Raw genomic sequence first — 56,396 nt, 5'->3', positions numbered from 1 at the left:
CCTCCAGCCTGGCGGCGGGGCACAAGACGCTGATCCCCCAACTGATCGCCGCTTTGAAGGAAGCGGGTCGCGCCGATATCAAGGTGATCGCCGGCGGCGTGATCCCGGCGCAGGATTACGAGTTCCTGCGCGAAGCGGGCGTGCAGGCGATCTTTGGTCCGGGCACGAACCTGGTCAAGGCGGCGGAGGAAGTGCTCCGCCTGCTGGGGCACAACATGCCGCCGATGGACGAAGAGGCCGCGTGACTCTGGGCTTCTCCGTCGATGCGCTGGTGCCGCGTGCGCGGGGCGGGGGAGCGCTGCGCATGGGGCTGGTGCGGGTGCCCGAGGCGGAGTGGCTGACGCCGGGGGCGGACCTGGCGGCACGGGCGGCGGTGTTTGCGGATGTGCCGGGATGTGTGCAGGTGCTGCCCGAGGCGGAAGCGGCGGTTCAGGAAGTCGCAGAGATGCTGGATGGCTGGTCGTCTGCGTTCCCCTCCCGCTTGCGGGAGGGGCCAGGGGAGGGGCTGGAACCTTCCAGCGCTTCTTACACGTCAGTCCCTCCCCCGACCCCTCCCGCAAGCGGGAGGGGAGCAAAGGCTGCAGAGGTTCTCCGCACCGCCGCCGCAAGCGTGTGGGAGGACCTGTGCATCCTCACGGCCGACACATCCGGGCAATACCGCCTAACTGCCGCTGCGCTTGCCTTTCCCACCGACTGGCACCTCGCGGAAAAGCTCGGGCTTGCGCTCACGCCCGTTCACGCGCCGATCCACGGCTATGCCGAGCAGCTCGCCGCGGGAGTCGACCATTTCTTCGCCACGCTCCAGCACGGCCCAATCTTCGGCCGCACCAACTGGTTCGTCGTGGCGAGCGATGCGTGGCGCTATCTGCCGCAGGACGCGCCCGAAACCCGTTTCGCACATGTGACGGCGGAGAATGCCGGCGCGGCGCTGTTCGTCCGGTGCGAGCGCCAGACGCTGCGCCGGCTGCCGCTTAGCGGAGCCGTGCTGTTCACCATCGGCATCCATGTAGAGCCGCTCGATCGCCTGAGCACCGGCGCCGTCGCGCGCGTTGCCCAGTCCGTCGCGGGGATTGGCGGCGGCGAGCACGAACGCCGCGCCGCGCCCTTTTACGCCGACGCGCTCACTCGCTATGCCGAGCGGCGTAACCGAACTCCGGAGTTGATTGCTTGACCCTCGAATCCACCCCCGTGCGTACCGACTGGACCCGCGAAGAGATCGCTGCGCTGTTTGATCTGCCGTTCCTCGACGTTGTCTATGAGGCCGCATCGGTTCATCGCGCCCACCACCCGCGCAACCAGGTCCAGCTTTCCACGCTGCTGTCGATCAAGACCGGCGGCTGTGTCGAGGATTGCGGCTACTGCAACCAGTCCGCGCATGCCGAGACCGGGCTGAAGGCGACCAAGATGATGGACGTCCGCGCCGTGCTCCAGGCAGCGGCGCAGGCCAAGGACAATGGCTCGTCGCGCTTCTGCATGGGCGCCGCGTGGCGCAGTCCCAAGGACAAGGACATGCCCGCCATCGTCGAGATGGTACAGGGCGTGCGCCAGATGGGGCTGGAAACCTGCATGACGCTGGGCATGTTGTCGGAGAAGCAGGCGGCGATGCTCGCCGAGGCGGGTCTCGATTACTACAACCACAATATCGACACGAGCCCTGAGAATTACGCCAACGTCATCACGACGCGCAGCTTCGAGGACCGGATCGAGACGCTGGAGAATGTGCGCGGCGCGGGGATCAACGTCTGTTCGGGCGGCATCATCGGCATGGGCGAGAAGCGCGAGGACCGTGTCGGCTTCCTCCACGCGCTGGCGACGATGGAGCATCCCGAAAGCGTGCCGATCAATGCGCTGGTTCCGGTAAAGGGCACCGTGCTGGGCGACATGCTGGCCGATACGCCGCTGGCGAAGATCGACCAGATCGAATTCGTCCGCACCGTGGCGGTTGCGCGCATCCTGATGCCGCTGTCGATGGTCCGCCTGTCGGCCGGCCGCGAGAGCATGAGCGACGAGACGCAGGCACTGTGCTTTCTGGCCGGGGCGAACTCGATCTTCACCGGCGACAAGTTGCTGACCACGGGCAATGCCGGTGATGACAAGGACGCGGCGCTGTTCGCGCGGTTGGGGGTGGAGCCGATGGCGGTTGCGCAGCACGCCGAATTGGTGGCGGCCGAATAGTGAAAGAGGACTGGGCCTCATTCCTTCGTCTTCCCGGCCTTGCGCCGGGATCCCGCTGCCTTGCCCGCGTGAGAAGCGGGGCCCCGGCGCAAGGCCGGGGTGACGAAAAGTAAGAACCGAGAGGGGCCTGATGTTCAAGAAAATCCTCGTCGCCAACCGTGGCGAAATCGCGTGCCGGGTGATGCGCACGGCCAAGAAGATGGGCATTGCCACGGTCGCGGTATATTCGGACGCCGATGCCCGCGCGCCGCATGTGCTGATGGCGGACGAGGCGGTGCGGCTGGGGCCGGCGCCGGCGAGCGAGAGCTATCTCAAGGCCGAGCTGATCCTGCTCGCCGCCAAGGAAACCGGTGCCGATGCGATCCATCCGGGCTATGGCTTCCTCTCCGAACGCGAGAGCTTTGCCAAGGCGTGCGCTGAGGCCGGAATCGCGTTCGTCGGCCCGCCGCCGGTCGCGATCGCGGCGATGGGCGACAAGATCGAGTCGAAGAAGCTGGCCAAGCAGGCAGGCGTGAACGTCGTCCCCGGTTTCGTCGGTGAGATCGAGGACACCGAGCACGCCGTCCGCATCGCCAGCGAGATCGGCTATCCGGTGATGATGAAGGCTTCGGCCGGCGGCGGCGGCAAGGGGATGCGGCTGGCCTATAGCGAGCAGGACGTCCGCGAAGGCTTTGAGGCGACCAAGCGCGAGGGGCTAGCGAGCTTCGGCGACGACCGCGTGTTCATCGAGAAGTTCATCGAGAGCCCGCGCCACATCGAGATCCAGGTGCTGGGCGATCAGCACGGCAACATCGTCTACCTCAACGAGCGCGAATGCTCGATCCAGCGGCGTCATCAGAAGGTGGTCGAGGAAGCGCCGTCGCCCTTCGTCACGCCGGCGATGCGCAAGGCGATGGGCGAGCAGGCGGTCGCGCTGGCGCGGGCGGTCGGCTATTACAGCGCAGGCACGGTTGAGCTGATCGTCTCGGGCGCCGACAAAACCGGGCAGGGCTTCTACTTCCTCGAAATGAACACCCGCCTCCAGGTGGAGCATCCGGTGACCGAGGCGATTACCGGGCTCGATCTGGTCGAGCAGATGATCCGCGTCGCGGCCGGCGAGACGCTGGCGTTCGGGCAGGAGGATGTGAAGATCGACGGCTGGGCGATCGAGAACCGCGTCTATGCCGAGGACCCGTATCGCGGCTTCCTGCCGAGCACCGGGCGGCTGGTGCGCTATCGCCCGCCGGCGGCGGAGAAGGCGGGGCAGGGCTATGTCCGCGTCGACGACGGCGTGACCGAGGGCTCCGAGATCAGCATGTTCTACGATCCGATGATCGCCAAGCTGGTCACCTGGGCCCCGACCCGCGACGAAGCGGCGGACCTGCAGGTGCAGGCGCTCGACCAGTTCCGGATCGACGGCATCGGCCACAATATCGATTTCCTGTCGGCGATCATGCAGCATCCGCGCTTCCGCTCGGGCGCGATCACCACCGGGTTCATCGCGGAGGAATATCCAGAGGGCTTCCACGGTGCGCCGGCGTCGGATGCGCTGCGCCGCAAGCTGGCGGTCGTGGCGGCGGTGATCGATGTCGAGCGGGCGGAGCGCGCGGCCGGGATTTCCGGCCAGCTGGGCGATGCGGTTGCAGTGAGCGGGCGGCGCGTGGTCCTGATCGACGGCGCGCGGTTCGACGTCGACGTCGGCGAGACCGTGACGGTCGATGGCGAGGCGATCGAGATCGACGGCGAATGGGGCGCGGACAATCTGATCCTGACGGCGCAGATCGACGGCGCGCCGCTCAGCGTCGGCGTCGCGCGCAAGGGGACGGCGTGGAAGCTGACCGCACATGGCGCCGCGCATCTGGTGGAAGTGCTGCCGCCGCACGTCGCGCAGTATCGCCACCACATGATCGAGAAGATCCCCCCCGACATGAGCCGGTTCCTGCTCGCGCCGATGCCCGGGCTGCTCACCCGGCTGCACGTGGCACCGGGCGATGCGGTGCAGGCGGGCCAGCCGCTGGCAGTGGTCGAGGCGATGAAAATGGAGAACATCCTGCGCGCCGAGCGGGCAGGGGTGGTCAAGGCCGCGCACTTTGCGGCGGGCGACAGCCTGGCGGTGGATGCGGCGATCCTGGAGTTCGAGTGATTTCAGATACTTGAGGTGACTACGTAGCATCCCCAATGGGAGCATTGCGGACCGAATCGTTGCGCTGGATCAACATTGCGGCCGGGCGCGGGGCGTAGCCGGAAGTCCTCAACGAGGAGGAACTTTCGAATGCGTACCGCTCTCAAACTCGCGATGCTGGCCGCCGGCGTGGCTGCCGCGACTCCCGCACTGGCACAGGAAGCGACCACGCTTCCCACCGGCGCGGTGGAAGATAGCGGCCGCCAGGCGGGCGACTGGCTGTTCCGCGCACGCGCGATCATGGTCTCGCCGACCGAAAGCTCGGGCGAAGTCACCGGCATCGCGAAGAGCGAAGTCGGGCTTAGCAACAGCGTGATGCCCGAAGTCGATTTCACCTATTTCGTGACCAAGAACATCGGCGCCGAGCTGATCCTGGCGACCACCAAGCACAATGTCACCGGCCGCGGCAGCATCGATGCGCTGGGCAAGATCGCCGACACCTGGGTCCTGCCGCCGACGCTGACGCTCCAGTATCACTTCCTGCCCGAAGGCAAGGTGCACCCCTATGTCGGCGCTGGCGTGAACTACACGATCTTCTATTCGGCGGATTCGACCAAGTCGCTCAACACCGCGCTGGGCAACACCAAGGTCAAGCTGGACGACAGCTTCGGCTATGCGCTCCAGGCCGGTATCGACGTGGACATCACGCCGAAGTTCTTCGTCAACGCCGACATCAAATATATCGACATGGACACCACGGCGCGGCTGACCACGGGCACCACCAAGCGTTCGGTCAATGTCGAGGTCAATCCGATCGTCGCGGCGATCGGCGTCGGCTTCAAGTTCTGAAGCGACAGGCGTTCCGGTAATACCCCCCACCGGATCGTCTGCTTCCGAAAAGGCCTTGCCGGCACTGTCCGGCAAGGCCCTTTTTTTCGTCCGGCGCACCGGGAAGCTACGGATAGGACCGCGCGGGGGACCGCGCGATCCTGCGCCCATGACCAAGCGCATCACGATCATCGACGGGCACCCCGATCCCGATCCCGCCCGCTATGTCCACGCACTGGCGGAGGCCTATGCCGCCGGCGCGGCGGAGGTGGGGCACCAGGTGCGGCGCATCGCGATCTCTGCGATCGACATCCCGTTCCTGCGATCGCAGCAGGACTGGCGCGAGGGGGTGCCGGGCCCCGACATCGCCGCCGCGCAGGACGCGATCGGCTGGGCCGAGCACATCGTGCTTCTCTATCCGCTATGGCTGGGGGACGTGCCCGCGCTGCTAAAGGCTTTCCTGGAACAGGTGGCGCGCCCCGGCTTCGCGCTGGAATATGGCGCGACCGGGCCAAGGCCGCTGCTGAAGGGCCGCACGGCGCATGTCGTGGTGACGATGGGGATGCCGGGCTTCGTCTATCGGCTGGTATACGGGGCGCACAGCCTGAAGAGCCTGCGCCGCAACATCCTGAACACTGCCGGCATCCGCCCGGTCAACGAAAGCGTCATCGGCATGGTCGAAGGCGATGCCGGTGCGCGCGCAGAGTGGCTGGTGCGGATGCGCGATTTCGGGGCGATGGGATGCTGAAACGGGCTACTTTACGAGCAGAAACACCAGGCCGATCAGAAGCGCCAGGACGATAAACGGCGACAGGAATACTGCCGTGGCGGCGACCACACCGTAACGCCTATGGACGGCGAGCGTTACCTCGTCCCAGAACCATTCAAAGACGGTCTCGATCGCCCAGCCCATTGCATCAGTGTATTACTGATCTGCGACATTGCAACGGCATTTTTCGCGCTGTTATCGCCCGTGCTTGTGCCGATTGCGCTCGCCCGGGGCGCCGTGGCATGCGATTGCGCACGGGTCCTTGCCCGGCATATCGCCCGGCTGCCGGCCGGGGAGGCCGCCGCCGCACAACCGGCCATAGAGCGGCGCCGGCTCGGCCATCACCGATGGCGCGGCCATCGACAGCGGGGCGATGAGCAGGAGCAGGCGCAGGTTCATTCGGCGTCCTCGTCGATCAGGATGCGCAGCGCGGCGCCGTCCATATCCTCATATTGCCCGGAATTGAGCGACCAGACGAACGCCGCCAGTCCGCTCAGCCCCAGGAACAACGCGACCGGGATCAGGAATGCCAGCCCGCTCATTTCGCACACCCCCGCAGGCGCAGCGCATTCGCCACGACGATCAGCGAAGAGCTCGACATCGCGATGGCGGCTATCAGCGGGGTGACATAGCCCGCGATCGCCAGCGGCACCGCCAGCGCGTTATAACCGATGGCGAGCGCGAAATTCTGGCGCACCACCGCCAGCGTGCGGCGTGCGGCGCGGACGGCGAGGGGCACGGGCAACAGGCTGTCGCCCATGAACACGAAATCGGCGGCGGTCTGTCCGACATCGCTCGCCGAAGCGGGCGCGATCGAGACATGGCCGGCGGCCAGGGCGGGGCCGTCGTTCAGGCCGTCGCCGATCATCAGCACGCGCTTGCCCTCGTCGCGCAACCGCTCGATTTCGGCGAGCTTGTCGCCGGGGGTCAGGCTGGGGAGCGCGGGGACGCGCAGCTCATCGGCAATCGCGCCTACCGCTTCCGGGCGATCCCCGGACAGGATCGCAACGGGCAGCCCCAGCGCGGTCAGCTCGGCAACCGCCTTTGCCGCATCGGGGCGCAGCGCGTCAGAGAAACAGAGCAGCAGCGGCTCCTCGCCCTCGATGCACAGCGCCGTGGCGACGCCGCCATGCGGGGCGTGAACGCCCAGCCAGCTCGGGCGGCCCAGCCGCGCCAGGCCGCCGTCGAAGCGCCCTTCGATCCCCATGCCGGCGATTTCGCGCAGGTCGGTGAGGTCGGCGGCGCGCACTTCGCGGCATTCCAGCGCCTGTGCCAGCGCGCGGGCGACCGGGTGCCGGCTGGCGCGGGCGAGGCCCAGCGCGATCTCCGCATCCTTGCCCGCCAGCGCGATCTCGCCGAACGGCACCGGGCGGCCCAGCGTGAGCGTGCCGGTCTTGTCGAAGCGTGCCGTGTCCGCCTCGGCCAGCCGCTCTAGCGCGGAGCCGTCCTTGACCAAGATCCCGCGCCGCATCAGCGCGCCTGCCGCGACCACCTGTGCCGCCGGGACCGCGAGGCCAAGCGCGCAGGGGCAGGTGATGATGAGCACGGCCACCGCGATCATCAGCGCCTCGTGCCAGCCAGCCCCGGCGATCATCCACCCGGCAAAGCTCGACAGCGCCAGCGTGTGCACGGCGGGTGCATAGAGGCGCGCGGCGCGATCGGCGATGCGGACATAGCGCGAGCGGCTCTGCGACGCGGCTTCCATCATCCGCGCGATTTCGGCGATGGTCGTTCGATCCCCCGCCGCCGTGACGCGGATGGTGAGCGGGGCGTCGAGGTTGAGCGTGCCCGCGATCGCCTTTCCGCCCGGCGCCAGCGGCTCGGGTCGGCTCTCGCCCGTAATGAGCGACAGGTCGACGCTGCTGTTGCCCTGCTCGACCACGCCATCGGCGGCGAGCCGCTCGCCGGCGGCGACGATCAGGCGCATGCCCGGCTCGATCTCGTCAGCCTTGCGCCATGCCGTCGTGCCGTCGGGCAGCAGCACGGTGCCCCCCGGCGCGGTCTGGCGCAGTAGTGCCTCTACGCCTTGGCGCGCGCGGTCGCGCATCACGCTGTCGAGGAAGCGTCCGACCAGCAGGAAGAACACCAGCATCACCGCACCGTCAAAATAGGCATGCGGCCCGTTGGTGATCGTCTCGAACAGGCTGAGCGCCGTGGCGAGGGTGACGCCGATCGAGATCGGCACGTCCATGTTGGTCCGGCCCCGGCGCAGCGCGGCCCAGGCGGACTTGAAGAAGGGGCGCCCCGAATAGGCGATGGTCGGCAGCGCGATCAGCGCCGACAGCCAGTGGAACATCTCGCGCGTGGCGCCGGTGGCCCCTGACCAGACCGAGACGGACAGCAGCATGATGTTCATCGACGCGAAGCCCGCGACGGCGACCGCGCGCAGCAAAGCCTTGCTCTCTTCGCCCTGGTTCGCGAGCGGGCCGACCGCGATCGGCTCGGCATCGAAGCCGATCTTGCCGAGCATCGCGCGCAGTGCCTCGGGGGTGACCGACGGATCGTGGTCGACCGAGACGCGGCGCGTCGTGAAATTGACGCGCGCGGCGCGGATGCCGGGCAGCGGCCCCAGCTCGCGTTCGATCCGGGCGATGCAGCTGGCGCAGCGGATGCCGGGGACGCTCAGCTCGCTATGCTCGACGGCGGCGCTCATGCCGTCACGTCCTTGACGAAGTCGGCGCGCTCCTTGCCGTGGGCGATCGACAGATGCAGCCGCCAGCGCCCGGCGGGGAGGGGGCTTTGCGCGACATAATGGCCGGGTGCAGTTTCGGTGAAGCGCAGGTCGACATTGGGCAGCCGGCCCAGCGGATGGCGGGCCGTGGCGGTGACGGTGGCGCCGGTGAGGGCGCCCGCGTCGATCACGGCGTGGCGATCGGCTGTGCTCGCCCGTGCCTTCCACCCCAGCCGTTCCTGCGCGCGGGCTTCCTTGAGCCAGCCGTTGAACTCCTGGCTGGCGACATAGCTGTTTTCGACCACCACGCCGCCGAACGTGCGCGTGGCCAGCGTCGCCATCGTCACGTTCACCGCGATGATGACCCCGAAAAAGGCGATCATGGTGGCGAGCATGTGCCAGCCGGTGAAGCGGAAACGCGTGGTCATTGGCCTGCCTCCGGGCGATCGAAACGGGCGGGGTCGTCATCGCCGCCGCCCTGGGCGTCGAGCGCAGTGACTCTGAAACGGAACTCGGCCGGCTGCGGTCCGGTGCGCGGGGCGCGGACGTAGAGCCGCCGGCGCTCGACCTGGTCCGGTGCGACCGTCAGCGTGATCGCGGGCGCGGCGGTGCTCTCCTCGGCCAGCGAATCCCACACCACGGCCCCCGGCAGCCCTTCGATGCTGACTCGCACGGGGCGCGGGCGCGTCTCCATGTTGCGGACCTTGACGGTATAGGCGTTGCGCACGGTGCCGTCGGACAGCTGGACATAGAGCGGGTTGCGCTCCTGGCCCACCGACAGGTCCAGCCGGGTGCGCGCGTTGAGCGAGATCACCATCGCCACGCCGATCGCGGCCCAGGCGCCGAAATAGAGGAAGGTGCGCGACCGCAGGATCGTGCGGCGGACGGGGACGGGGGGCGCGCCCTTGCGCTCCTCTTCGCAATCCTCGAACGTGGCATAGTCGATCAGCCCGCGTGGGCGGCCGATCTTGGCCATCATGTCGTCGCACGCATCGATGCACAGCGCGCAGGTGATGCAGGCGAGTTGCGCCCCTTCGCGAATGTCGATGCCGGTCGGGCACACCTGGACGCAGGCGTTGCAATCGATGCAGTCGCCGACCTTCGCATCGGCGCTGTCGGCGGCGCGCTTCAGGCCATGGCTGCGGGGCTCGCCGCGCCAGTCCTTGTACGTCACGATCAGCGAGCGCTCGTCGAGCATGGCCGACTGGATGCGCGGCCATGGGCACATATAGATGCACACCTGCTCGCGCATCCAACCGCCGAAAATGTACGTCGTGGCGGTGAGGAACGCGACAGTGGAATAGGCGACCGGCGCCGCGTTGCCGGTGACGAAATCGCGCAGCAGCGTGGGCGCGTCGGCGAAGTAGAAGATCCATGCGCCGCCGGTCAGCACCGCGACCAGCAGCCAGGCGCTGTGCTTGGTCACGCGCTTGGTGACCTTGGACACGCTCAGCGGCGCCTTGCGCAGGCGAAGCTGGGCGTTGCGGTCACCGTCGACGAACCGCTCGATATGCATGAACAGGTCGGTCCAAACCGTCTGCGGACAGGCATAGCCGCACCAGGCGCGGCCGACCGTCGCGGTCAGCAGGAACAGACCGATGCCGGCCATCACCAGCAGCCCGGCGACGTAATAGAACTCGTGCGGCCAGATTTCGATCGAGAAGAAATAGAAGCGACGGTTAGCCAGATCGACCAGCACCGCCTGGTTGGGCGCATAGGCGCCACGGTCCCAGCGGATCCAGGGCGTGACGTAATAGACGGTCAGCGTCGCGACCATCACCGCCCATTTCAGGCGACGATAGAATCCATCGACTGCGCGGGGAAAAATGTCGGCGCGGCGGGCATATAGCCCGCCGGCCTTTCCGGTGCGGTTGGCATGGTTCGACATGACCTGTCCGCTACTCCAAAGCTTACTCGCCGCCGCCTAGTGAATGCACGTAGGCGGCCAGCATTTTTACGGTCACGGGGTCGAGGCGGCTGCCCCAGGCGGGCATCACGCCGCCGCGGGCATTGGTGATGGTGGCGGTCAGCGTCGCGCGATCGCCGCCGTACAGCCAAATCGGGTCGGTCAGGTTGGGCGCGCCCACCGTGCGATTGCCCTTGGCATCGGCGCCGTGGCAGGCCGCGCAGTTGTTGGCGAACAACGCGGCACCGCGCTGGGCCGAGACGCTGCCCTGCTCCTGCTTCGAGACATAGCGGACATAGGACACCACATCCTGGATCTGCGGCGCGGTCAGGATCTGGTCGCGGCCGAAGGCGGGCATCTGCGATACGCGGGTCAGGTCGTCGCCGGGCTGGCGGATGCCGTGTTCCAGCGTGGTGTGGATCGACTTCAGGTCGCCGCCCCACAGCCAGTCGTCGTCGTTGAGGTTGGGATAGCCCTTGCTCCCCGCCGCACCCGAACCGTGGCACTGGACGCAGTTCACCTTGAACGCCGCCTTGCCGCCTTCCACTGCCGCGCGCATCAGCGGCGACTTGGGATCGAGGGTTTCGATCGGCGTTTCGGACAGCGTCTTGCGCATCGCGGCGCGGCTGGCATCGACGGCGGCGAGGTCCTTCTTCAGCTCACCCCGGCTGGTCCACCCCAAAGTGCCCGCGCTCGCGCTGTGGCGAAACGGGATCGCCGGATAGACGACGGCATAGCCGATTGCGAAGATGATGCAGGCATAGAAGCTCCACAGCCACCAGCGCGGCAGCGGCGTGTTCAGTTCCTGGATGCCGTCCCATTCATGGGCGTTGAGCTCGGTGCCGGTGGCGGCGTCGATCTTTTTCTCATGGTCGCTCATTGCGCGGGTTCCTCGTCACGCAAGATGATGGTGCTGGCCTCTTCCATGTGCTTGCGTGCCGAAGGGCGCACTGCCCGCCAGACGGCGAGGAGGAAGAAGCCGAACATAAAGGCCAGGCCCCAGCTGTCGGCGAAGTGACGGAGCATGTCGTAGCGGCTCATTTCAGCTGCTCCTTGGCTTCGGCCTTGTTCACGTCGACCAGCGTGCCGAGCATCTGGAGATAGGCGACCAGCGCATCCATCTCGGTCACCTTCGACGGATCGCCGTCGAAGTCGCGCACCTGCGCCTTGGGATAGCGCTTCTGCAGGTCGGCGCCGTCGGCATTGGCGGTTGCCTGGAGCGTCAGGTCGGCGGTCGCCTTCTTGATGTCGTCGTCGGTGTAGGGAACGCCGACGCGGCGCAGCGCGACCAGATCGTCACCGATCGTCTTGCCCTCCAGCTCGCGACTGGAAAGGAAGGCATAGGTCGGCATGATCGATTCCGGCACCACCGAACGCGGGTCCTTCAGGTGCTGGACGTGCCATTCATCCGAATAGCGGCCGCCGACGCGCGCCAGGTCGGGTCCGGTGCGCTTCGATCCCCATTGGAACGGATGGTCGTACATGCTCTCCGCCGCCAGGCTGTAATGGCCATAGCGCTCGGTCTCGTCGCGGAACGGGCGGATCATCTGCGAGTGGCAGTTGTAGCAGCCCTCGCGGATATAGATGTTCCGGCCCGCCTGTTCGAGCGGGGTGTAGGGGCGCATCCCCTCTACTTTCTCGATCGTCGAGTCGATCCAGAAGAGGGGTGCGATCTCGACGATGCCGCCGATCGCCACCGTAATGAGGCCCAGGACGAGCAGCAACGTGACGTTGCGCTCGATGCGGCCATGGTCGAAGATTTTGCTAGCCATTTGCTCTGGTCCTTATTCGGCGGGCAGCAGGGCGGGATCGGTGCCGGCCACGCCCTTGGGCAGCGGCTTGTCGGCGGCCGGATCATAGGCGGCGTCGTGGAGCGGCTTTTCGTCGCGCAGCTTGCCGGCGATCGTCATCCAGACGTTCCAGACCATGAACAGCGACCCCAGCAGGTACAGTCCGCCGCCGAATGCGCGGATCAGGTAATAGGGCTTCATCGCACCCACGACCTCGGCGAAGCTGTAGACCAGGTAGCCGTCCTGCCCGTATTCGCGCCACATCAGCCCCTGCATGATGCCCGCAACCCACATCGACGAGGCGTAGATCACGATGCCCGCCGTCGCGCACCAGAAGTGCCAGTTGATCATGCGCAGCGAATAGAGCCGCTCACGCTTCCACAGGCGCGGGGTCATGAAATACACGGCGGCAAAGCTGATCATGCCGACCCAGCCGAGCGCGCCCGAATGCACGTGCCCGATCGTCCAGTCGGTATAGTGGCTGAGCGAGTTCACGCTCTTGATCGACATCATCGGCCCTTCGAAGGTGCTCATGCCGTAGAAGGCGAGGGCGAGCACCTGCATGCGGATGATCGGGTCGGTGCGGATCTTGTCCCATGCCCCCTGCAGGGTCATCAGGCCGTTGATCATGCCGCCCCAGCTCGGCATCCACAGCATGATCGAGAAGACCATGCCCAGCGTCTGCGCCCAGTCGGGCAGCGCGGTGTAGTGAAGATGGTGCGGACCGGCCCAGATATAGAGGAAGATCAGCGACCAGAAGTGCACGATCGACAGCCGATAGCTGTACACCGGGCGCTCTGCCTGCTTCGGCACGAAATAGTACATCATGCCGAGGAAGCCGGCGGTCAGGAAGAAGCCGACCGCGTTATGCCCGTACCACCACTGGGTCAGTGCGTCCTGCACGCCCGCAAAGGCGGAATAGCTCTTGGCGCCCAGCAGGTGCACCGGCATCGACAGGTTGTTGACCAGGTGCAGCATCGCCACGGTGACGATGAACGCCAGGTAGAACCAGTTGGCGACGTAGATATGCGGCTCGTGCCGCTTCAGGATCGTGCCGACGAACACTGCCAGATAGGCGACCCAGACGATGGTCAGCCAGATGTCGACATACCATTCGGGCTCGGCATATTCCTTGCCCTCGGTGATGCCCAGAACATAGCCGGTCGCGGCCAGAACGATGAACAGCTGGTAGCCCCAGAACACGAACTTCGCGACGCCGGGCAGGGCCAGGCGGGCGCGGCAGGTGCGCTGGACGACATAGAAGCTGGTCGCGATCAGGGCGTTGCCGCCGAACGCGAAGATCACCGCCGAGGTGTGCAGCGGGCGCAGCCGCCCGAAGCTGGTATATTCGAGCCCCAGGTTCAGCGCCGGAAAGGCGAGCTGGAGCGCGATATAGAGCCCCGCCAGGAACCCGACCACGCCCCAGAACACCGTGGCGATGGTGCCCCATCGGATGACGTCGTCATCATATTCACCCGGTTTCAGAACGGGTGCAGGCTTTCCCGCGCCCTTCATCGCTGCGAATGCGGCCAACAGCGCAGCAGCGGCGCAAATCGCCATGTGCACGCCGAAGGCCGGGTCCGCGGTCGTCGCGACCGCGAGCAGTGCAAGCACCGCCAATATAAACCAGGCAAATGACCTGGTGACGACATCGTCCATAGTTCAGCCCCTTGATACGCCCGATCGGCGTCGCTCTTCGGAAACTGCGGCGCAGCGCGTCTTGACCAGGATCAAAACCACCCACCGCTTTCCCCGGCGCTGCTGTAGGAAGCGGGCAGGGGGGCAATAAATACGTAGAGGTACGATCAAGGTGCTGCCCGGAGGAACGGAGGGCGGCTGGACGTGGCGCGGATCGTGCACAGCGCACGCACTGGCTATCCACAGCCGGCCCACAGCGTTATCCACAGGCCGGGTGCCGGTGGGGTCAGCCGATACGCGGCAGAGACACGATGAAGGCGGCGCCGCCCGCTGCCTGGTTCTCCGCATGGATCCGGCCGCGATGCGCCTCCACGATCGAGCGACAGATGCGCAGGCCCATGCCCATCCCGGCGGTGCGGGTTGTGAAGAAGCTCTCGAACAGGCGCGGCATGTTTTCGGGCGCGATGCCGGGGCCGCTGTCCTCGACCCGGAGTACCGCGTCCTCTCCGGCCTGCCGGGTGGAGACGGTGACGTGGCGCACCGGGCTGTCCTCCATCGCCTGGGCGGCGTTCAGCACAAGGTTGACGACCAGTTGCTGGATCTGGGTGCGGTCGGCATGGACCGTCGGCGCTGCGTCGGACAACAGGAGTTCGACGCGCACCTCCCGCGCGCGCAGTTCGGGGCGCAGGAGCAGCAGGGCGTCTTCGATTGCTGCGTTGAGCGGCAGGGGTGCGTGCACGATCTCGCGCCGCTGCGCCAGCGCGCGGACGCGGTCGATGATGTCGGCGGCGCGGCGGGCATCGCTGACGATCCGGGCGGCCAGAGCGCGCACTTCCTCGATATCGGGCGTGGCGTGCGAGAGCCAGCGCAGACTCGCCTCGCCGCCGCTGGCGATCGCCGCCAGCGGCTGGTTCACTTCATGCGCGATCGATGCCGTTAGTTCGCCGAGCATCGCCACGCGCGCCGCATGGGTGAAGTCGTCGCGCATCCGCTCCAGCAGGGCTGGTGCCGCGCTCGGGATGGATTCAGGGACTGCGCACCCCGCTTCCAGCATGGCGATGGCTTTGCCGCCGGCGTCGCGGTGTATGCGCTGGCGCACCGCCACGGTAATGGCGAGCCCATCGGCTGCCGTCCGGCGCAGTTCGCCCTCCCAACAGTCGTCGTGAAACAGCCGATCACGCGCCTGCGTCTGGAGCAGGGCGTCCGCGCTCTGCCCGATCGCTTCGCCGGCGGACCAGCCATATAGCAGCTGTGCTGCCGGGTTCCACGCGACGATCCGGCCGTCAGGGTCGCACGCGATTACGCTGTCATGGACCAGTCCAAAGATATCGCCCAGTGACCCGTTATCCATCGCGCCATCGTACAGGCCATTTCATTTGCGACAAAGCCGGAACGGACCTTGTGGGATGTACGTAACACCAGCGTATAGTGGTTCCAGGCACCCTGCCGTGCGACCCGTATTACCAGGCCATCGAAGCCAATTCTGGAGATACCCGCCCCGTGTCGAACGCCGAAAAGTCGATGGTCGCAATTGTCGAGGATGACGAATCGGTGCGGCTTTCGGTGAGCGCGCTGGTGCGTTCCTATGGGTTCAAGGCGGCGTGCTTTGCCTCCGCCGAGGACTATCTGGCGAGCCCGAGCGTTGCGGAGACCGGGTGCCTGGTCACCGACATCGAAATGCCGGGCATGGGCGGGTTTGCACTGGTCGAGGCGCTGGGCGCGCGCGGCGTGCTTCCCCCGGTCGTGATGGTCAGCGCGACCACCGACCCAGCGCTGGCAGGGCGTGCGCGCGACTGCGGCGCGCGGGGCTTTTTGCGAAAGCCGTTTCCGGCGGCAGCGCTGATAGCGCATCTTGAGGCGGCAATCGGGACGGCCGCAGCGGAATGACCGTCCGCCATTTCGACGCCTGCATCATCGGTGCGGGACAGGCGGGGCCGGCGCTTGCGGGGCGGCTGAGCGCGGCGGGGATGACAGTTGCGCTGGTCGAGCGGCACCTGCTGGGCGGCACCTGCGTCAACACCGGGTGCAAGCCCACCAAGACGCTGATCGCGAGCGCCGAGGCTGCGCATGTCGCGCGCCGGGCCGGTGATTTCGGCGTGATGGTGCCGGGGCCGATCAGTGTCGATTTCGCGCGCGTCCGTGCCCGTGCCGATGCCATCGCGGCGGAGTCTCGCCAGTCGCTGGAACACTGGATCGCAGGCATGCCGCGCTGCACGCTGCTGCGCGGTCATGCGACCCTCGAGGCGGGCCGGGTGATCCGGGTGGGGGCAGAGGCCCTCACTGCCGAGCGCATCTTCCTGAATGTGGGCGGGCGCGCATTCGTGCCCGATATGCCGGGCGTCCACGACGTGCCCTATCTGACCAACAGCTCGATCCTGCGGCTCGACGCGCTGCCGCGCCATCTGGTGATCGTCGGCGGGAGCTATATCGGGCTGGAATATGCCCAGATGTTCCGCCGGTTCGGCGCCGAGGTCACCGTGGTCGAGAAGGGACCGCGCCTGATCGGGCGGGAGGATGCGGAAGTGTCTGCCGCGATTCAGGCGCGGCTGGAGAGCGAAGGGATTGCGATCCGCACCAGCGCCGAATGCATTCGCTTCCGCGCCGCGGGCGAGGATGTCGTGGTGGGCGTGGATTGCGAGAGCGGCGAACCGGAAGTGGTTGGCAGCCATGTGCTGCTGGCGGTGGGGCGCGTACCGAATACCGACGATCTGGGGCTGGCGGCGGCGGGCGTCGCCACGGATGCGCGCGGCTATATCCAGGTGGATGAGAAGCTCCAGACCAGCGTGCCGGGCATCTGGGCGCTGGGCGACTGCAACGGGCGCGGCGCCTTCACGCACACAGCCTATAACGACTATGAGATTGTTGCAGACAATCTGCTCGACGGGGCCGATCGCAAGGTGAGCGATCGTATCCCCGCCTATGCGCTGTTCGTCGATCCCCCGCTGGGCCGGGTCGGCATGGGCGAGGAGGAAGCGCGGGCGAAGGGACACCGGATATTGGTGGGCCGCCGCCCGATGACGCGCGTGGGACGCGCAGTGGAAAAGGACGAGACGTTCGGTTTCATGAAGATCGTGGTCGATGCGGACAGCCGCGCGATCCTGGGCGCCACGATCCTCGGCACCGGCGGGGACGAGGCGATCCATTGCGTGCTCGACATGATGGCCGCCGGCGCGCCGGTGGAAACGCTGCAGCGCGCGGTGCATATCCATCCGACGATTTCCGAACTGATCCCGACGATCGCCGGCGAACTTAAGCCGGCCTGAGGAGCCCCAGCATGGCGGACGACCTTCCCCCCGAAGACAGCAAGCTCACCCGGTCCAAGCGCGCCTGGGCCGAACAGGGCAAGTTCCTGACCGGACGCATTGCCCGCCCGGAGGCGGAGCGGCTGCCGCCCGGCCAGCATCTCGTCCGCGACTGGCCGGTGCTCGATCTGGGGCGCCAGCCCGACGTGGCGACCGATCGCTGGCAGCTGCGGATCGACGGCATGGTGGAGCGTCCGCTGACGCTCGACTGGGCCGGGTTCCAGGCGCTGGCGCAGGTCGAGCGGGTGACCGACATCCACTGCGTCACGACCTGGTCGCGCTACGACAATCGCTGGAAGGGGGTGGCCGTGCGCGACCTGCTGGATTTGGTCCACCCGCGCGAGGAAGCCGAGGCCGTGATGCTGCACAGCTATGACGGCTATACCACCAACCTGCTGCTGTCCGATTTCGCGGCGGAGGACTCGCTGCTCGTCCACAGCTGGGAGGGAAAGCCGCTCACCCGCTCGCATGGCGGGCCGGTGCGGGCGATGGTGCCGCATCTGTATTTCTGGAAGAGCGCCAAGTGGATCGCGCGCATCGAAGTGATTGGCCGCGACCGGCCCGGCTTCTGGGAAGTCAACGGCTATCACCTGCGCGGCGACCCCTGGGCCGAGCAACGCTATTCGGCAGACTGAAACCCGGCGGGAGGACGCTAGGCGGGGATTTCGTTCGCGGGCGTGATGTCCAGCATTTCGGCCATGCGGACCAGTTCCGCCAGCGAACGGGCGCGCATCTTGCGCATCGCCGATCCGCGATGGATCTTCACCGTGATTTCGCTCAGCCCCAGCGTATAGGCCACCTGCTTGTTCAGCTGGCCCGCCGTGACCAGCGCCATCACCTGCCGCTCGCGCTGCGTCAGGCTGGCCAGCGCGCCACGCAGGTCGGCGATCCGGGTGTCCGATTCCCGCCGTTCCCGGTCGCGCTCGATCCCGGCGGCGACGGCATCGAGCATGTCCTGATCGCGAAACGGCTTGGGCAGGAAATCCACGGCGCCGGCCTTCATCGCGCGCACGCTCATCGGGATGTCGCCATGGCCGGTCATCAGCACCACGGGGATCGTGATGCCGCCTTCGGCAAGCTGCTGCTGGAAATCCAGCCCGCTGATCCCGGGCAAGCGCACGTCCAGGACCAGGCATGCGGGCGCATCGCACGGCGGCGTTTCGAGAAAGGCGCGCGCCGTGCTGTACATGCGCGTCGTCCACCCGACCGAGCGAAACAGGCTGTCGAGCGTAAGGCGAAGCGATTCATCGTCCTCGACGATATGGACCAGGCCCGACACTTCCACACGCACCTCCCGAAACCGGGGTTGTACCGCGAGCGCACCGTCAATTCGAGCGCCCCGTCTAATACAATCGTATGACGCGCTCACGCCATTTCTGTCGGGGCATCATACCTTAGTGCGAACGCGCGGCAGGGGGGCGGGCGCTAGGCTGCGGGTCACTTCAAACCAGAGCACCGGAGCACCCATGCCGATCACTGCCACGCCGACTCCCGGCAAGACCCTGTTGACGCCGAGCGACCACACGCTGGTGCTGATCGACCATCAATCGCAGATGGCGTTTGCCACCAAGTCGATCGATGCGGTCCTGCTGCGCAACAATGCGGCGCTGATCGCGAACGGCGCCGTCAGCTTCGGCGTCAGCACGATCGTGACGACCGTGGCGGAGAAGAGCTTTTCCGGGCCGGTGTTCGACGAGATCCTGGAGGCGTTTCCGGATACCACGCTGATCGACCGGACCACGATGAACTGCTGGGAGGACGCAAACCTGATCGCGGCAGTCAACGCCAGCGGCAAGGACCGCATCGTACTGGCCGGGCTGTGGACGTCGGTGTGCATCGTCGGCCCGGCGCTGTCCGCGCTCGACCAGGGTTTTGAGGTCTATGTCATCGCCGATGCCTGTGGCGACGTGTCGGACGAGGCGCATGACCGCGCGATGGACCGGATGGTCCAGGCGGGCGCGCGCCCGATGACGTCGGTCCAGTATCTGCTGGAGCTTCAGCGCGATTGGGCACGCGCCGAAACCTATGGGACGACCACTGCCGTCGCGCGCAAATATGCCGGCGCCTATGGTCTGGGCATCGCCTATGCCCGCGCGATGTTCAACGCCCAGGAAGGCGGCCACGCGGAGTAATCCCCGCCCGCGCCCCTTCTGCCGAGGGGGCGCTGGCTTTCCGGCGTTGCGTGCGAACCCGAAAGACTGTCCTGATGAAGCCCTATATCCTGTCGATCTGTGTCGGTGTCCTTGTGGGGGTCATCTATGCGCTGGTGAACGTGAAGTCGCCGGCGCCGCCGGTGATCGCGCTGCTCGGCCTGTTGGGCATATTGATCGGCGAACAGGCGGTGCCCATCGCCCGCCGGCTGATCGCGCGCGAGCCGGTGATGGCCTATGTCCGCACCGATTGCGCCGGGCAGGTGCTGGGGCCGCAGGCCGTGCGCCCCGCCAAGCCCGAGCAAGAGAGTTGAGCATGACGCGCCGCGGCGCGCTCGCCTCGGCGGGGGCGGCGATCGTCGCGCGCACGTCTTCGTCTTTCGCAACTGGAATTGCCATGACCGACCTGATCCTCGTCAATGCCAAGGTCACCACGCTGGACCGCGCCAACCCCGTCGCGCAGGCGGTGGCGATCCGCGACGGCCACATCCTGGCAGTGGGCAGCGAGGCCGAGGCGCGCGCCGCCGCCACGCCCGACGCCCGCGTGATCGACGCCAAGGGGCGCCGGCTGATCCCCGGCCTGATCGACAGCCATATCCACGTCATTCGCGGCGGGCTGAACTACAATATGGAGCTGCGCTGGGACGGCGTGCCCAGCCTGTTCGACGCGATGGCAATGCTGAAGGCGCAGGTCGCCCGCACGCCCAGCCCACAATGGGTCCGCGTCGTCGGCGGCTTTACCGAGAACCAGTTCGCCGAAAAGCGCCTCCCGACGATCGACGAACTCAACGCCGTCGCGCCCGATACGCCCGTGTTCATCCTGCACCTGTACGACCGCGCGCTGCTGAACGCCGCCGCGCTGCGGCAGGTCGGCTATACCAGGGATACGCCGAACCCGCCCGGGGGCGAGATCGTGCGCGATGCCGCCGGCAACCCGACCGGGCTGTTGCTGGCCCAGCCCAATGCGACGATCCTGTACGCGACGCTGGCCAAGGGGCCGAAGCTGCCGCACGACTATCAGAAGAACTCCACCCGCCATTTCATGCGCGAGCTGAACGGGCTGGGCGTGACGAGCGTGATCGACGCCGGTGGCGGGTTCCAGAACTACCCGGATGATTATGCGATCATCGAGGAACTCCACCGCGAGGGGCTGATGACGCTCCGCATCGCGTACAACCTGTTCACGCAGAAGCCGAAGGAAGAGCTGAAGGACTTCGCCAGCTGGTCCACCCAGGTGAAGCCGGGGCAGGGCGACGATCTGTACCGCCACAACGGCGCGGGCGAGATGCTGGTCTATTCGGCGGCGGATTTCGAGGACTTCCGGGTCGAGCGGCCCGAAATGCCGGCGAACATGGAGACCGACCTCGAGCCGGTCGTGCGGCTGCTCGCCGAGCGGCGCTGGCCGTGGCGGCTGCACGCGACCTATGACCAGACGATCACCCGCGCGCTGGACGTGTTCGAGAAGGTCAACCGCGACGTGCCACTGGCCGGGCTCAACTGGTTCTTCGACCATTGCGAGACGATCAGCGATCGGAACATCGATCGCATCGCCGCGCTGGGCGGCGGCATCGCCGTGCAGCACCGCATGGCCTATCAGGGCGAGTATTTCATCGAGCGCTATGGCGCGCGCGCTGCCGAGGCGACGCCGCCGATCGCGAAGATGATGCGCGCCGGGGTGCCGGTGGGTGCGGGTACGGACGCCACGCGCGTCGCGAGCTACAACCCCTGGGTCTCTCTGTCGTGGCTGGTGACCGGCAAGACCGTGGGCGGCACGACACTGTACCCCGTATCCAACCGGCTCGACCGCGAAGCCGCGCTGCGGCTGTGGACCGAAGCGAACACCTGGTTCTCGAACGAAATCGGCAAGAAGGGGCAGATCAAGGCGGGCCAGCTCGCCGACATGATCCTGTTGTCCGACGATTATTTCAGCGTCGCGGAAAGCGAGATTCCGCACATCCGATCGGTGCTAACTATCCTGGGCGGCGACGTGGTGAGCGCGTCGGGCGACTTCGGCGGGCTTGCGCCGCCGCTTCCCGCCGTGCTGCCCGACTGGTCGCCGGTCGCGACCTTTGGCGGCTACCATGTGGCCGAGCGCCAGGCGCTGGCAAGCGCGTGCGGATGCGCCAGCGGATGCGGCGTGCATGGCCATGACCATGCCCGCGCGCTGGCCGCCGCAACGCCGACGCGCGATCAGGCGGGGTTCTGGGGTGCGTTCGGTTGCAGTTGCTGGGCGGTATGACGATGGCGACGCCTTCGCCCATCGCCGCGCTGCTGCGCGCCCAATGTTCCGGCGTTTTCGCGCGCGCGCTTCTGACGCTCCCGTTCTGGACCAGCGGGGTTTCCAAGCTGTTCGACATGCCCGGCGCGCTGGCCGAGGCCGGGCATTTCGGGCTGCAACCCGCCGCGCTGACGGTGGCCGCGACGATCGTGGTCCAGATCGGGGGATCGGCACTGCTTATCGCGGGTCGCTGGGCGTGGCTCGGTGCCGGCGCGCTGGGCGTATTCACGGCTATCGCCACGCTGATCGCGCACCCGTTTTGGAGCATCGCCGATCCGGTGCTGCGGTTTCACGAGCGCAACACCTTTGGCGAACATATCGGTTTGATCGGCGGTCTGATGCTCGGCGCGATCCTGGCGACTCGCGATGGCCGGTGAGATCGCCGCGCCACCGCCGCCGCCCGCGCTGGTCCCGCCATTGCTGCTCCTGTCGGTGGTGACCGGGCTGATCGACGCGATCAGCGTGCTGGGATTGGGGCGAGTGTTCACGGCGAACATGACGGGCAATGTCGTGTTCCTGGGATTCGCTGCGGTCGGCACGCCAGGCTTTCGTTTCGCGCCGCTACTGGTCGCGCTGGTCATGTTTCTCGTCGGCGCGCTGATCGCGGGGTGCAGTACAAAGGCGTGGCAGCACCTCCCGCTTCGCCAGTGGCTGCCTCGGCAGATGGCGGTCGAGGGCGTTCTGCTGCTCGTCTCGGCAGTGCTGGCGCTCGGCTACAGCCCTGCGACGTCGCAGCCGGAGACGCTGCTCTATGCGATCATTGCGCTCACTGCCATCGCGATGGGCTATCGCAACGCCACGATCCGCCATCTGAAAGTGGCCGACATGACCACGACGGTCCTCACGCTCACGCTTACCGGACTGGCCGCCGACTCTACGCTGGCGGGCGGCGACAACCCGAACTGGCAGCGGCGCGTGGGGAGCGTGGTCTCCATCTGCCTCGGCGCCGGGGCGGGTGCATGGATGACGATACGGTGGGGGCTGGCGCCGCCATTGTTCCTCGCGACGGCGCTGATCTTCCTTGCGGCGATGTGGGTTCGCGTGCGGCGATGAAGCGCTGGCTCGCGGCGGCGGCACTCTGCGCGCCGCCCGCGCATGCCCAGGATCTGCCGAATGTCGTCAACTGGCGCTATGACGAGGATTGGTCCGCGCTGCGCGATCGGCCCGCGCAAGCCTCCGATCCGTGGTGGCTTGCGGCCAAATATGTGCCGCTGGACAAGGATGGCGACGTCTATCTGACCACCGGGGTCGAGCTTCGGGCGCGGCGCGAGGGTTATACCGACAACGAATGGGGGGCAGCCGATGCACCGGACAACGCCTATGTCTGGCTGCGGGCGATGCCCTATGCCGACCTGCATGTCGGCGCGGTGCGCGCCTTCGTCCAGCCGATCGCCGCCTATGCGTTCGACGTGCGCCCCGCCAAGGGCCCCGTGGACCAGACGGGCGCCGACTGGCTCCAGGCGTTCGCGGATGTGCGGCTCGCGTTCGGCGGGGCGGCAGTAACGCTGCGCGGCGGGCGCGCGATGGTGGCGCTGGGGTCCGAGCGGCTCGTCGGCACGCGCTATGGCCCCAATGTGCCGCAGGCGTTCGACGGCCTCCGCGCGACCGGCACGCTGGGCGGCGCGCGGGTCGACATCCTCCGCCTGCGCCCGGTGCAGAATGGCCTCGGCGATTTCGACGACCGTACCGCGCGCACCCGGCGCTTGTCGGGCGTCTATGGCACCGCCCCGTTGCCGCTCGGGAGCGCCGACCTCTATTATCTCGACTACGCCAACCGCGCCGCGCGGTTCGATCAGGGTGCCGGGCGCGAGCATCGCCAGACCTTCGGCCTGCGCTGGTTCGGCACGCGGGGGCCGTGGAGCTGGAACTGGGAAGCGATGATCCAGCGCGGCCGCTTCGCCGGCGCGCCCATCCACGCCTGGTCGGTCGCGAGCGAGACGGCGTATCGTTTTTCGACGCTTCCGCTGCAGCCGACGCTGCGGATACGGGCTGACATCATCAGCGGGGATCGCAACCCGGCGGACGCCCGGCTCGAGACTTTCAACCCGCTGTTCCCCAAGGGGCGCTACTTCGGCGAGCTGTCTCCCATCGGCCCGTACAACCTCATCAATGTGCATCCCAACCTCCAGTTCGAGCTTGGGCGCGGGGTCGCGCTGGGGCTGGCGGGGATGCGGTACTGGCGCCAGAGCAGGGGCGACGGCGTGTACGGCATTCCGGGCAATCTGCTGCGATCCGGGCGCGGATCACGCGCACGCGATGTGGGCGATCAGGTCGAGCTGCTGCTCGAATGGCAGGCCGACTCCGCCCTGGCGTTCAGTGCCTCCGCATCGGTGTTCCGCGCCGGGCGCTTCCTGCGCGATACCGGCCCTGCGCGGCCCATCCATATGGCCGCATTCGAAACCTCATATCGCTTTTGACAAGGAGTATCCCATGCTGGTTCGCTCGCTTTCCCTGTTGCTGCTGACGACTGCCACGCCCGCCGTCGCGCAGACGGTTCCCAACACGCTCCAGCTGGGCGACACCCGCGTGACCGCGCTCGACGACGGCGTGTTCGCGCTGCCCAGCGAGCAGTTGCTGGTCGAGCCGCGCAAGGGCGAGGTGGCGGAACTGCTCCAGAAGGTGGGCAAGCCGCCGCTGGTTCCCACGTCGGTCAACGCCTTCCTGATCGAGCGGGCAGGGCACCGCGTGCTGATCGACACCGGCAGCGGGCTTACGCTGGGGCCGACGCTGGGCAAGGTGGGTGCCGCGCTGGAAGCCGCGAAGATCGCGCCCGACACGATCGAGGCAGTGCTCATCACGCACCTGCATGTCGATCACGCCGGGGGCCTGTTGCGCGCGGACGGCAGCGCGGCCTTCCCCAAGGCAACGGTCTGGATCGAGGCAGGGGAGCTTGCATTCTGGACCGATCCCGCGAACCGCGCGAAGGTCGATGCCTCGGTCGCGGGCACGTTCGACGCGATCGGCAAATTGCTGGCGCCCTACACCGCCGCCGGGCGGGTGAAGACGTTTCGCGCCGGCAGCGAAGTGGTCCCCGGCGTCCGTTCGGTCGCGCTGCCGGGCCATACGCCGGGGCATGAGGGGTATCGGATCAGCGGTGGCGGCCAGAGCCTGCTTGCCTGGGGCGATGTGATGCATGTGGCCGATGTGCAGTTCCCCGATCCGGCGATCACGATCCGGTTCGACAGCGATCAGGCGCAGGCGCGGGCGGCGCGCATCGCGCTGTTACAGGCGGTAGCGAGCAAGGGAGAGTGGATCGCCGCCGCCCATATCGCCTATCCCGGCATCGGCCAGATTCATGCGATGGATGGCGCCTATCACTGGGTGCCGATCAAATAAGATAGGTTTCGGTTTTAAATCCGTAACTTGCCGGATGGCGGGAGAGGGTGGACCTTTTCCGCCAAACGCTTATATACCGATCGTTATGAAAGATGGCCCGATCTGCGCCCCCAAAGGGCGGCCCCGCGAGTTCTGCGTCGATCAGGCGCTGACGGCGGCGCTTCGCGTATTCTGGAGCAAGGGATATGAGGGCGCATCGCTGAGCGACCTCACCGACGCGATGGGGATTACCCGCCCCAGCCTGTATGCCGCCTTTGGCAACAAGGAAGCGTTGTTCCGCAAGGCGCTGGACCTCTATGAGCGCGAGAAGCTCGATTATATCGGCAAGGCGCTGGAGGCACCCACGGCGCGCGGCGTGGCGGAGCGGCTGTTGCGGGGCGCGCTCGAGATTCAGCTGAACACGTGCGATCCCAAGGGCTGCATGGGCGTCATCAATTCGATGGCCTGCGGGGACGAGGCCGAGTCGATCCGCGCCGAAGTGCTTGCGCGCGGGGCGGTGGCGAAAAAAGCACTCGTCGACCGATTCGAGCGCGCGCGGGTGGAAGGCGATTTGCCGGCAGATACCGATGCGACTGCGATCACCAGCTATCTGCTGGCGATCATGCAGGGGCTGGCGGTCCAGGCTGGCGCGGGCGCGACGTGCCAGGATCTCCAGGGCCTTATCACCATCAGCCTGTCGATGTGGCCGGGGCGCTAGACAAAAAATACCGTCCGGTATAAAAAGCTGTTGACGCACCGCAGCGCGACTTATATACCGATCAGTATAGAAACTGATCGGTGCCCTTCCGGGGTTCGATCGAACGGGGAAGGTAGCTGCGATGCGCCGACTTTCAGAATTCGAGTGTAGCGACGGGCATTAGCCCCGGGCGTTACGTTCCTGCACCGATGGTATCTGATCCATGCGCGGCCCGTGCGGGCGCGTAGAGGGCTCGCCATACCTAGGTCTGGGAAAACCATCCCGGCGCACGATTGGGGCTGCGCCGGCGTGGGAGCATATCACAAACGGACGAACTGCCGGATGCTGGCGGCGATGGCTGCCGCAGCGTGGGCGCGCGTGCGCCTTGCCGGCCAGGACACAGGGAGAATGGCCATGGCTTATCTGAATTTCGCATCGCTGCAGGGTTCGCCGGTGGCAACGCCCGCCGACATCCTGACGCCGACCCGCGTGTCGGGCTTTTCGGCTCTGGAATGGCAGGTCGTGGCGATTGCGCAGCGCGATCGGCTTTCGTCGCTGGAGGCGCCCGGGCGCATGGCCGTGGCACTTGGGGTTATCTTCGGCGGGGAGCGGGCGAACCCGCGCCTGGCCGACCCCCGGCTGGAAGCCTTGCGCCGCATTGCCGTGCTTGCCTGGCACAAGGGGTACAGCCTGCCGCCCTCGGAGATCGAGGCGTTCCACGACGCCGGCTTCACCGCCGAACAATTTGAAACGCTGCTCGCCAGCATCAGCCGCGGTCGCGCGGCACTCAATCAGGGGAAACGACGTGAACATGATCGGACGCATTGATCCTGCCGATCCCAAGGCTGCCGAGCCGGGTGCAGCGCGCGCGAAGCGCATGCCCCTGTGGCAGCGGGGCTCTCTGGTGGCCCTCCCGCTGGTGCTGATCGCCGGGGGGATCGCCATTGCCAACCATGACGCCCCGGCGATCGCCGCGCCGGCACCGCCCACGGTGACGGTGGCGACGCCGCTGGTGCGCGATGTCAGCGAATATGACGACTATGTCGGGCGGTTCGAGCCGAGCCGCTCGGTCGAGGTGCGTCCGCGCGTGTCGGGTGCGATCGTGGGCGTGCACTTCACCGATGGCGCGGTGGTGCAGAAGGGCCAGTTGCTCTTCACCATCGACCCACGCCCCTTCGCCGCTGCACTGGCCGAGGCCCGCGCGGGGTTGGCGAGTGCCCAGAGCGAACTGGCGCTTGCCCGCTCCGATCTTGGCCGCGCCCAGCGGCTGGTGGACGTGGAGGCGGTGTCCAAGAGCGATGTCGAGCGGCTCCAGGCGCGGGTCCGTGCCGGCAATGCATCGGTCGCGGCGGCACAGGCGCGCGTCAGCGCACGCCAGCTCGACGTTGAATTCACGCAGGTGCGCGCGCCGATCGCGGGCCGGATTTCGGATCGCAAGGTCGATGCCGGCAACCTCGTCGCCGCAGGCGAGGGGCAGGGCGGCTCGCTGCTCACCACGATCAACGCGCTCGATCCCATCTATTTCAGCTTTGATGGCTCGGAAGCGCTGTTCCTGAAGACCAAGCGCGCCAAGGCCGCCGGGGCGACCGAATCGCCGGTCGAGATCCGGTTGCAGGACGAGGCCGACTATCGCTGGAAGGGGCAGCTGGACTTCACCGACAACGGGCTCGATCCCAAATCGGGGACGATCCGGGGCCGCGCCGTGCTGCACAATCCGGAGATGTTCCTGACGCCGGGCATGTTCGGCAACATGCGGCTTTCCGCCGGCGGCACCGAACGCGCGATGCTGGTCCCCGACTCGGCGATCCAGACCGACCAGGCGCGCAAGATCGTGCTGGTGATGGGCAAGGACGACACCGTCCAGCCGCGCCCGATCGAAGTCGGGCCGGTCGTCGACGGTCTGCGCATCGTCCGCTCCGGGCTGGCCGCGCAGGACCGCGTGATCCTGGCCGGCGCCCAGATGGTGCCCCCCGGCACCAAGGTGCAGGCAAAGGCGGGGCGGATCGCCCCGACCGCTGCCGCGCCCGCCACGCCGATTGCAGCTCCGGTCACGGGCGGGGCGACCTTCGCCCGCTGACCGATCCTGCCGCCGGGTGGTCCCCAAACAGGCCCGGCGGCAGGAAGCCTTTCGCAGTTTCTAGAAATCCTCCAACGAGGAGACGGCCATGCGCCTCTCGCGTTTCTTCATCACGCGCCCGATTTTCGCGGCGGTGATCTCCGTCATCATTACCATCCTGGGCGCGATTGCCTATTTCGCGCTGCCGATCTCGCAATATCCCGACATCGTCCCGCCGACGGTGACGGTGACCGCCGGCTATCCCGGCGCGTCCGCCGAGACCGTAGCGGAAACCGTCGCCGCGCCGATCGAGCAGGAAATCAATGGCGTCGACGACATGCTCTATCAGTCGTCGCAGTCGACCGGTGACGGCAACGTGACCATCACGGTAACGTTCAAGCCGGGCACCAATCTGGATGCGGCGCAGGTGCTGGTCCAGAACCGGGTCGCCGTCGCGGTGCCGCGCCTGCCCGAGGAGGTCCAGCGGCTGGGCGTCGTGACGCGCAAGACCACGCCGGACTTCCTGATGGTGGTCAACCTGATCTCGCCCGACAAGTCGATCGACCGCAGCTATATCTCGAACTACGCGCTGACGCAGGTGAAGGACCGCCTCGCCCGCGTCGAGGGCGTGGGCGACGTGCGCATGTTTGGTGCGCGCGACTATGCGATGCGCGTGTGGATCGATCCGGGCCGCGCGGCGGCGCTGGACCTGACCGCGGGCGATATCGTCCAGGCACTGCGCGCGCAGAATATCCAGGTTGCGGCGGGCTCGCTCGGCCAGCCGGGCTCCAGCCCGACCGGCAGCGCGTTCCAGCTCAACGTCCAGACCCAGGGTCGCCTGAAGGACCCGAGCGAGTTCGGCGACGTCGTGATCCGCACCGACTCCAGCGGGCACCAGGTGCGCGTGAGCGATGTCGCGCGCGTCGAACTCGGCGCGGCGGACTATTCCTCGAACACCTATCTCTCGAACGAGCCGACGGTGATCCTGGGGCTGTTCCAGCGCCCCGGCACCAATGCGCTGGCCGCCGCGCAGGCGGTCGAGCACGAGCTGCAATCGATGTCCAAGGACTTCCCCAAGGGCCTGGAATATCGCGTCATCTACAACCCCACCGAGTTCATCTCGCAGTCGATCGACGCCGTCTATCACACGCTGGGCGAGGCGATCATCCTGGTCGTGCTGGTGGTGATCGTGTTCCTCCAGAAATGGCGCGCGGCGATCATTCCGGTGGTGGCGATCCCCGTGTCGCTGATCGGCACGATGGCGGTGCTGCTGGCACTGGGCTATTCGCTCAACAACTTGTCGCTGTTCGGGCTGGTGCTCGCGATCGGCATCGTCGTCGATGACGCGATCGTCGTGGTCGAGAATGTCGAGCGCAACCTGTCGCGCGGCATGACCGCGCTGGAGGCGGCGCGCACGTCGATGGACGAAGTGTCGGGTGCGCTGGTCGCGATCGTGCTGGTGCTGCTCGCGGTGTTCCTGCCGACGCTGTTCCTCAACGGCCTGTCGGGCGCTTTCTACAAGCAGTTCGCGGTGACGATCTCTGCGGCGACGGCGATTTCGCTGCTCGTCTCGCTCACGCTGTCGCCTGCGCTCGCGGCGGTGCTGCTGCGCGGCCATGACGGCCCGCCCAAGGGCCGGATCGGCCGGGGCATGCAGCGCGGGGCCGACCTGTTCAACCGGGGCTTCGAGCGGATGAGCACGGGCTATTCGCGGCTGACGCGCGTGCTGGTTGTGCGGCCCAAGCGGATGATGCTTGCCTATGTCGGGCTGATCGCGGCGACGGTGGGCATGTTCTGGGCGACGCCGGTGGGCTTCATTCCGGCGCAGGACCAGGGCTATTTCCTCACCGTCATCCAGCTGCCGCCGGGCTCGTCGCTCGAACGCACCGATGAAGTGATGCGCAAGGTCGTGGCGCGCATCCTGCCGATCCCCGGCGTCAAGGGATCGGTGATGCTGGCCGGCTTCGACGGCCCGTCCCAGACGCTCGCGCCCAACAGTGCGGCGGCCTATGTCCCGCTGATGTCGTTCGAGGAACGCGCAAAGCTGGGGGTCAGCTATGCCGGTATCATGGACGAGGCGCGCAAGCGCACCGCCGACATCAACGAGGCGATGCTGCTCGTGGTGCCGCCTCCGGTCATCCAGGGAATCGGTTCGGCAGGCGGCTATCGCATGATGATCCAGGATCGGGGCGAGCATGGCTATGCCGCATTGGGCAACACCGCGTTCGGGCTGATCGGCAAGGCCAACCAGACGCCGGGGCTGCAACAGATCTACACCTTCTTCAACACGGCCACGCCGCGCATCTTCGCCGATATCGATCGGCGCAAGGCCAACATGCTGGGCGTGCCGCCGGAGCGGGTGTTCGAAGCGCTGAACGTCTATCTCGGCTCGACCTTCGTCAACGACTTCAACATGCTGGGGCGTACCTATCGCGTGACGGCGCAGGCCGACGCACCGTTCCGCGCGACCGAATCCGATATCGCCAACCTCAAAACCCGCTCCAATTCGGGCGCGATGGTGCCGATCGGATCGGTATCGACCTTCGAGAGCAAGACCGGGCCGTATCGCGTGACGCGCTACAACCTGTTCCCCGCCGTCGAAGTCGATGGCGATACGGCCCCCGGCTACAGCTCGGGCCGGTCGCTGATGACGATGGAGAAGCTCGCGAGCGAATTGCCCGAGGGGTACAAGGCCGAGTGGACCGGCATCGCGTTCCAGCAAAAGGCGGCGGGCAATACCGCCGGGCTGGTGTTCGCGCTGGCGGTGGTCTTCGTCTTCCTGGTGCTGGCGGCGCAGTATGAAAGCGTGGTGCTGCCGCTGGCGATCATCCTGATCGTGCCGATGTGCCTGCTGGCGGCGATGCTGGGCGTCAACCTGCGGGGGATGGACAACAATGTCCTTACCCAGATCGGGCTGGTGGTGCTGATCGCGCTGGCCGCCAAGAACGCGATCCTCGTGGTCGAGTTTGCCAAGCAGGCGGAGGACCAGGACGGGCTTTCGCCGGTCGAGGCGGCGGTGCGCGCGGCGGGGGATCGCCTGCGTCCGATCCTGATGACGTCATTCGCGTTCATCCTGGGCACGGTGCCGCTGCTGATCGCCACCGGGGCGGGCGCGGAGCTTCGCCAGGCGCTGGGTACCGCGGTGTTCTTCGGGATGCTCGGCGTCACCGGCTTCGGCCTGCTCTTCACGCCGACCTTCTACGTCGTGTGCCGGGCGCTGGGCGAACGTTTCGCCCGTAAGCGTCCCGCTGCCCATCACGACGCCCAGCTGCAACCCGCCGAATAAGGACGATGTCCATGCGCAGTCTTTTCATCACTGCCTCCGCGCTGGCGCTCGCCGCCTGCGCGGCCGGGCCGGACTATGTCGCGCCGGTCCATCCGCAGACCGCCGCCGGCGCCTTCGTCGCCGCCAATGCCGCAGTCACGCCCGCGCCCGTGCAGGGCGATTGGTGGCGGCTCTACAGCGATCCGGTGCTCGACCGGCTCGTCACCGACGCGCTGGCCGCCAACACCGATGTGCGGGCCGCCGTTGCCCGGATCGAGCGGGCACGCGCCGGGCTGCGCGGCGCGCGTGCCGACCGCCTGCCCCAGGCGGAGGCGAGCAGCAGCGCCAATTACGGGCGCCTGCCCGCCGGACAGCGTCCGGTCGGGGTGGCGCGCGAGGACTGGCAGGTCGATGCCGGGCTGAACGTCAGCTACGAAGTCGACCTGTTCGGCCGCGTCTCGCGCAATGTCGAGGCGGCGCGTGGCGACCTGAACGCGGCGCAGGCCGATGCCGATGCGGTGCGGGTGATCGTCGCCGCCGACACGGCGCGCGCCTATGCCGATGCGACCTCGTCCGGTGAACGGCTGGCGGTAGCGCGGCGGATCGTTGCATTGCTCGACCAGTCGATCGCGCTGACCGAGCGCCGGCGCGGCGTCGGGCTGGCGACGCGGCTCGATACGGCCCGGATCGGCGCGCTGCGCAACCAGCGCCAGGCCGAAGTGCCCGCGCTGGAGGCGGCACGCGATGCAGCGCTGTTCCGGCTCGCCACGCTGACCGGGCGCACCCCCGCCGAACTCCCGGCGGAGGTTGGCGCGCGCGACACGACGCTGCGGCTCGACCAGCCGATCCCGGTCGGTGACGGCGCCGCGTTACTGGCCCGACGCCCCGATATCCGCGCGGCGGAACGGCGGCTTGCGGCGTCCACGGCGCGGATCGGCGTGGCGACCGCAGACCTGTATCCGCGCATCAGCCTGGGCGGGTCGGGCGGATCGACCGGCGCCGGCTTTGGCGACATCTTCGGCGCGGGGCCGCTGCGCTGGCTCGTCGGCGGGCTGCTCAGCTGGACCGTGAACCCCGAACCGGCCCGCGCGCGCATCGCAGCGGCAGAGGCCGATAGCAAGGAAGCGCTCGCCACATTCGACGGCACGGTGTTCCGCGCGATCGAAGAGACCGAGACGGCGCTGTCCGCTTATGGTCATGCGCTGGAGCGCCGCACCGCGCTTCAGGCCGCGCACAACGAAGCGCGCGCGGCAGTGGACATCGCGCGCGCCCGCCAGCGGGAAGGCGATATCGATTCGCTGGCGCTACTCGATGCCGAGCGCACCTTTGCAGATGCGGAAGCCGCGCTCGCGGCAGTCGACGCGCAGATCGCGGGGGCGCAGGTCGATCTCTTCCGCGCGCTGGGCGGCGGCTGGCAGACTGCGGCGTCGGAAGGCGGGGCACGCGCGGGCTGATCGGGAGGGACCGCCATCCTGGGTAACTCTCCGGTTGCCATTTCAGCCTAACAGGCCGAAACGCCTTCATTATTTGTCGGTCCTCGCCCCGCGCCCTGTGGTGCCCGGCGAGGTCGGGTCTGCCGCCGAAGCGATCGGGGCGACGAGGAGACGACCGGAATGGGCGAAGGCCCCCTGAGGACTGCCGAGGCATCGGCGGCAACGCCCTTTGGTTCGCCGAAGCAACTTGCCGACGGTGGCACCAAGACCTCGCTGGTCCAGAGCGTCTACACCAAGATTCTGGAGGCGCTGGACAATGGCACATTGCGACCGGGCGACCGGATCGTCGCGTCGGACCTTGCCCAGCGCCTGGGGCTGAGCCGTGCCCCGGTGCGCGAGGCGCTTGCCGTGCTGGCGGGGCAGGGACTTGTCGAGCTGCATCCCGATCGCGGCGCGATCCTGCGGCCGCTGACGCTACGCGATCTTGCGGAAATCTATGAAGTGAGTGCGCCGGTGGCGGCGCTGGGCGTGCGCGCGGCAGCGGGCCGGATTGCCGAGGGGGACAATGCCATGCGCGTCGCCGATGCAATGGAACGCATCCGCTGCGCCGGCGCGGCGACGTCGCTCGGCATCGATTTCTATCTGGTGCTCAACGACTATCACTATCTCGTCAACGCGATCGGCGAGAAGCCCTATGTCGATTTCGTGCTCCGCGCAGTGAGCGTCGAGTATTGGAACCGCTACCTTGCGGCGGTCATCGACCTGAATGTCCATGGCCCGAAATATGTCCAGAATTATCAACGGCTCACCGATGCCATTCTGGCGGGCGACGGCGGCGCGGCCGAGGCGACGCTGCTCTACCATAGCGCCTGGTGCATCGATTTGCTGACCGCGGGCAGCGCCTGACGCCGCTTTATAGCTCCGCCAATGCCGCGCGGATCGCTGCGGCCGAGCGTAGCAGCGCCTCGCGCTCGTTGGGATCGAGTTCGGGCACCAGCACTTGCTCGACGCCGCCCGCGCCGACGATGCAGGGGAGGCTGAGATACAGGCCCGAAAGCCCGAACTCGCCGCGCATCAGGCACGACACGGGCAAGACGATGCGTTCGTCGCGAACGATCGCCTCGCACAGCCGCACGGCTGCGGTCGCGATCCCGAACGACGTATATCCCTTGCCCTGGATGATCTTATACCCGGCATCGCGCACCTCGCTCGCCAGCGCAGCGCCGTCCAGCACGCCCGGGGCGAAGCGTTCGGGCAATTGCCCCCCGATCCGGATCGACGAAAAGACCGCGACTTCGCTGTCGCCATGTTCGCCGAGCACCATGCCCTGCACCGATGCGGAGGCGACGTTCAGCCGCGTTGCGACCTCCTGTCGCATCCGGCAGCTGTCGAGCAGCGTGCCGGTTCCGATCACGCGGGCCGATGGCAGGCCTGCGTGGCGAAACGCCGTGTACGACATCAGGTCCACCGGGTTGGCGGCGACGATCAGCGTTCCGTCAAAACCGGCCGACCGCAATTGGGTGACGCAGGACTGGACGATCGCCGCGCTGCGTCCCGCCACCGCGAGCCGGCTTTCGGCGCCGCGCGTGGCAGCGCCCGCCGTCAGGATTGCGACGCTCGCCGATGCGGCGTCGGCGTAACCGCCGGCAAAGATCCGGGTGGGCCGAGCCAGCGCGCCCGCGTCCGACAGGTCCTCCGCTTCGGCGTCCGCTCTTGCGCGGTCGGAATCGATCAACAGGATTTCGGGGAACAGCCCGCGCAGCATCAGCGCGAACGCGATCGTCGCGCCGACATGCCCCGCCCCGATCACGGCAACGCGGCGGCTCATCGCAGCGGACGCTCTGCGGGTGGGCGTGCTATGCCGGCGGTGCTGGACATTTGGCCTCGATTCAATGCGTTTGAGCCTGGTCTGCAAACGCGGTAGCACGCCGCGCGGGCGGTGTCATTTCGCATGCGCGGCACAATCGCGACCGAATTGGTGCGGGGTTCGAGTCGCGGGCGTGGTACGGTCGTGCGAGGTGCGCGCTTGTTTGAAGGGCATGCTCCGGCGCAAGGCCTCCTTCGATCCGAAGCAGGTCCGGCGCGGAAAGGTTACCCATGCCGCCAACGGAACCCCACCATTCCGACCTGGGGCTTGGTCTTGCGATGGCCATCGTCCAGTCTTCGCACGCGCCGGTGCTCCTGCTCGACGGGAAACGCGTGGTGATCGGTGCCAGCGCTGCGTTCTGCCAGGCATTCGGGATCGATATCGCGACGATAGCGGGCCGCGATTTCGCCAGCCTCGGCGCGGGGGAGTGGGCGAAGCCCCAGCTCCAGTCGCTGCTGAACGCCACTGCTTCGGGGCTCGCCGAGGTCAAGGACTATGAGTTCGACCTGAATCGCGCGGGGCGATTGCCCCGCCGGCTGGTCGTCAACGCGCACAAGCTCGACTATGGCGAGGCGGGCGAGATACGCCTGTTGCTCGCGATATCGGACTTCACCGATGCGCGGATTGCCCATAAGCTGAACGAGGACCTGGTTCGCGACAAGGGCATGCTGCTCCAGGAACTGCAGCACCGCGTTGCCAACAGCCTCCAGATCATCGCCAGCGTGCTCATGCAAAGCGCGAAGCAGGTCCAGTCCGAGGAAGTGCGCGGCCATCTGCACAACGCGCACCACCGCGTGATGTCGATCGCCGCGATCCAGAAGCAATTGTCGGTCGCCTCGATCGACCGGGTGAGCCTGCTCCCGTATCTGACCCAACTGTGCGAGAGCATCGGCGCGTCGATGATCCACGACCCGGGCCAGATACGCCTGGAAGTGAACAGCGACGAAAGCCGCGTCGATGCCGACATATCGGTCAGCCTGGGGCTGGTCGTCACCGAACTGGTCATCAACGCGCTGAAACACGCGTTTCCCGGTGGCCGAACCGGCAAAATCAGCGTCGATTACGATAGCGAGGGCGCGGAATGGTCGCTCGCCGTGTCGGATGACGGCGTGGGTATGCCAAAGGAAGAAGGCGTCGCAAAACCGGGGCTGGGGACCAACATCGTCCAGGCGCTTGCCAGGCAGCTCGACGCCCGAGTCACCGTCACCGATCGCAAGCCGGGCACGTCGATCCGGCTGGAACATACGCAGCCCGACGAAGAGGGCAACGCAGGCACGGAGGCCGCAAAGGTCGCAGTCTAGGCGCGATCGGGCCAGCAGCGGCAGACCGGATATCGATCTGCCGCCGCGTCCGCCCAGGGCTCAGAAGTTTGCGCGAATGCCCAGCGCGTAGCGCGGGCCATAGGTCTCGTACGTGATCACCCGTTCTTCGTAGACCGAATATTGGAAGGTCTTCGCGTTGAACAGGTTGAGCCCCTGCGCGAACAGCGTCACGCGATCGTTCAGTGCATAGTTGATGCTGGCATCCCAGATGCCATAGGCGGCCACATTGACCGGCTGGCCGCGATTGCCCGATTGGGTCGCCTCGTAGGCATTGCGATAGTTATAGGCCATGCGCATCTGCAACGGCCCCTTCTCGTAGAAGCCGACGACGTTGTAGGTGGTCGCATCGGGATCGACCAGGCTGATGTTCGCCTGGACGCCCAGCCCGTCGAGCGGTGCGGGCAGGCCGCTGAACGTGTACTGGCCCGAGAATTCGATGCCGCGATAATTGCGGCCGCCGATATTCTCCGGCCGCGTCCGCCGGAAATCCAGCCCCTGGATCTGGACCGTGCTGGTGACCGTCTCCGACAGGTCCTTCAGATCCTTTGCGAACACCGCGACGCTGAGGAAGCTCGCGCGATCGAGATACCAGGTCAGCGCGGCATCGTAGTTCCACCCGATCATCGGCTGGAGCCCGGGATTGCCATCGGTGATCGCGCGCTCGCGCGGGCGGGGGTTGATGTTGCGGATCAGCAGGAGGTCGCTGAGCGTCGCGCGCGTCAGCGTCTTGGCGACCGCCGCCTGGAGCACCACGTCCTGGAACAGGTCGATCTTGAAGTTCGCGCTCGGCAGCACCTTCGTATAGGAACCGCGCTCAGAGATCGGCTGCGGGTCGGAGAGGTTGACCACCGGGTCCAGCCCCGCGGGCGTGGTGATGCTGAGAATCTCCTGCCCAAAGCCGCGTGACGTCACGTTTGTGCGGGTTACCCGAACGCCGATATTGCCCGACCATGCCCGCGAGCCGAGGTTGCCGCCCAGCGACGCCTGCAGGAACCCGCCCAGCGTGCGCTCCTGCGCGGAGCCGCTGTTGCCCGGCACCAGCACGACTCCGAACCCGCCCCCGTTCGCGGCAAGCGCGGCCCGGGTTGCGGCGGGGTTCGCCGTCTGGTTGATCGCGGCGTCGGACAGCAGATACGCCTGAAGATCGGCGATCGAATAGGTCGGGAAGGCGCTGTCGAACATGCCCGTGCCCAGGAAATTCGATGCCTCTGCCGGCGTGCCGAACACGCTTTGCGGCACCGATATGCCGCAGAACAGGCACTGCACTTCCGACGGCGTCTTGTACGAGAAGCGCGACTTCTTGCGGTCCGAATAATTGATCCCCGCCGTCAGCGCGCGCAGGGGCCCTGCGTCCACTTCATACTTCAGCTGCGAGTTGATCTGGTAGATCTCGTCCTCGACGCTGACGCCTTCATAGGTCAGCCAGCCCGACTTCGCGTTCGACGTGTCGAGGATGTTGCCGAGCCCGGTATAGACCGGCTTGCCATTGGGCCCGAGGGTGAACTTCACGCCGGCGGGGGAATAGGTGGGCGTCGCCAGATTGGTTTCGAACCATGCCTGGTTGCCGCCGGTGTCGTCGGTCGCCTTCGACCAGGACAGGTCGAGGAAGCCGGAGAGGCGCGGCGAGGGCTTCCACTCAAGATTCAACCCGGTCTGGTAGGTCTTGGCGAGGCGCGGGCGGACCTGGTTGGTGATGTTGGGGCCGGAGGCGATGCCGGTATAGCTGGTGACGGTCTTGTTGCTGTCCACCGTCGCCGCCGTCACGTCGCCGGGGCCGCCATAGACGAAGAACACCTTGTTATCGTCGTTGACGTCGAGCTTCGAATAGAGCCCGTCCAGCGTGATCTGTAGCGCATTGGACGGCTTCCACTGGAGCGTCGCGAGGCCCGACAGCCGCTTGCGGTTGGTGCTGTTGACGCCCCATTCGACATAGGTCGGGATCGACACGCCGGTATATTCGGGCGTGCCGTCCTTGTTGAAATCGAGGTTCTGGTTGGCTTCCCACCCGTCGGTGAAGATACGGCGGCCCTCGATCTTGCGGTCGATATACGACACCGCGCCGAGAATGCCGAAGTCGCTGCCGCCGAAGGTGGTGCTGAACAGGCCCGATGCCTGCGGCGAGACCTGCCCGCGCAGCTTGTCGTAATTACCCTGCGCGGAGACCATGAACTTGTCGCCGCTGAAATCGAACGGGCGCGCGGTATACATGTCGACGGTCGCGGCGATGCCGCCTTCGACCTGCGCGGCAGTCGGGGTCTTGGACACGTCGACGCGGTTTATGAGTTCGGCGGGCAGGATGTCGAAGCTGAACTCGCGGCCCTGATTCTCGGTCGCGAGGATGCGTCCGTTGTACAGCGCCGAGCTGAACGCCGGGCCCAGGCCGCGCACGGTGATGAACTGGCCTTCGCCATTGTCGCGGGAAATGGTCACGCCGGGGATGCGCTGAATGGCTTCGGCGATGTTCTGGTCGGGCAGCTTGCCGATGTCGTCCGCGACGATCGAGTCGACGATGTTGTCTGCCGCGCGCTTGATGTCGACCGCGCGGCGCAGGCTCTCGCGCAGGCCGGTGACGACGATCGCGTCGTCCTCGGCCTCGCTCTGCTGGACATTGCTATCCTGCGGCGCGGCCGGGCGCTCCTGCGCGGGGTTGATGGTAGCAAGCGCCGGCGTGGCAGCGACCAGGATGGTTGCCATGCCCGTCACGCTGAGCAAGCGGGATCGCCCTTTTTGCATCGTGCCTTATCCTCTCCAATGTTTCCGTGATCGCCATCCGTCTTTGCGGATCTCGGCTCCCGGCAATTGCTGCGTTTAACGATAAACCAAGCGGCGCACAAGCCGCCATGATGGGGCTGCTGCGCCGCTGTATCAGGGGTGTGCGGTCGGGATCGCCTGTCCGTCCGCGTCGAACAGCAACAGCTGCGCCGGATCGGCATACAGGGTGCGCGTGGCGGGGACGGTGACGGCATGATGGCCGTCCAGCTTCGCCCGGAATTCGCCGCCCTGGGGAAGCTGGCCGTAGAGGAAGGTCGAATGGCCCAGCGCCTCGACGGCATCGATCGTCAGCGGGAGCGCGACATGCTCCACGCCCGGCTCAAGCCGCACATGTTCCGGCCGCAGCCCCACCGTCAGCCGCGTGCCAGCGACCAGTGCCCTGCCGTCGGCGCGCACGAACCGGATGCCCCCGGCCAGCTCCAGCAGCGCCGCATCCCCCTGTCGCTCGATCACTTGCGCATCGAGCAGGTTGATGCGCGGGCTGCCGATGAAGCCGGCGGTAAACACGTTCGCCGGGCGCGCATAGATTTCCAGCGGCGTGCCCACTTGCGAGATCCGGCCCTTGTCCAGGATCACCAGCCGATCGGCCAGCGTCATCGCCTCGACCTGGTCGTGGGTCACATAGATCATGGTGCTGCCCAGCCGCTTGTGCAGCCGCGCCAGTTCGTGCCGCATCCGCACGCGCAACTCGGCATCCAGGTTGGACAGCGGCTCGTCGAACAGGAAGATCGCCGGATCGCGGACGATGGCGCGGCCGATGGCAACGCGCTGCCGCTGGCCGCCCGACAACTGGCTCGGCATCCGATCGAGCAGCGCGTCAAGTTCGAGGATCGTCGCGGCATTGGCGACCTGCGCGGCGATCTGGTCACGCGGCACTTTCATGTTGCGCAGCCCGAAGCTCAGATTTTCCCGCACGTTCATGTGCGGGTAGAGCGCATAGGACTGGAACACCATCGCCACGCCCCGGTTGGCGGCAGGCGTGCGAGTCACGTCGCGCCCGCCGATGCGGATGGTGCCGGTGGACACCTCCTCCAGCCCGGCGATCATGCGCAGCACGGTCGATTTGCCGCAGCCGGACGAGCCGACCAGCACCACGAACTCACCCGACGCGACTTCCAGGTCGATGCCGCGAATCGTCTCGACCCCGGCATAGGACTTGCCCAGGCCCTCAAGGATCAACGCTGTCATGCCGCAGGCTCCCACACGGGGGCGCTGCTGTCGCCGGGGACGAACTCGGCGCGGATATGGACCGTGCGCGCGCCGGGTTGATCGTCGCGCAACAGGATTTCGGCAGCCCTGCGGCCTTTCTCGAAGGCGTTCTGCCGCACCGTGGTGAGTTGCAGCGCGTCGGCCTGCCGCCCCAGCGGGTCGAGCCCGTCGAACCCGGTCACCGAAATACGACCCGGCACCGCCAGATCGTGCGCACGGCAATGGGCGATGGCGCCATGCGCCAGCCGGTCCGAGAAGCATACCAGCGCCGTCAGGTCCGGGCGCAGGGCCAGCAACCGCTCCGCCCCGCGCTGGCCGCCCTGTTCGCTGTTGGTCGTTTCGCACACCAGCACGCCCGATGGCGCCACGCCGCCCGCCTCGAACGCATCGCGACAGCCCAGGATACGCTGGTTCACCACATAGCTTTCGTCGGGCACGTCGCGGTCGAGCGGGAATATCTCGCCATGGTCCTCCGATCGGGGGAAGGTGATGATGGCGATGTTGCGATGGCCCAGTGCGAGCAGGTGCGAGACGACGGCCCCGGTCATTTCGCGATCGTTGGTAAGCACGCTCGCCAGATCGGGGGCGTCGAAATCCACGACGACGGTGGGCAGGCCCCGCGACAGCGCGGTGCGGATCGTCGGATGGCTCTTGTACGGCGCGTTGAGGATATAGCCATCGACGATCGCGGTCAGCGAATCGCGCGATTCGGGGCGCTTGTTCTTCAGCGGAATCAAGACGATATTCGCGCCTTCTTCCTCGCAGACTGAAGAGATACCGCTGAGGAAGGTGATGTCGTGCGCGTCGGTGAAGGCGTAGCTCAGCTGGTCGTTGAACAGCACGCCGATCGCGCCGCACCGGCCCGTGCGCAGCGATCGCGCCGCAGGATCGGGGCCTTCGTAATTGACGGTCTTCGCATAGGCGATGATGCGTTCGCGCAGTTCCTTCGACACTTTGGCCGGGTTGTTATAGGCGTTCGACACGGAGGTGTGCGTGACGCCCAGATCGGCTGCGATCGACTTCAGGGTTGCTCTTTTGACCCGCAAAATCCTCTCCTTGCCCGGCAGTTTGTCCGCGCTTGCACATGAGCCTAGACGTTCGCCTTGACACGCACAACCGCCTTTGTTTAACGTTCAACCTGTCACATGGCAAACATGGGCTGGAGAGGGTATTCGCACCTTGATACGCGCGCTGGACGCCTCGAACGGGACCTCCATATCCCCCCTTCCAAAGTGGATCGCACGCAGCACCTTGCTGCTCTCCGCATTTGCGCTGTCGGCGGTGCCCGGCGCGGTTGCGCTTGCCCGGCCGGCGGCGGTCCATGCGCCGGCGGCGCGCGACACCGCGATCGTCCTGCGCCATATCGACCACCTCTATGCCGAAACCGAGCTTGGCGGCGAGCGGGTGGGGGTGCTCAACATCTACAGCGAGGCCCCCGACTTCCGCTTCGCGATCGAGCCGCGTGAGGGCTATGCCTGCGTCGATGATGTCGCCCGTGCGATGGTGCTGCTGGCGTCGAGCCCGACGCTGTCGCCACAGCGGATGGACCAGCTCGACAAGATGACGCGATTCGTCCTGCAAATGCAGGCGGATAACGGCTATTTCTACAATTTCATCTGGGGTGACGGGCGGATCAACCGGACCTATCGCACCTCGCTCGCCGAGCTGAACTGGTGGTCGCTGCGCGCCCTGTGGGGGCTGGAGGCGGCGATGCTGCGCCTGCCAGCGGACTCCCCGGTTGCCAAGCGGGCGAAGGTCGCTGCCGACCGGCTGGTCGCCAATCTCGTGCGCGATCTGCCCGGTGGCACGGCGATGGAAACTTTCGAAGGCCTGTCGGTGCCGACCTGGCTGCCGTTCGGCTCGGGCGCCGACGCGGCTTCGACTGCGACGCTCGGGCTGCTGGCGCATTACCGGCGCACGGGCAGCGCGCACACCCGCACGCTGCTGACCGCGTTGGGCGAGGGCATGATGCGGATGGCGGCAGGTAATGGCCGCGAATTTCCCTATGGGGCGCACCTCAGCTGGCGCAACCAATGGCACGCCTGGGGCAATGCCCAGGCCTATGCGCTGTTGCGCGCGGGCGAAGTGCTGGGGCGCAAGGACTTTACCGAGAGTGCGCTGGCGGAAGTCGACAATTTCTATCCCTATCTGCTGAAGCACGGGATGCTCGCCAGCTTCTCGGTGCGGCGGACCGCCAAGGGGATCGAGGCAGTCGAAGCCGCGCCCTATCCGCAGATCGCCTATGGCATCAGCCCGATGGTGATGGCGTCGATGGAGGCGTACCGCGTCACCGGCAAGCCGCGCTATCGCGCCACGGCGCAGCGCCTCGCCGGCTGGTTCTCGGGCGACAATGCCGCAGGACACGCCATCTATGATCCCGCAAGCGGGCGCGTGCTCGACGGGATCAACGGGCCGCGCGCGGCCAACCCCAATTCGGGCGCCGAATCGACCGTCGAGGGGCTGCTGGCGTTGCGCGCGCTGAACGGAACACGGCTGCCATGACGTCACGGCGCGACCTGCTGACGCTTGCGCTGGGTGGCGGCATCGCCAGCCTCGCCGGGTGCGGCGCGCCGCGCGCGGAAAAGCGCGATGACGTCATCCACCTGTGGGTCGCGCCCAATGCGGCGGAGGAGGGCTTCTGGAAACTCGCCGTTGCCCGCTGGAACGCATCGAAGCGCGGGCTGCCGGTGCGGTTCGGGACGATCCCCACGGCGGGCAGTTCGGAGGACACGGTGCTGTCGGCCTTGGTCGCCGGCACCGAGCCGGACCTGTGCACCAACGTCTTTTCCGGCTTTGCGGTGCAGCTTGAGGCGCTGGGGCAGGTGCGCAACCTTGCCGCGATGCCGGGCTATGCGGCGCTGGTCGCGCAGCGGCACATGGAGGCGATCGTGCCAGGCTGGACGCAGGCGGGCAGGGTGGCGGCGCTGCCGATCTACTCCAGCCCGACGTTGATATGGTGGCGGTCCGACCTGCTGGAGGCGCACGGCTTTTCCGCGCCGCCGCGCACCTATGACGACGTGTACGCCTTTTGCGAGCGCTATGGCCGCTCGCGGCAACGCTATGGGATGCAGGTCGTGGCGGGGCGCTCCTGGGCCGATCGCTGGTTCGACTTCATTTCCTTCTATTATGCCGCGTCGGGCGGGCAGCCCTATCTGGAGGGCCAGCATGCGGTGTACGACAATGCGGCGGGGCTTCAGGCCGCAGGGTTCATGGACCGGATGTTCCGAAAGGGCTGGACTGCGCTCGATTTCGATGCCGAGGAGCCGCTCGTCTCGGGGCTTGCCGCGGGCGCGGTGCGCGGGCCGTGGGATGTCGAGCGCTTTGCACGGATCTACCCGGAGACGCTGGCTCGCATCGAAGTGGGGCCGATGATCGCTGGGCAGGCGGGGACGGGGCCCGGCGCCACCTTCTCCGACAGCAAGGGCGTCGTGATCTTCAAGAGCAGCCGCGTCTCGGAACAGGCCTTCGCATTCCTCGCCTGGGCGCTGGGGGACGAGGACCTCAACCTGCTGTGGCTGCGGAGGACTGGGCTGTCGCCTGCGCGCGGCGACCTGCTGCAGAACCCGCGCTTTGCCGACTATTACCGGACCAATCCGATCGCGCGCATCTATGCCCAGCATGTCGCGAGCGCGCGGCCCCCGGCGCTGTCGGAATACACGATCGACATCCAGAAGATCATGACCGCCAAGCTGGTCGAGCCGCTGATGACCGGGCGGACGACCCCCGCTGCGGCGCTGGCGCAGGCGACGGCCCAGACCGATCGCATGCTCGCGGTGCAGATGTGATCGGGCGGCCGCGCCTGTCGCGCGAGGCCGCGATCGGGATGGCGCTCGCGCTGTCCTATCTGGTCTTCACGGCGATCTTCTGGGCCTATCCGTTCTTCTGGCTGGCGAAGCTCTCGGTCACCCAGTGGCGATTCTTTGACGAGCCCGTGTTCACCGGCGCGCGCAACCTGGTCCGCACGGTGCAGGACCCGCAATTCCTGCAGGCCTTGTGGAACGTGGTGCGGTTCCTGATCCTGTACCTGCCGCTCGCCTTCGGGGGGGCGCTGGTGGTCGCGTTCGGGCTGCAGCATGTCGGGCGGGGCAAGGCATTCATCGCGCTGTGCTTCCTGCTGTCGAACGTGTCGTCGGGCGTCGCGCTGTCGCTGGTGTTCACCAAGATTTTCAGCTCGACAGGGCCGCTCAACAGCCTGTTGTTCGCCTGGACCGGGGTGACGATCCCCTGGACCACCGATCCGCAGCTGGCGATGCTGGCGATCGCGCTGGTCGTCGCGTGGAAGTTCGTCGGCTATTACGGGCTGATCCTCTATTCGGGGCTGCTGACGATCCCGCGGGAGCTGTACGACGCGGCGCGGCTCGACCATGCCACGCCCTTCACCCGGCTGGTGCGCATCACGCTGCCGATGATGAACCCCCAGCTGATGATGGTGCTGGTCTTCGCGATCCTGGTGTCGTTCGGGCTGTTCACGGAGCCGTTCCTCATCACCGGCGGCGGCCCGGCGGACAGCACCGTCACGCCGCAGATGATGATCTATGAGACCGCGTTCCGCCGGCTCCAGCCCAGCCATGCCGCGATGATGAGCATCCTGGTCTCGGTCGCCAGCTATGCGCTGGTCGTCATCGCCCGGCGCCTGTTCGAAAAGAAAGTGACGCTTGCATGATCGCCCGCATCACCGCCTTTGCCCGATCGCGCAGCCCGGGCGGATGGGCCGCCACGATCGGCATCTATGCGCTCGCGCTGACCTGGCTCTATCCGTTCGCGTGGATGGTCGCCGCGTCGCTCAAGCCGACGGCGCAGATCTATACCACCGGGCTGTTCTCGGGCGATTTCACGCTCGACAATTTCCGGTTCCTGTTCGCGACGGCGGACACGCTCGACCGTCCGTTCATGAAGGCGATGGCGATTTCCGCGCTGGTGACGTTCAGCGTCACGGCGTCGGTCCTGCTGTCCTCGACCTTCATCGCCTATGCGCTGGCGCGGTTGCAGTTTCCGGGGCGCAAGCTGTTCGGCGATTTCCTGCTGGTCCAGATGGTCATCCCCACCGCGATGTTCGTCCTGCCGCTGTTTGTGCTGGTGAAGGAACTGGGGCTGCTCAATTCGCTCTGGGCGCTGATCCTGCCGTCGATGATGTCGGGATGGGGCATCTACATGATGTCGCAATCGTTCAAGGCGATGCCCGAAGAGTATCTGGACGCCGCGCGGCTGGACCGTGCCAGCCTGTGGCAGATCGTGACGCGGGTCGTCGTTCCGCTCAACAAATCGATCATCGCGATCGTCGCCCTGTTCACCTTCACCGGCACCTGGGACAATTTCCTGTGGCCGCTGATCGCGATCTCCGACACCGATCGGATGCCGCTGTCGGTGCTGCTGGCGACGTTCAGCAAGCAATATGGCGGCTATGTCGGCCCGGTCATGGCCGGCGCGGTGCTCCAGACGCTGCCGCTGGTGCTGCTGTTCGTCCTGTTCCGCCGCCATTTCCTTCAGGGCATGTCCCTGACCCTCAAGTAATTCAGTAAAAAGGAACAACGCCATGCTGAAGCGGTGGCCCGGCAATCCTGTCGTCACGCCCGAAGACGTCCGCCCCAGCCGGCTCGGCTGGCAGGTGGATGGCGCGTTCAATGCCGGCGTCGCCCGCTTTGGCGACGAGACTATCCTGCTGCTGCGCATCGCCGAGAGCGTGGCAGGGGCGGAGCCGGGCGAAGTGCGCGTACCGTTGCTGGAGGAAGCGGGCGAGGGGTGGCGCTGTACGGTGCGATCGTTCCGCACCGACGATCCCGCCTATGACTTTTCCGACCCGCGCATGGTGCGGCTGCGCGCCGATCCGCGTCGGGTCCACCTGACGTCGATGTCGCACCTGCGCATCGCGCGCAGCACCAACGGCACCGATTTCACGATCGACGACCAGCCGTTCCTGTTCCCGGCCAATCGCACCGAACGCTATGGGTGCGAGGATGCGCGCCTGACGCGGATCGAGGGGCGCTATTACATCAACTACACCGCCGTGTCGGATTTGGGGATCGCGACTGCGCTGGCGGTGACCGACGATTTCGTCACGGTCGAGCGGCTGGGCATCATCCATGCGCCGGACAATCGCGATGTGTGCCTGTTTCCCCGGCGGGTCGGCGGCAGCTATTGGTGCCTGCACCGCCCGGCGCCGCTGCACCTGGGCACGCCCGAAATCTGGATCGCCCGCTCGCCCGACCTGCTGCACTGGGGCGCGCACGAGCATCTTGCCGGCCGCACCGACGCGGCCTGGGAAAGCAGCAAGATCGGCGGCGGCGCGCAGATGCTGGAGACCGAGAGGGGCTGGCTGCAAATCTATCACGGTGTCGATGCCGAGCAGCGCTACAGCCTGGGCGCGCTGCTGCTCGATCTGGACGATCCCCGGATCGTCCGCGCGCGGCTGGCGATCCCGCTGGGGGCGCCCGAGCAACCTTATGAACGCAGCGGCTTTTTCGACAACGTCCTGTTCAGCTGCGGCGCGCTGATCGAGGGCGGCGACCTCCATGTCTATTATGGCGCCGCAGACCGCGTGATGGCGCTCGGCACGGTGGCGCTCGCCGATCTGTGGACGGCAATGGACCTCTGAACTGTCAGACATTCGGCCCCTGAGCGGGGGCATTATCCAGCATCCAAAGGAGACCAACGTGGATCGGCGAGGAATCACGCGCGTAAAGACCCTGTACGAGGCGTTCGCGGCCACCGTGCCGCCCGTTCCGGCGCGCGCCGGCAAGCTGCGGTTCGCGGGCGTGGACGGGTGCGACGTCTATAACATCACCGCTCCGTTCCGCTCCGCCGGGCGCACCGTGATCGCGGGGCGCGTCGAGCGTCGCGACAGCGAGGATTCGTTTGCGATCTTCTTCGAGGAGCGCGACGGCGCCTGGCATCCGATCGAGGGCGCGCCGCATCTGCGGCTCCAGGACCCGTTCGTGACGCATGTGGCCGGCGAGCTGGTGTTCGGCGGCGTTGCGATCAGCCACGCCCTTTCCGGGCTGACCTGGCGCACCACCTTCTATCGCGGACCCGACATCTTCAACCTGCGCGAGTTCTTCTCCGGGCCGCTCGGCATGAAGGACATCCGGCTGCGCGAACTCGCCGACGGGCGCGTCGGCATCTTTACGCGCCCGCGCGGGCTGGTGGGTGAGCGCGGGATGATCGGCTATACCGAAGTTGACACGCTCGACGCCATCACGCTGGACGCGATCGAATATGCCCCGCTGCTCGAGGACATGTTCCACCCGCAGGACTGGGGCGGCGTGAACGAGGCGCATCTGCTGCCCAATGGCGAGATCGGCGTGATCGGGCACGCCGCCTATTTCGAGAATGACGATCATTACGCCGAGCGGCGCTATTACGCGATCGCGTTTGTGTTCGATCCCGTCACGCGGCGCTGGCGCGACTATCGGGTCATCGCCGCCCGCAACCAGTTCGCGCCGGGCCCTGCAAAGCGGCCGGACCTTGTCGACGTCGTGTTCTCCTCGGGCATCGTACGCGAGGGACCGGTCACGCGCTTCTACGCGGGCGTGTCCGACGCCGAAGCCCAGTGGCTGGAGATTCCCGATCCTTTCGACACGCAGCGCGCCGATTCCGGTTTCGGTACGCAGCCGGGGGAGCAGCGGCGCGCGACCGGCCGTTGATGCGGAACTTCCGTGCGCCGTAGCCTTTTCGACCGAGGTGGCTGGGAGATGATCGAATGCGCAGCGTGACACTTCCCGGCGGCGAACAGGTGCCGAACCTGGGCCAGGGCACCTGGATGATGGGCGAGGACCCGGCCCGCCGCGCCGATGAGATTGCGGCGCTGCGGACCGGTATCGACCTTGGCATGACGCTGATCGACACGGCGGAGATGTATGGCGATGGCGCGACCGAGGAACTGGTCGGCGAGGCGATCCGCCCGGTGCGCGACACCGTGTTCCTCGTGAGCAAGGCCTATCCGCAGAACGCGTCGCGCGATCGGCTGGCGCGGGCGTGCGACGCCAGCCTTGCGCGGCTCGGCACCGATCGGCTCGACCTCTATCTGCTCCACTGGCGCGGGCGCGTGCCGCTCGCTGAAACCGTCGAGGCGATGCAGGCGCTCCAGCGCGCGGGCAAGATACGTCATTGGGGCGTCAGCAACCTGGACACGCAGGACATGGCCGAGCTTGCCGACGGCGGCGGCTCGGCCTGTGCGACCGACCAGATCCTGTACAACCTCACCCGGCGCGTGCCGGAGCGCGACCTGCTGCCATGGCTGGCGGACAATGGCATGACGGCGATGGCCTATAGCCCGGTCGAGCAGGGCCGGCTGACCGCCGACGACGATCTGGCAGCGATTGCCGCAACTGCCGGATTGACGCCCGCGCAATTGGCGCTGGCATGGGTCCTGCGCGCGCCCGGCATGATCGCCATTCCCAAGGCCGGCACCGCCGCGCATGTCCGCGAGAACCTTGTCTCCGCCGACACGGTGCTGCCGCCCGAAGTGGTCGATCGGCTGGACGCGATGTTCCCGGCACCGCGCGGGCGTGTCGCGTTGGAGATGCTGTAGGCAAAGCCCGGCCATCCCTCCGCCGCGAGAACGGCGGCGGGGCGTTCCAGAATCCGGCGTCAGCCCGCGATCGCAGCCGCCGCCAGCCCGGTGAGGTCAACCTTCGCCTTCAACCGGGCGGCGAGCAGCGCGGTTCCGCTGACCTTTCGCTGGACGAAGAGCGTCTCGACATCGGGCACGTGCCACGTGGAGCGATCCCGCACCAGCGCTTGTGCCTCCGCGCGCACGACGGGCACGAAGGCGCGGTCGGAGAAATCGAACGGACCGGGGCGGCCCATCGTGTCGTCGATCGCGGCGATCATGCGATCCACCGCCGGGCGATGCGCCGCCGCCGCTTGCGCGCCGAGAAAGCCCGTCGCCACCGCGATCTCGCGGATACGGTCGCGATCATGGGCGAGCCCCGCCTCGATCAGGGTGCGGTATGCGGCGGTCGTTTCGGCAGGCACGGCGCGCGCCGCCCCGAAATCGAGCAGCACGAGCGCGCCGGTCTCGGGTTGCCAGCGATAGTTCGCGAAATTGGGATCGGTCTGCATCACGCCGAACGCAAACAGCTCGCGCAGCACCAGATCGATCAGCGACGTCATTGCCTGATCGCGAATGTCCTGCGCGGCGCTCTCCAGCGTCTCGATGGGCCGCCCTTCGATGAAATCCATCGCGAGCACGTTGGTGGTCGTCAGCGCCTCGTGGAGCGCGGGAACGACATAGCGGGCATCGCCGCGCAGCCGCTCGGCATAGGCGCGCATCTGCTGCCCCTCGCGGATATAATCGGCCTCTTCGGTGAGCTGGCGCTTGGCCTCGGCGAGCAACGGCTTGAGATCGAGCGAGGCGGGCAGAAGATTGGATACGCGCAGCAGCGTCGCAACATTGTCGACGTCGGACCCGATGCTCTCGCGAACGCCCGGATACTGGACCTTGATCGCAAGTGTGCGGCCATCGGGCAGCGTCGCGCGGTGGACCTGTCCGATCGACGCGGCAGCGATCGGCGACGCGTCGAAATGCGCGAACCGCCGCCGCCAATCGTCGCCCCATTCCTTTTTCAGGACCGCGTTCAATTGCGCCGGCGGCATCCGGTACGCCTGGTTGCGGAGCGTGGCGAGGATCCCCGAAAGCTCGGGCGACAGGAGATCGCCGGCGTCGAGCGAGATCATCTGGCCGAGCTTCATCGCCGCCCCGCGCAGGTGCGACAGGCGATCGGCGAAGCGTTTGGCATTCCCGGGCGTCAGGACGAGATCGCCCATCGTCGGCCGCTCCCCGGCCGCGAGCCGCCGGGCGCCCTCCGCCAGCATGCCGCCCGCCACGCCGCCCGCCAGTCGGCCAAACTGACCGAGCCTTGAAAGCCGTCCTTGCGGAATCGCGCGGTTGGGCTGGTTGACCTCGTCGTCGCGCATCTTTTCACCAACCCCTGCTGCCGGGCGCGCCCTTGAAGGGGCCGGCGACGCGCGACGTGATCCAGCCACCGTAAAAGTCGCCGGGCTGCGGTGTCACCACCTCACCATCGACGGTACAGCGATCGAACGGGGCGGCATAGAAGGCAACATGGTCGCGCAGCGATGCGAAGGGCGGGGTAGGGTTGCCATAGCTCCAGCCGACGCGCGACAGCACGACGCCGTCGATGACGGCATCCCAGTAGGTCGCGGCGCCCTTCCATTCGCAAAACGAGCTGCCGTCCGCGCGGCGCAGCACGTCTGCGGCGATGTCCGCGTGCGGGATGTAATAGTTGGGCGGGTGGCTGGTCTCCAGCGTCCGAACCGCGGCGCGGGTGTCGGCGATGGTGAGCCCGTGATGCTCGATCACGATCCGCGCAGTTGCGGGCTCCGCGATCGCCGGGCGAGGGAACGACCAGACGCTCTCCTGTCCAGGGCCTACGGGATCAGGGCGCGGCCTCATATCGAAGAGATCCGCAGCACGAGCGGTGACGTCGGGATTGCCATGGAGCGAACATGGGGTGTGCGCCCGCACGATTCACCCACCATATTTGCCATGGACTCCGCGCGCGTCTCGATGAGGATGCATCGCTTTACCACGGTGCCATCTGGTCGGTCTGGCTGGGTTGGTTATGACACAAAAACAGCTACTTATGTCAGGATTTGGGACGCCTTGAGCTGTGAAGGGAGATCATGATGCCGCCCAGAGCCATGGTTCGGGTCTTTCGGCATGAGGGACCTCCGATGTGGGGCCTCGCGCCAAATTCAGGCCCGAAATTCTCGAAAAGGCCCCACCTGCGCTTGCGCTTTCATGGGACGGGACGAGCGGTCACGAGCCGGATGACCCGAAAAATACCGCAGATTTCCGCGGTTTACAAAGCTCTGTGGGATGTCGTGAGATCGGAAAATGGAGCGGTCATGGAACTCGAAATCGGCATTCTTCGCCTGCAACGTCGGGATGACGCGCAGGCAGAATCACTCCGTCGCTGGATGGACAAGACCGTGATGCCCGGATTTGCGGATCACATTCTCGACCTTGATTCTGCGGTGGCCCGTCGCTGCGCAGCCCTCCACGTTCCCGATCCTCGCTCAGAACGCGATGCAATGATCGCCGCCACCGCCCTTGTCCACGGCCTCACCGTCGTCACCCGCAACACCGCCGACTTCATTGCAACCGGCGTTCCGCTGCTCAATCCCTGGGAAGACCCCGCCCAATAAGCGTGCGGTGTCGCGTACAGACACCTAAACCGGCGCGCGATCGGGCGCGGCGTGACCGAAGGCGTTCAGCCGACCCGCACTCCCGGGAAGGGCAGGATCGTGGCGCCGCTGCGCAGGCTGTCGAGCAGGTTCGACCACCACTGCGCCATCGCTACCCGCTCTTTCCAATGGGTACCGCGATGATAGGCCGCACGAACCTTGTCGGTATCGCCATGCGCCAGCGCGCGTTCGATCGCGTCGTAGGACCATTTGCCCGACTCGTTCAGCAAGGTGCTCGCCATGGCGCGGAAGCCATGGGCCGTCATTTCATTGCTGGCATAGCCCAATCGGCGGAGTGCGGCGTTGAGGGTGTTGTCCGACATCGGTCGCGTTCGGGACCGCATCGACGGGAAAACATAGCCGTTGGAGCCGGTGATCGACCGGATCTCCAGGAGGATGGCGATCGATTGGGTCGAGAGCGGGACGTGATGCGGTTTGCGCATCTTCATCTTCTCAGCCGGGATGGTCCAGACAGCGGCGTCGAAGTCGATCTCATCCCATCGCGCATGGCGCAGTTCGCCAGGGCGCACGAATACGTGTGGCGCCAGCTGCAGCGCCCATTTGGTCATGCCCTGGCCCTCATAGGAGTCAATCGCACGCAGCAGCTTGCCAACGTCCTTTGCCTCGGTGACTGCGCCATAATGTGTGACGGTTGGTGTCAGCAGCGCGCCGCGTAGGTCCCTCGTCGGGTCTGACTTCAATCGGGCGGTGGCGACGGCATAGCGGAATACGGCGCCGGCCAGCTGCAGTGTACGTCGCGCGCTTTCCAGCTTGCCGCGCTTCTCGATCTTCCGGATCGCGGCCAAGGCGTCGATCGGCTCGATCTCATGGATGGGCATTTTGCCGATGGAGGTATCGAGCAGGCTGAGAAGATACTCACACCGTGCAGCGGTCGAGGGCGCCCAGGCCCTGTCGCCGTCGCGCCGCCGCTTCGAGCAATATTCCTGGGCGACTCGGGTAAAGGTGTTTTCCGCCAGCGCCTCGCTTCTGAGTTTCTCGCGCTGCTTCTCCAGGACGGGGTCCTTCCCTTCGGCAAGGACATCGCGCGCGTCATCGCGCAGTTTACGCGCGTCGCGCAGGCTGACCTCCGGGTAGGAGCCGAAGCTAAGCTTCTTCTCCAGGTCACGGTGTTTGAACTTCATCCGCCAGAGGCGGGAGCCGGACGGCGACACGATGAGGTAGAGGCCCAGCTCGTCATAAAGCTTGTAGGCCTTTTCGCGGGTCTTGGCCTTGCGGATTGCCATATCACTCAACGGCATGGTTCGGGCCTCTCATCCCGAGGCCCCACCACTTTGGGGCCTCGTGCAAAAAAATGGGGCCCGCGATTTTTGAGAAGGCCCCACCTGCGCTTGCGCTTTCATGGGACGGGACGAGCGGTCACGAGCCGGAAGACCCGAAAAATACCGCAGATTTCCGCGGTTTACAAAGCTCTGTGGGATTTCGTGAGATCGGAAAATGGAGCGGGTGAAGGGAATCGAACCCTCGTCGTAAGCTTGGGAAGCTTCTGCTCTGCCATTGAGCTACACCCGCATATCGGCGTTCGCCGATCGGCCGGCGCGGGATGCAACGATGTTGCTATCCCGCAGCGCGACAGGGGCTCACTGCCCTATTTCCGGCGGTGGCGTCAACGGAGATAATGCGGCGCGGTTTCGGGTTGCCCTGCGCGCCAGCGGGGGCCGGCGAGTCGCCGTCGGCCCCGGCGTGCCTCAGCCCGCCAGCGTCGCGTTGTCGATGACGAAGCGGTACTTCACGTCGCTGCGCTGCATCCGTTCATAGGCGGTTTCGATTTCGTCGATGCGGATCATCTCGATTTCGGCGACGATGCCGTGTTCGGCGCAGAAATCGAGCATTTCCTGCGTCTCGGCGATGCCGCCGATCAGCGAGCCGGCGATCGAGCGCCGCTTGAAGATCAGCGCCGCGACGTTGGGGGAGGGGTGGGCGTGCTCGGGCACACCGACCAGCGTCAGCGTGCCGTCGCGCTTCAGCAGCGCGGTGAAGGCGTCGAGGTCGTGGCTGGCGGCCACCGTATCGAGGATGAAGTCGAAGCTGTTCGCGTGCGCGGCCATTTCGTCGCCATTGCGTGAGACCACCACTTCATCAGCGCCCAGCGCCAGCGCGTCGGCGCGCTTGCTTTCCGAGGTGGTGAAGGCGACGACATGCGCGCCCAGCGCATGGGCGAGCTTTACGCCCATATGGCCGAGCCCGCCGATGCCGACGATGCCGACCTTCTTGCCCGGCCCCACCTTCCAGTGGCGCAGCGGCGACCAGGTGGTGATGCCCGCACACAGCAGGGGCGCGACGGCGGGAAGCTGGTCTTCGCTATGCCGGATCTTCAGCACGAACTTGTCGCTGACGACGATACGCTGCGAATAGCCGCCCAGCGTGTGGCCCGGCGCATCGGCGGTGGGGCCGTTATAGGTGCCGACAAAGCCGTTCTCGCAATATTGCTCAAGCCCCTCGTCGCACGCGGCGCAATGCTGGCAGCTGTCGACCATGCAGCCGACGCCGACCAGGTCGCCGACCTGGAACGTGGCGACGTCGCTGCCCACTGCGCTGACGCGGCCGACGATCTCGTGCCCCGGTACGCACGGATAGAGCGTGCCGGCCCATTCGGAGCGGACCTGATGGAGGTCCGAGTGGCACACGCCGCAAAAGGCGATGTCGATCTGGACGTCGTGCGCGCCGGGATCGCGACGCTCGATGGCGATGGGCTCGAGCGGTTTGTCGGCGGCATAGGCGCCATAGGCTTGGACGGTCATGAAGGAGCTTCCTGTTGCGTAGGGATGGTGTGGCTGCCGGGGGTGGCCCGCGCGGAAGGTAGTCATCGCGCGCTCCCGCGATTAGGGGGCATTATCTGCATGGTGTTGTGAACGGAGCTCAGCAATGAACAGGCAGCATCTGGGCGATCTGGCGGCGTTCCTGACAGTGGCGCGCGAGCGGAGCTTCACGCGGGCGGCGGCCAAGCTGGGCGTCACCCCTTCGGCGCTCAGCCACAGCATGCGCGCGCTGGAGGAGCGGCTGGGCCTTCGCCTGCTCAATCGGACGACGCGCAGCGTCACGCCCACCGATGCGGGCGAGCAATTGCTGGAGACGCTGGGCCCCAGCTTCGATGCGATCGACGCGCAGGTCGCGGGACTGGGGGCGCTGCGCGATCGTCCAGCGGGGGCAGTGCGGATCACGGCGGACGAACATTCGATGCGCGCCGTGGTGTGGCCCGCACTGCGCCGCTTCCTGCCCGCGCATCCCGAAATCCGGGTCGAGGTCGTCACCGACTATACGCTGACCGACATCGTTGCCGAGCGCTTCGACGCAGGCGTGCGCTTTGGTGAGATCGTGGCGAAGGACATGGTGGCCGTTCCGATCGGCCCCGACGAGCGCATGCTGGCCGTCGCGTCGCCCGCCTATTTCGCGGCGCGGGGGCGGCCCCGCACGCTGGAGGAACTGACCGGCCATGCCTGCCTGAACCTGCGGCTGCCCACCTATGGCGGGCTGTATGCGTGGGAGTTCGAGCAGGAGGGGCGGGCGCGCCGCGTGCGGGTGGAGGGGCAACTGACCTTCTCGTCGATCTTCCCGATCCTGGAGGCGGCGCGCGATGGGTTCGGCATCGGCTATCTGCCGCAGACGCTGGTCCAGTCGAGCCTGGAGAGCGGCACGCTGGAGGCGGTATTGACTGAATGGTCGCCGCCGTTCCCCGGCTATCATCTATATTATCCGAGCCGGCGACAGCCGACGGCGGCGTTCGCGGCGCTGGTCGAGGGGCTGCGCTATCGGGGTGGGCAGGGCGCAGCCTCAACCGTCTGAGCGCGGGGGTATTCGCGCCGGCTATAGCCGCGTTGCCCGCCCGCAGGCGCCAACGTAGAGCGGGCAAACGGGTTCGAGGACGGCAGAAAATGGCCTATTTTCTAGGGATCGACGCAGGGGGCAGCCATTGTCGCAGCCGGCTGGTCGACAGCGCGGGCACGATCATCGGCACGGGCGAGACGGGGCCGGCGAACGCGCGGATCGGGCTGGACCTGCTCCATGCGACGCTTACCGATGTCGCCGGACAGGCCATTGCGCAGGCGGGGCTGGATGCTGCGGCGGTGGCGACGATCCGGGCGGGGATGGGCATTGCGGGCATTTCGCGCCCCGGCGTGCGCGATCGGCTGGCGTCGCTTGCCTTCCCCTTCGCCTCGGTCGCGTACGAGACCGATTCGGTGATCGCCAATGTCGGCGCGCATGGCGGCGCGGATGGCGCGACGCTGGTGATCGGCACCGGGAGCATCGCCCAGGTGCGCGTGGACGGGCGCGACTTCGCGATCGGCGGCTATGGCTTCCCGATCTCCGACGAAGGCAGCGGCGCGGCGCTGGGGCTGAGCGCAGTGCGCCATGCGCTCCGCGCGCTCGACGGGCGCAGCCAGCGCACGCCGCTGAGCACCGCCGTATCGGAGCGGTTCGGGCATGACACGGCGCGTGCCATCGCCTGGATGGATGCCGCGACGCCGCGCGACTATGCCGCGCTGGCGCCGATCGTGATGGATTATGCCGAGGCGGACGACGCCATCGCCCGCTCGATCGTCGAGGACGCCGCGCTGCACGTCGAGCGCTTTATCGAGACAGTGTTCGACAAGGGCGCGCCGGCCTGCGCGCTGGCGGGCGGGCTGTCGCGGCGGATGCGCCCATGGCTGCGCGCACGCACCGTCGCGCGGCTGAGCGAACCGCTGGGCGATCCGCTGGACGGCGCGCTGCGCATCGCGGGGTTCGTAGCGGGTTAAGAGTCGTTTTGAAAATTCGCGAAAGAGCGAATTTCAAGGCGGTGCCGGCCCGCTCCCCCGCCCGGCCACCCATAGAATACTGCCGTTGGGTGGCCGGGCGGGGGAGCGGGCCGGCACCGCGAAATGCGCCTCGGCGCATTTCCAAACAGGCTCTAAACCTCCCCAGCTTCCAAAAGGACGCCGCCGATCCAGCTGCGGGTGACGCGGCGCTGGGCGTCCATATGGACCAGATCGGCGGACAGGCCCGGCGCGATGGTGCCGGTACGTCCGGCGATCCGCAGGAAGCGCGCGGGATTGCCGCTCGCCATCGCCGATACGGCGGTGCGCGTCAGCCCTAGCATGTCACCGGCGTTGCGCACGGCGTCCGCCATCGTCAGCGCCGATCCGGCCAGCGTACCATCGGGACCGCGCATCGCCGCGCCGTCGCGGTGGATGCGGGTGCCCATCAGGTCGAACGTGTCCCGCGTGCCGCCCGCCGGGGGCATGCCGTCGGTGACGAGCATCGCGCCGTCGATGCCGCGCGCTGCGATCGCCACCCGGAGCGCGGCGGGATGGACATGCAGCCCGTCGACGATCAGCCCGAAATGGCTCATGCGATCCTCCAGCGCGGCGCCGACCATGCCAGGCTCGCGGCTGCCCAACTGCGTCATCGCGTTGAACAGATGGGTGAAGCCGTGCAGCCCCTCGTCCAGCGCGGCGCGGGTCTGGGCATAGCTCGCCATGCTGTGCCCGGCGGCGACGATCACGCCGCCGGCCACCAGTGCGCGGATCGCCCCCGGCGGAGCAAGCTCGGGTGCGAGCGTGACGAGGCGAATGCCGGGGCCGGGGCGGGTGAGCAGCGCGATCGTCGCGTCGTCTATGGCGCGGAAGCGGCCGGCATTGTGGATGCC

General features: G+C 67.0%; 54 protein-coding genes and 1 tRNA gene (2 of these 55 running past the window's edge). 33 read left to right on the top strand and 22 right to left on the bottom strand.

Annotated elements, in window-relative coordinates; genetic code table 11:
• From scpA to ACG3SL_RS09035, 6 genes are all read left to right on the top strand, one after another.
• Window positions 1–245, top strand: the end of a protein-coding gene (gene scpA, locus ACG3SL_RS09060; RefSeq protein WP_448664804.1) for a methylmalonyl-CoA mutase. It extends 1,912 nt beyond the left edge of the window; the window shows 245 of its 2,157 coding nt (coding positions 1,913–2,157); its start codon lies beyond the left edge, outside the window; the stop codon is at window positions 243–245.
• The gene (locus ACG3SL_RS09055; RefSeq protein ID WP_448664803.1) at window positions 242–1,171 is read left to right on the top strand and encodes a heme-dependent oxidative N-demethylase family protein; all 930 of its coding nucleotides are present in this window, start codon (window positions 242–244) and stop codon (window positions 1,169–1,171) included. Before scpA ends, ACG3SL_RS09055 begins: the two co-directional genes overlap by 4 nt.
• Window positions 1,168–2,175 carry a biotin synthase BioB gene (gene bioB / locus ACG3SL_RS09050; RefSeq protein ID WP_448664802.1) on the top strand — a complete coding sequence of 336 codons (1,008 nt, stop codon included), beginning with the start codon at window positions 1,168–1,170 and terminating at the stop codon, window positions 2,173–2,175. Before ACG3SL_RS09055 ends, bioB begins: the two co-directional genes overlap by 4 nt.
• A 130-nt stretch (window positions 2,176–2,305) precedes the next feature.
• A complete protein-coding gene (locus tag ACG3SL_RS09045; RefSeq protein ID WP_448664801.1) occupies window positions 2,306–4,297 on the top strand; it encodes an ATP-binding protein in 1,992 nt (663 codons plus the stop codon).
• Between the two features lie 129 nt (window positions 4,298–4,426).
• Entirely contained in the window at window positions 4,427–5,125 is a 699-nt protein-coding gene (locus ACG3SL_RS09040; RefSeq protein WP_448664800.1) for an OmpW/AlkL family protein, read from the top strand.
• A gap of 148 nt (window positions 5,126–5,273) precedes the next feature.
• The gene (locus tag ACG3SL_RS09035) at window positions 5,274–5,852 is read left to right on the top strand and encodes an NAD(P)H-dependent oxidoreductase (protein WP_448664799.1); all 579 of its coding nucleotides are present in this window, start codon (window positions 5,274–5,276) and stop codon (window positions 5,850–5,852) included.
• 6 nt (window positions 5,853–5,858) lie between these two features.
• On the opposite strand, the gene ACG3SL_RS09030 is transcribed toward ACG3SL_RS09035, so the two are convergent.
• From ACG3SL_RS09030 to ACG3SL_RS08980, 11 genes are all read right to left on the bottom strand, one after another.
• Window positions 5,859–6,017, bottom strand: coding sequence for a hypothetical protein (locus ACG3SL_RS09030; protein WP_448664798.1), 159 nt, complete (start codon window positions 6,015–6,017; stop codon window positions 5,859–5,861).
• 51 nt (window positions 6,018–6,068) lie between these two features.
• Complete coding sequence (locus ACG3SL_RS09025) at window positions 6,069–6,272, bottom strand: hypothetical protein (RefSeq protein ID WP_448664797.1); 204 nt, start codon at window positions 6,270–6,272, stop codon at window positions 6,069–6,071.
• A complete protein-coding gene (ccoS, locus tag ACG3SL_RS09020; RefSeq protein ID WP_448664796.1) occupies window positions 6,269–6,415 on the bottom strand; it encodes a cbb3-type cytochrome oxidase assembly protein CcoS in 147 nt (48 codons plus the stop codon). The genes ACG3SL_RS09025 and ccoS overlap by 4 nt, the downstream gene beginning before the upstream one ends.
• Window positions 6,412–8,526, bottom strand: coding sequence for a heavy metal translocating P-type ATPase (locus tag ACG3SL_RS09015; protein WP_448664795.1), 2,115 nt, complete (start codon window positions 8,524–8,526; stop codon window positions 6,412–6,414). Before ACG3SL_RS09015 ends, ccoS begins: the two co-directional genes overlap by 4 nt.
• A complete protein-coding gene (locus ACG3SL_RS09010) occupies window positions 8,523–8,972 on the bottom strand; it encodes a FixH family protein (RefSeq protein ID WP_448664794.1) in 450 nt (149 codons plus the stop codon). The genes ACG3SL_RS09015 and ACG3SL_RS09010 overlap by 4 nt, the downstream gene beginning before the upstream one ends.
• A complete protein-coding gene (gene ccoG / locus ACG3SL_RS09005; protein WP_448664793.1) occupies window positions 8,969–10,432 on the bottom strand; it encodes a cytochrome c oxidase accessory protein CcoG in 1,464 nt (487 codons plus the stop codon). Before ccoG ends, ACG3SL_RS09010 begins: the two co-directional genes overlap by 4 nt.
• A 22-nt stretch (window positions 10,433–10,454) precedes the next feature.
• Complete coding sequence (gene ccoP, locus ACG3SL_RS09000) at window positions 10,455–11,330, bottom strand: cytochrome-c oxidase, cbb3-type subunit III (RefSeq protein WP_448664791.1); 876 nt, start codon at window positions 11,328–11,330, stop codon at window positions 10,455–10,457.
• Complete coding sequence (locus ACG3SL_RS08995) at window positions 11,327–11,491, bottom strand: cbb3-type cytochrome c oxidase subunit 3 (protein ID WP_448664789.1); 165 nt, start codon at window positions 11,489–11,491, stop codon at window positions 11,327–11,329. Before ACG3SL_RS08995 ends, ccoP begins: the two co-directional genes overlap by 4 nt.
• The gene (ccoO, locus tag ACG3SL_RS08990; RefSeq protein WP_448664788.1) at window positions 11,488–12,222 is read right to left on the bottom strand and encodes a cytochrome-c oxidase, cbb3-type subunit II; all 735 of its coding nucleotides are present in this window, start codon (window positions 12,220–12,222) and stop codon (window positions 11,488–11,490) included. Before ccoO ends, ACG3SL_RS08995 begins: the two co-directional genes overlap by 4 nt.
• 12 nt (window positions 12,223–12,234) lie before the next feature.
• Window positions 12,235–13,899: a cytochrome-c oxidase, cbb3-type subunit I gene (ccoN, locus tag ACG3SL_RS08985; RefSeq protein WP_448664787.1), complete on the bottom strand. Its 1,665-nt coding sequence runs from the start codon at window positions 13,897–13,899 to the stop codon at window positions 12,235–12,237.
• 265 nt (window positions 13,900–14,164) lie between these two features.
• A complete protein-coding gene (locus ACG3SL_RS08980) occupies window positions 14,165–15,229 on the bottom strand; it encodes a sensor histidine kinase (protein ID WP_448664786.1) in 1,065 nt (354 codons plus the stop codon).
• A gap of 77 nt (window positions 15,230–15,306) precedes the next feature.
• On the opposite strand from ACG3SL_RS08980, the gene ACG3SL_RS08975 reads away from it, so the two are divergent.
• Genes ACG3SL_RS08975 through ACG3SL_RS08965 form a run of 3 tightly spaced genes read left to right on the top strand, consistent with a single transcriptional unit; the run spans window position 15,307 to window position 17,815 of the window.
• Entirely contained in the window at window positions 15,307–15,765 is a 459-nt protein-coding gene (locus ACG3SL_RS08975; RefSeq protein ID WP_448664785.1) for a response regulator transcription factor, read from the top strand.
• Window positions 15,762–17,141, top strand: coding sequence for an FAD-containing oxidoreductase (locus ACG3SL_RS08970; protein ID WP_448664784.1), 1,380 nt, complete (start codon window positions 15,762–15,764; stop codon window positions 17,139–17,141). The genes ACG3SL_RS08975 and ACG3SL_RS08970 overlap by 4 nt, the downstream gene beginning before the upstream one ends.
• An 11-nt stretch (window positions 17,142–17,152) precedes the next feature.
• Entirely contained in the window at window positions 17,153–17,815 is a 663-nt protein-coding gene (locus tag ACG3SL_RS08965) for a sulfite oxidase-like oxidoreductase (protein WP_448664783.1), read from the top strand.
• 17 nt (window positions 17,816–17,832) lie between these two features.
• On the opposite strand, the gene ACG3SL_RS08960 is transcribed toward ACG3SL_RS08965, so the two are convergent.
• On the bottom strand, window positions 17,833–18,465 hold the full coding sequence (locus ACG3SL_RS08960) for a response regulator transcription factor (protein ID WP_448664782.1): 633 nt from the start codon (window positions 18,463–18,465) through the stop codon (window positions 17,833–17,835).
• Window positions 18,466–18,646: 181 nt separating this feature from the next.
• Here ACG3SL_RS08960 and ACG3SL_RS08955 point away from each other — a divergent pair, with 181 nt between their 5' ends.
• The 13 genes from ACG3SL_RS08955 (at window position 18,647) to ACG3SL_RS08895 (ending at window position 33,280) form a co-directional block, all read left to right on the top strand.
• Window positions 18,647–19,312 (top strand): hydrolase, encoded by a 666-nt coding sequence (locus tag ACG3SL_RS08955; RefSeq protein ID WP_448664781.1) that lies wholly within the window; start codon window positions 18,647–18,649, stop codon window positions 19,310–19,312.
• A gap of 74 nt (window positions 19,313–19,386) precedes the next feature.
• Entirely contained in the window at window positions 19,387–19,644 is a 258-nt protein-coding gene (locus tag ACG3SL_RS08950; protein WP_448664780.1) for a DUF1427 family protein, read from the top strand.
• Window positions 19,645–19,646: 2 nt separating this feature from the next.
• A complete protein-coding gene (locus ACG3SL_RS08945) occupies window positions 19,647–21,569 on the top strand; it encodes an amidohydrolase (RefSeq protein WP_448664779.1) in 1,923 nt (640 codons plus the stop codon).
• Window positions 21,570–21,571: 2 nt separating this feature from the next.
• The gene (locus ACG3SL_RS08940; protein ID WP_448664778.1) at window positions 21,572–21,985 is read left to right on the top strand and encodes a DoxX family protein; all 414 of its coding nucleotides are present in this window, start codon (window positions 21,572–21,574) and stop codon (window positions 21,983–21,985) included.
• Window positions 21,975–22,661, top strand: a complete 687-nt coding sequence (locus tag ACG3SL_RS08935) for a YoaK family protein (RefSeq protein WP_448664777.1) — start codon at window positions 21,975–21,977, stop codon at window positions 22,659–22,661. Before ACG3SL_RS08940 ends, ACG3SL_RS08935 begins: the two co-directional genes overlap by 11 nt.
• Window positions 22,658–24,025, top strand: a complete 1,368-nt coding sequence (locus ACG3SL_RS08930) for an alginate export family protein (RefSeq protein WP_448664776.1) — start codon at window positions 22,658–22,660, stop codon at window positions 24,023–24,025. The genes ACG3SL_RS08935 and ACG3SL_RS08930 overlap by 4 nt, the downstream gene beginning before the upstream one ends.
• 13 nt (window positions 24,026–24,038) lie before the next feature.
• Window positions 24,039–24,944 (top strand): MBL fold metallo-hydrolase, encoded by a 906-nt coding sequence (locus ACG3SL_RS08925; protein ID WP_448664775.1) that lies wholly within the window; start codon window positions 24,039–24,041, stop codon window positions 24,942–24,944.
• Window positions 24,945–25,029: 85 nt separating this feature from the next.
• Window positions 25,030–25,641 carry a TetR/AcrR family transcriptional regulator gene (locus ACG3SL_RS08920; protein ID WP_448664774.1) on the top strand — a complete coding sequence of 204 codons (612 nt, stop codon included), beginning with the start codon at window positions 25,030–25,032 and terminating at the stop codon, window positions 25,639–25,641.
• 321 nt (window positions 25,642–25,962) lie between these two features.
• Window positions 25,963–26,448, top strand: a complete 486-nt coding sequence (locus ACG3SL_RS08915; protein ID WP_448664773.1) for a hypothetical protein — start codon at window positions 25,963–25,965, stop codon at window positions 26,446–26,448.
• A complete protein-coding gene (locus tag ACG3SL_RS08910; protein WP_448664772.1) occupies window positions 26,426–27,697 on the top strand; it encodes an efflux RND transporter periplasmic adaptor subunit in 1,272 nt (423 codons plus the stop codon). Before ACG3SL_RS08915 ends, ACG3SL_RS08910 begins: the two co-directional genes overlap by 23 nt.
• A gap of 88 nt (window positions 27,698–27,785) precedes the next feature.
• Window positions 27,786–30,962, top strand: coding sequence for an efflux RND transporter permease subunit (locus tag ACG3SL_RS08905; RefSeq protein WP_448664771.1), 3,177 nt, complete (start codon window positions 27,786–27,788; stop codon window positions 30,960–30,962).
• A gap of 5 nt (window positions 30,963–30,967) precedes the next feature.
• Window positions 30,968–32,395: an efflux transporter outer membrane subunit gene (locus tag ACG3SL_RS08900; protein WP_448664770.1), complete on the top strand. Its 1,428-nt coding sequence runs from the start codon at window positions 30,968–30,970 to the stop codon at window positions 32,393–32,395.
• 159 nt (window positions 32,396–32,554) lie between these two features.
• Window positions 32,555–33,280 (top strand): GntR family transcriptional regulator, encoded by a 726-nt coding sequence (locus ACG3SL_RS08895; protein WP_448664769.1) that lies wholly within the window; start codon window positions 32,555–32,557, stop codon window positions 33,278–33,280.
• Window positions 33,281–33,287: 7 nt separating this feature from the next.
• On the opposite strand, the gene ACG3SL_RS08890 is transcribed toward ACG3SL_RS08895, so the two are convergent.
• A complete protein-coding gene (locus ACG3SL_RS08890) occupies window positions 33,288–34,202 on the bottom strand; it encodes a lactate/malate family dehydrogenase (RefSeq protein WP_448664768.1) in 915 nt (304 codons plus the stop codon).
• A 269-nt stretch (window positions 34,203–34,471) separates the two neighbouring features.
• Between ACG3SL_RS08890 and ACG3SL_RS08885 the strand changes: the two genes are divergently transcribed.
• The gene (locus ACG3SL_RS08885) at window positions 34,472–35,542 is read left to right on the top strand and encodes a sensor histidine kinase (protein ID WP_448664767.1); all 1,071 of its coding nucleotides are present in this window, start codon (window positions 34,472–34,474) and stop codon (window positions 35,540–35,542) included.
• 60 nt (window positions 35,543–35,602) lie between these two features.
• Here the strand turns inward: ACG3SL_RS08885 and ACG3SL_RS08880 are convergent, their stop codons facing one another.
• The 3 genes from ACG3SL_RS08880 to ACG3SL_RS08870 all read right to left on the bottom strand — a co-directional run bounded on the left by ACG3SL_RS08880 (window position 35,603) and on the right by ACG3SL_RS08870 (window position 40,590).
• Window positions 35,603–38,266 (bottom strand): TonB-dependent receptor, encoded by a 2,664-nt coding sequence (locus ACG3SL_RS08880; RefSeq protein ID WP_448665101.1) that lies wholly within the window; start codon window positions 38,264–38,266, stop codon window positions 35,603–35,605.
• A 162-nt stretch (window positions 38,267–38,428) separates the two neighbouring features.
• On the bottom strand, window positions 38,429–39,523 hold the full coding sequence (locus ACG3SL_RS08875; RefSeq protein WP_448664766.1) for an ABC transporter ATP-binding protein: 1,095 nt from the start codon (window positions 39,521–39,523) through the stop codon (window positions 38,429–38,431).
• Window positions 39,520–40,590, bottom strand: a complete 1,071-nt coding sequence (locus ACG3SL_RS08870; RefSeq protein ID WP_448664765.1) for a LacI family DNA-binding transcriptional regulator — start codon at window positions 40,588–40,590, stop codon at window positions 39,520–39,522. The genes ACG3SL_RS08875 and ACG3SL_RS08870 overlap by 4 nt, the downstream gene beginning before the upstream one ends.
• A gap of 205 nt (window positions 40,591–40,795) precedes the next feature.
• On the opposite strand from ACG3SL_RS08870, the gene ACG3SL_RS08865 reads away from it, so the two are divergent.
• From ACG3SL_RS08865 to ACG3SL_RS08835, 7 genes are read left to right on the top strand one after another with little or no spacing between them, the layout of a single operon-like run.
• Entirely contained in the window at window positions 40,796–42,046 is a 1,251-nt protein-coding gene (locus ACG3SL_RS08865) for a hypothetical protein (protein ID WP_448664764.1), read from the top strand.
• Window positions 42,043–43,329, top strand: a complete 1,287-nt coding sequence (locus ACG3SL_RS08860; RefSeq protein WP_448664763.1) for an ABC transporter substrate-binding protein — start codon at window positions 42,043–42,045, stop codon at window positions 43,327–43,329. Before ACG3SL_RS08865 ends, ACG3SL_RS08860 begins: the two co-directional genes overlap by 4 nt.
• Complete coding sequence (locus ACG3SL_RS08855) at window positions 43,326–44,207, top strand: carbohydrate ABC transporter permease (protein WP_448664762.1); 882 nt, start codon at window positions 43,326–43,328, stop codon at window positions 44,205–44,207. Before ACG3SL_RS08860 ends, ACG3SL_RS08855 begins: the two co-directional genes overlap by 4 nt.
• On the top strand, window positions 44,204–45,055 hold the full coding sequence (locus ACG3SL_RS08850; protein WP_448664761.1) for a carbohydrate ABC transporter permease: 852 nt from the start codon (window positions 44,204–44,206) through the stop codon (window positions 45,053–45,055). Before ACG3SL_RS08855 ends, ACG3SL_RS08850 begins: the two co-directional genes overlap by 4 nt.
• Before the next feature lie 22 nt (window positions 45,056–45,077).
• A complete protein-coding gene (locus ACG3SL_RS08845) occupies window positions 45,078–46,136 on the top strand; it encodes a glycoside hydrolase family 130 protein (protein WP_448664760.1) in 1,059 nt (352 codons plus the stop codon).
• A 58-nt stretch (window positions 46,137–46,194) separates the two neighbouring features.
• Window positions 46,195–47,184: a DUF1861 family protein gene (locus tag ACG3SL_RS08840; protein ID WP_448664759.1), complete on the top strand. Its 990-nt coding sequence runs from the start codon at window positions 46,195–46,197 to the stop codon at window positions 47,182–47,184.
• A 56-nt stretch (window positions 47,185–47,240) separates the two neighbouring features.
• The gene (locus tag ACG3SL_RS08835) at window positions 47,241–48,071 is read left to right on the top strand and encodes an aldo/keto reductase (protein WP_448664757.1); all 831 of its coding nucleotides are present in this window, start codon (window positions 47,241–47,243) and stop codon (window positions 48,069–48,071) included.
• Window positions 48,072–48,130: 59 nt separating this feature from the next.
• Here ACG3SL_RS08835 and ACG3SL_RS08830 read toward each other — a convergent pair whose 3' ends face one another.
• Entirely contained in the window at window positions 48,131–49,459 is a 1,329-nt protein-coding gene (locus ACG3SL_RS08830) for an ABC1 kinase family protein (protein ID WP_448664756.1), read from the bottom strand.
• Between the two features lie 4 nt (window positions 49,460–49,463).
• Window positions 49,464–49,958: a DUF427 domain-containing protein gene (locus ACG3SL_RS08825; protein ID WP_448664755.1), complete on the bottom strand. Its 495-nt coding sequence runs from the start codon at window positions 49,956–49,958 to the stop codon at window positions 49,464–49,466.
• Window positions 49,959–50,413: 455 nt separating this feature from the next.
• Here ACG3SL_RS08825 and ACG3SL_RS08820 point away from each other — a divergent pair, with 455 nt between their 5' ends.
• Window positions 50,414–50,713 (top strand): PIN domain-containing protein, encoded by a 300-nt coding sequence (locus tag ACG3SL_RS08820; protein WP_448664754.1) that lies wholly within the window; start codon window positions 50,414–50,416, stop codon window positions 50,711–50,713.
• 65 nt (window positions 50,714–50,778) lie between these two features.
• On the opposite strand, the gene ACG3SL_RS08815 is transcribed toward ACG3SL_RS08820, so the two are convergent.
• From ACG3SL_RS08815 to ACG3SL_RS08805, 3 genes are all read right to left on the bottom strand, one after another.
• Window positions 50,779–52,011 (bottom strand): tyrosine-type recombinase/integrase, encoded by a 1,233-nt coding sequence (locus ACG3SL_RS08815; RefSeq protein WP_448664753.1) that lies wholly within the window; start codon window positions 52,009–52,011, stop codon window positions 50,779–50,781.
• 197 nt (window positions 52,012–52,208) lie between these two features.
• Window positions 52,209–52,282: transfer RNA gene (locus ACG3SL_RS08810), tRNA-Gly, on the bottom strand.
• A 176-nt stretch (window positions 52,283–52,458) separates the two neighbouring features.
• Window positions 52,459–53,511, bottom strand: coding sequence for an NAD(P)-dependent alcohol dehydrogenase (locus tag ACG3SL_RS08805; RefSeq protein WP_448664752.1), 1,053 nt, complete (start codon window positions 53,509–53,511; stop codon window positions 52,459–52,461).
• Between the two features lie 124 nt (window positions 53,512–53,635).
• On the opposite strand from ACG3SL_RS08805, the gene ACG3SL_RS08800 reads away from it, so the two are divergent.
• Window positions 53,636–54,553 (top strand): LysR family transcriptional regulator, encoded by a 918-nt coding sequence (locus ACG3SL_RS08800; protein WP_448664751.1) that lies wholly within the window; start codon window positions 53,636–53,638, stop codon window positions 54,551–54,553.
• Between the two features lie 89 nt (window positions 54,554–54,642).
• Window positions 54,643–55,506: a BadF/BadG/BcrA/BcrD ATPase family protein gene (locus ACG3SL_RS08795; RefSeq protein ID WP_448664750.1), complete on the top strand. Its 864-nt coding sequence runs from the start codon at window positions 54,643–54,645 to the stop codon at window positions 55,504–55,506.
• Between the two features lie 152 nt (window positions 55,507–55,658).
• On the opposite strand, the gene nagA is transcribed toward ACG3SL_RS08795, so the two are convergent.
• Window positions 55,659–56,396, bottom strand: the 3' portion of a protein-coding gene (gene nagA / locus ACG3SL_RS08790) for an N-acetylglucosamine-6-phosphate deacetylase (protein WP_448665100.1). It continues 456 nt past the right edge of the window; 738 of the gene's 1,194 nt are visible here — the last part of the coding sequence; the start codon falls outside the window, past its right edge; the stop codon is at window positions 55,659–55,661.

It is taken from the genome of Sphingomonas degradans, from assembly GCF_053502645.1.
Note: the sequence above shows the minus strand (reverse complement) of the source record. Positions and strands in the feature narration are given on the sequence as shown.

Excerpts from the sequence above, each read along its gene's own strand:
- ACG3SL_RS08945 (WP_448664779.1), top strand. The coding sequence starts at position 19,647 with ATGACGCGCCGCGGCGCGCTCGCCTCGGCGGGGGCGGCGATCGTCGCG.
- ACG3SL_RS08895 (WP_448664769.1), top strand. The coding sequence starts at position 32,555 with ATGGGCGAAGGCCCCCTGAGGACTGCCGAGGCATCGGCGGCAACGCCC.
- ACG3SL_RS08905 (WP_448664771.1), top strand. The coding sequence starts at position 27,786 with ATGCGCCTCTCGCGTTTCTTCATCACGCGCCCGATTTTCGCGGCGGTG.
- ACG3SL_RS08820 (WP_448664754.1), top strand. The coding sequence starts at position 50,414 with ATGGAACTCGAAATCGGCATTCTTCGCCTGCAACGTCGGGATGACGCG.
- ACG3SL_RS08935 (WP_448664777.1), top strand. The coding sequence starts at position 21,975 with ATGGCCGGTGAGATCGCCGCGCCACCGCCGCCGCCCGCGCTGGTCCCG.
- ACG3SL_RS08850 (WP_448664761.1), top strand. The coding sequence starts at position 44,204 with ATGATCGCCCGCATCACCGCCTTTGCCCGATCGCGCAGCCCGGGCGGA.
- ACG3SL_RS08885 (WP_448664767.1), top strand. The coding sequence starts at position 34,472 with ATGCCGCCAACGGAACCCCACCATTCCGACCTGGGGCTTGGTCTTGCG.
- ACG3SL_RS08915 (WP_448664773.1), top strand. The coding sequence starts at position 25,963 with ATGCTGGCGGCGATGGCTGCCGCAGCGTGGGCGCGCGTGCGCCTTGCC.
- ACG3SL_RS08925 (WP_448664775.1), top strand. The coding sequence starts at position 24,039 with ATGCTGGTTCGCTCGCTTTCCCTGTTGCTGCTGACGACTGCCACGCCC.
- ccoS (WP_448664796.1), bottom strand. The coding sequence starts at position 6,415 with ATGAGCGGGCTGGCATTCCTGATCCCGGTCGCGTTGTTCCTGGGGCTG.
- ccoP (WP_448664791.1), bottom strand. The coding sequence starts at position 11,330 with ATGAGCGACCATGAGAAAAAGATCGACGCCGCCACCGGCACCGAGCTC.
- ACG3SL_RS08920 (WP_448664774.1), top strand. The coding sequence starts at position 25,030 with ATGAAAGATGGCCCGATCTGCGCCCCCAAAGGGCGGCCCCGCGAGTTC.
- ACG3SL_RS08890 (WP_448664768.1), bottom strand. The coding sequence starts at position 34,202 with ATGAGCCGCCGCGTTGCCGTGATCGGGGCGGGGCATGTCGGCGCGACG.
- ACG3SL_RS08940 (WP_448664778.1), top strand. The coding sequence starts at position 21,572 with ATGGCGACGCCTTCGCCCATCGCCGCGCTGCTGCGCGCCCAATGTTCC.
- ACG3SL_RS08900 (WP_448664770.1), top strand. The coding sequence starts at position 30,968 with ATGTCCATGCGCAGTCTTTTCATCACTGCCTCCGCGCTGGCGCTCGCC.
- ACG3SL_RS08955 (WP_448664781.1), top strand. The coding sequence starts at position 18,647 with ATGCCGATCACTGCCACGCCGACTCCCGGCAAGACCCTGTTGACGCCG.
- ACG3SL_RS08930 (WP_448664776.1), top strand. The coding sequence starts at position 22,658 with ATGAAGCGCTGGCTCGCGGCGGCGGCACTCTGCGCGCCGCCCGCGCAT.
- ACG3SL_RS09040 (WP_448664800.1), top strand. The coding sequence starts at position 4,427 with ATGCGTACCGCTCTCAAACTCGCGATGCTGGCCGCCGGCGTGGCTGCC.
- ACG3SL_RS08835 (WP_448664757.1), top strand. The coding sequence starts at position 47,241 with ATGCGCAGCGTGACACTTCCCGGCGGCGAACAGGTGCCGAACCTGGGC.
- ccoG (WP_448664793.1), bottom strand. The coding sequence starts at position 10,432 with ATGTCGAACCATGCCAACCGCACCGGAAAGGCCGGCGGGCTATATGCC.
- ACG3SL_RS09015 (WP_448664795.1), bottom strand. The coding sequence starts at position 8,526 with ATGAGCGCCGCCGTCGAGCATAGCGAGCTGAGCGTCCCCGGCATCCGC.
- ACG3SL_RS08875 (WP_448664766.1), bottom strand. The coding sequence starts at position 39,523 with ATGACAGCGTTGATCCTTGAGGGCCTGGGCAAGTCCTATGCCGGGGTC.
- ACG3SL_RS08970 (WP_448664784.1), top strand. The coding sequence starts at position 15,762 with ATGACCGTCCGCCATTTCGACGCCTGCATCATCGGTGCGGGACAGGCG.
- ACG3SL_RS08795 (WP_448664750.1), top strand. The coding sequence starts at position 54,643 with ATGGCCTATTTTCTAGGGATCGACGCAGGGGGCAGCCATTGTCGCAGC.
- ACG3SL_RS08830 (WP_448664756.1), bottom strand. The coding sequence starts at position 49,459 with ATGCGCGACGACGAGGTCAACCAGCCCAACCGCGCGATTCCGCAAGGA.
- ccoO (WP_448664788.1), bottom strand. The coding sequence starts at position 12,222 with ATGGCTAGCAAAATCTTCGACCATGGCCGCATCGAGCGCAACGTCACG.
- ACG3SL_RS09010 (WP_448664794.1), bottom strand. The coding sequence starts at position 8,972 with ATGACCACGCGTTTCCGCTTCACCGGCTGGCACATGCTCGCCACCATG.
- ACG3SL_RS09030 (WP_448664798.1), bottom strand. The coding sequence starts at position 6,017 with ATGGGCTGGGCGATCGAGACCGTCTTTGAATGGTTCTGGGACGAGGTA.
- ACG3SL_RS09045 (WP_448664801.1), top strand. The coding sequence starts at position 2,306 with ATGTTCAAGAAAATCCTCGTCGCCAACCGTGGCGAAATCGCGTGCCGG.
- ACG3SL_RS08980 (WP_448664786.1), bottom strand. The coding sequence starts at position 15,229 with ATGGATAACGGGTCACTGGGCGATATCTTTGGACTGGTCCATGACAGC.
- ACG3SL_RS09035 (WP_448664799.1), top strand. The coding sequence starts at position 5,274 with ATGACCAAGCGCATCACGATCATCGACGGGCACCCCGATCCCGATCCC.
- ACG3SL_RS08965 (WP_448664783.1), top strand. The coding sequence starts at position 17,153 with ATGGCGGACGACCTTCCCCCCGAAGACAGCAAGCTCACCCGGTCCAAG.
- ACG3SL_RS08815 (WP_448664753.1), bottom strand. The coding sequence starts at position 52,011 with ATGCCGTTGAGTGATATGGCAATCCGCAAGGCCAAGACCCGCGAAAAG.
- ACG3SL_RS09025 (WP_448664797.1), bottom strand. The coding sequence starts at position 6,272 with ATGAACCTGCGCCTGCTCCTGCTCATCGCCCCGCTGTCGATGGCCGCG.
- ACG3SL_RS08995 (WP_448664789.1), bottom strand. The coding sequence starts at position 11,491 with ATGAGCCGCTACGACATGCTCCGTCACTTCGCCGACAGCTGGGGCCTG.
- ACG3SL_RS08860 (WP_448664763.1), top strand. The coding sequence starts at position 42,043 with ATGACGTCACGGCGCGACCTGCTGACGCTTGCGCTGGGTGGCGGCATC.
- ccoN (WP_448664787.1), bottom strand. The coding sequence starts at position 13,899 with ATGGACGATGTCGTCACCAGGTCATTTGCCTGGTTTATATTGGCGGTG.
- ACG3SL_RS08950 (WP_448664780.1), top strand. The coding sequence starts at position 19,387 with ATGAAGCCCTATATCCTGTCGATCTGTGTCGGTGTCCTTGTGGGGGTC.
- ACG3SL_RS08800 (WP_448664751.1), top strand. The coding sequence starts at position 53,636 with ATGAACAGGCAGCATCTGGGCGATCTGGCGGCGTTCCTGACAGTGGCG.
- ACG3SL_RS08845 (WP_448664760.1), top strand. The coding sequence starts at position 45,078 with ATGCTGAAGCGGTGGCCCGGCAATCCTGTCGTCACGCCCGAAGACGTC.
- ACG3SL_RS08805 (WP_448664752.1), bottom strand. The coding sequence starts at position 53,511 with ATGACCGTCCAAGCCTATGGCGCCTATGCCGCCGACAAACCGCTCGAG.
- ACG3SL_RS08825 (WP_448664755.1), bottom strand. The coding sequence starts at position 49,958 with ATGAGGCCGCGCCCTGATCCCGTAGGCCCTGGACAGGAGAGCGTCTGG.